This is a genomic window from Bacillus sp. ISL-75, assembly GCF_018613095.1.
The window spans coordinates 1-57,671 of sequence record NZ_JAGGQX010000052.1 but is presented as its reverse complement, the minus strand read 5'-3'; the positions used below and the strand labels follow the sequence as shown (position 1 = coordinate 57,671).

Below are 57,671 nucleotides of genomic sequence, written 5' to 3'. Positions count from 1 at the left end.
GAATCATCAGAACTCGACCGGATTCTAGATGAAGGTGCAGAAAAGGCAAATCTAGTGGCATCTAAAACCCTTAAAAAAATGGAAAATGCAATGGGACTTGGTAGAAAAAAAAGATAACAAAAAAAGCCTGACCCACAAAAGATATGGAATACATATCTTTTGGGTCAGGCTTTTAATTTACTTTCGGACCGTGCTCCATTTCCCAAAGCTTTTCAAAAAACGGCTGTCCTTTTATTAAATTTTCACAAAATGTCTCATGTCGCTTAGACCACCCATACTTTGTTTCCTCAAACAATTGTTCCCATGCAGCTTCAAAATTTAATTCTTGAATGGTTGAATAATGCTCCGGGCACCATTCGGTATACCAATATCTAACTTCTGCTTCATTACTAGATGAGAGCAATTGATCTAAAGCCATAAATAACAGTTGTTTTAATTGACGCTCTTTTCTTGTTAAACCTCTCATTAGTTCTGGTTCAGGTGAGAGAATATGATAGTCCTTCATTTTTTCCTGCTCATAAAAATGATATTTAGTTGCCTCGTGTTGAGCAATCATTTCGTACACCAATTGCTCTTGTCTAGGAATTAACCGACTTTTTCGAATCGGGATATTATAGCCTATGGTATCAATTGCTAAGATCCCAATTCCATCAGTTACCACGAAGCAATAGTCAAGTTGAACTCTTTCATGGTTTTTTCTTAAATAGGCTTTCTGATAAATATCATCTAGAAGTTGTTGAGGTAATTCTGACAAATCGTTTTCAATGTACTTAAACAAAACAGCCTCAACTTTTATCAGTGGTACCTGATCTAACAGTTCCACCCCGTCATCCTTACGCCATTCATGAAAGTGACATACATTATAACCGTTTTCTTCCCCTTCAAACCAATTTACCCATACATCATGAAGATACAACATTTTACAACCCCTCACTTCAAGAAACTGTTTGTAAATCAGTATGGGCAGACCTTAGTTAAATTATTCCTTTATATATATTTTGCTCCAATTTGAATGATTGACCTACCTTTTTAGAACCTGTCCTATTATATATCTTAATTTATATGGGTAAATGATATTGGTTATTCCAGAATGAAGAGAATAACAAAAAAATCCACCACATTAATGGCAGATTTTATCTTTTTGATTTTGGATTGAAAGCATCCTTTAATCCTTCTCCGATAAAGTTTATCGATAAAATAGTAATCGTTATAATTAATGCCGGCGGTACCCATATCCAAAGCTTAAATTGGAGAACATCCGGCTCGTTTGCCGAATTCAACATATTTCCCCAACTTGGAATTTCCTGAGGCACACCAAAGCCAAGAAAACTTAATCCTGTTTCAGCGACAATCATTGTCGCAAATGTAATCGTCGCTTGCACGATAATGGTAGATAAAATGTTTGGTAATAGATGTTTCATAATTACTTTGGCTGGTGAACAACCAATTGAAATAGCAGCCGTAATATATTCATTTTCTTTTTCAGCGAGGATTTTACTACGGACAATCCGGGCGATTCCCCCCCAGCTTAACAAGCTAATGGTGCCGATTAATACCCATAAACCATTTACTTTTCCAAAAAGAATGGCATTAAGGACTATTACAAATACTAGAAATGGAAAGTTTAAGATAAAATCTGTAAATCTCATTAATATACTATCTACTGTTCCACCAAAATAACCTGAAATAGAGCCGATCAATGTTCCAAGTAAAATGACAAATAATGTACAACTCATTCCAACTAATAACGATATGCGGCCCCCATAGAGTAATCTCGTAAAAACATCCCGACCGGCTTTATCAGTTCCAAGCCAATGATCACCCGATGGTTCTAACGACATTTGGCCAATATTAATTCTCGTAATATCTGCAGTTGTAATAAAAGGAGCTAGTATCGAAACAATAGTAACAATTAATAAAAAGGTAAAGCTGACCATTGCTAATTTATTTTTTACAAATTTCTTCCGAGCAATGGCAAAAGGAGATAAACTTTTTTTCGGGGGTGTTACGATAACATTTTTTTCGTATTGTGTTACGGCTTTCATTTTTTCTCCCCCTAATCTAGCCTAATTCTCGGATCTACAACACCATATAATACATCTGCTACTAAATTGCCGATAAGTGTTAAGAAAGAGAAAAACATGGTCAATGTCATTAATACTGGATAATCTCTTGTCCCGACAGACTGCAGGAATAATTGTCCAAGACCTGGATATGTAAAAATCGTCTCGGTGATAATAGCACCACTAATAATGGCAACAATATCAAAGCCTAAAAAGGTTATAAGTGGGATAATTGAGTTTCTTAAAATATGAACATTGTAGATTTTACTTTCCGGAGTCCCTTTTGCACGAGCAGTACGAACATAATCTTTACGGCTATTTTCAATAATATCGTTACGTAAAAATTGCGTATAACTTGCTGTACTTAATAATCCAAGTACGATAGCTGGTAAAAAAACATGGTGAAAACGGCTTAGCCACCATTCTAAGGTTCCATCTGTAACACCAATGTCTACTGAGCCATTGGATGGAAACCAGCCTAACTTAAATGAAAAGAAAAAGATGGCGAATACCCCTGCAATAAAGGATGGAATGGCCAAGCCTATGTAGTTTAATCCTCCTATTAGGTTATCCATTAAGGTATACGGCTTTCGACCTGCATATGAACCCATAAAAAATGCAAGGACGTAGGTTATTAAGATAGCTGAAAGGCCTAATAGTATGGTGTTAGGGAGACGTTCTCCAATAACCTCAGATACAGCAATTTTGAATCGTGTTGATTTCCCAAAATCCCCCTCCACGAAACCACTAATCCAACGGAAATACTGCTGAGGCATCGGATCATTGTATCCCAATTTCTCACGCATTTCTGCGATGTATTCTGGATTTGTATTTCTTGGATCAATCTCTCCACTAAGAGAATCCCCCGGCATTAATTTTGCCAAGGAAAACACTACTATGGAAGTAAGGAGTAACATTGGAATCATTCCCAATATTCTACGAAATGCATATTTCAACATGTGCATTCTCCTTGTCTATAAGCTTTGGTAACCACAAGCTGTATATCTCGCCTAATTTGTTCAAATGGGAGAAGCAAAGCCTTCTCCCATTTGAAGTTCAAAATTGAGTTGTCAGTATTAGTAAGCCCTTAAACAAATTGTATTAACTTTTTAGAAAACTGTACTATTGTTTTATCCACCATTCATTTGGACGGTTCATACCAGATACGTCAAATTTAACTTCCTGAACTCGCTTGCTAACAGCCATTGTTTCTTCTAGTTCAGCAATTGGTAATGCGGGAAGATCTTGCATGAATAGTTTTTGCCATTGTACATAAAGATCCTTACGTTTTTCGTTATCTGTTCCAACAACACTGATATCAAGTGCTTGATCCAACAATTTATCACTGTCCTCATTTACCCAGCGTGGATAGTTCCAAAGTGCTTTTGAGCCCCAAAGTGGAGTTGGATCTGGATCTGCACCAGTTGACCAGCCTCCGAAGAATACTTCCATTGATTTGTCCGCTTTTTCAAGCATTTCATAGTAAAGATTTACGTCAGTCATCGTTAATTTAGTTTTCAATCCAACAGCTTCCCAATATTGAGTCATTGCTTTGGCACGAGATTCAAAAGTTGGGTTATCTGTTGCATAGTGGCTGAAGTTTACAACGAATTTCTTACCGTTTGGATCTTCACGGAATCCATCGCCATCAACGTCTTTGTAGCCTGCTTCATCTAATAGTGATTTAGCTTTTTCCGGATCATATTTGTATTGCTCTAAATCTTTATTAGGTGCTGCAATCCAATGGTTTGTCGGGATTGGACGGTTTACAGGCTTACCTACACCAAAGAAGAACGCCTTAACCCATTCCTCACGATTGATTGCATAATACATTGCTTCACGAAGCTTTTTCTCTTGATATTTTGGTTCGTTCATGACATTTTTCTTGCCATCCCAAGTACCTAATCTGAAACCAACGTAGTAATAGCTTACGCCAGGATAAGTTACTGCGTTTACATTATCAAGCGCTTTAACTTGATCAATAATACTAGGATGGAAAGAAGTCATATCAAGCGTTCCGTTTTTAAGTTCTCCTACAGAAAGAGATGGGTCGATCACTTTAACAACGACTTTTTCGATATGCGGTTTGCCTCCGAAGTAATCATCAAAGCGCTCCATTTCAACTGATTCACCGGGGATAATTTTAGAAACTTTAAATGGTCCTAAACCAACTGGCTTTGTACGAACCTGTTCAGACCCCATCATATCTTTTACAGCAATTCCTTTAAATGCAGTACGGTTCATAGGGTATGTCCAAAGATTATCCAAGTTGTTTACACGGGCCTTATCGAATGTAATTTGAATGTGGTAATCGTCGACTACTTTAATACCAGCGATTTCCTTTGCTTTACCATCATGATAATCTTGTGCACCCACAATGTTTCTTACGTTATCAAAGCGCGGACCTTCATAATCCTTGTCAGCAACAACTTTCAAAGCGAATTCCCAGTCCTTAACTGATAATTCGTCCCCGTTGTGCCATTTAACACCTTGTTTGATTTCGAAGTCAAAAACTTTATTGTCTGCTGTTTTCCATGAGGCAATATGTGGTTGTGCCTTTAAGTTCTCATCATAATCAATTAAGTTTTCATCAAAGAAATCAATTACATATGCATCAGTTTGTGTACCATAAAAAGAATAGTTGAATTTACCTTCAGGTGCTGAATCCAATGCATAGACTAGTGTGCCGCCATCCTGTGGTTTTCCGGCTGTTTCGCCGCTTTTACCTTCATTTTCATTTTTCTTAGTACCCGCTTTTTCACCGCCGCTGCAAGCTGCTAAAAATGCGGACAGAACCAGCATTAATGCTGCTAACATAAGCATACTTCTCTTCTTCATTTGTTTCCCCCCTAATTGTTTTATATTTATCCTTTTGCAACAGACTAGCTCCAGCCCCTAGGCACTTTCACTTTTCTAGTAAAGGTGGCAAGCTACTCGATGAGAGGGCTTCACCTCCTTTAATACTGGCTTACTTTTAGAGCATTCCTCCATAGCCAGTGGGCATCGCGGATGGAATGTGCATCCAGATGGAGGATTGATAGGGCTTGGCACATCACCTTTTAATATGACCCGCTCCTTTTTCACCCTGGGATCTGGAGTTGGAATAGCTGAAATTAATGCCTGTGTATATGGATGGAGAGGTTCAGCGTATAGGTTGTCTTTATCCGAAACCTCAACCATATTCCCTAGGTACATAACACCTATTCGGTCACTCATGTGTTTAACAACACTTAAGTCATGCGCAATGAAAAGAAAAGTAAGATCAAATTCTTCCTGTAAGTCCTTTAACAGGTTTAATACCTGTGATTGGACAGATACGTCTAGTGCTGAAACCGGTTCATCGGCAATAATTAATTTGGGTTTTAATGCTAGAGCTCTTGCTATTCCAATTCTTTGGCGCTGTCCCCCAGAAAATTCATGGGCATACTTGTAATAGGCATCGGGCGGCAAGCCTACTTTATCTAACAAATCCATGACTTCCCGTTTTAACTCAGCTTTATCTTTTTTTGAAAAATTATAAATGGGCTCTGCAATTATATCTCCAACCATTTGCATGGGATTCAAGGAAGCATAGGGATCCTGAAAGACCATCTGCATATCTTTGCGAATCTCTCGAAGTGATTTACCAGTTACTTTGGTAATGTCTTTTCCATTAAAGAGAATTTGTCCCCCCGTTGGTTTAAGTAAACGAAGAATGGTTCTCCCTGCCGTAGATTTGCCACATCCGGATTCACCTACTAGTCCAAGAGTTTCTCCTTTTTTTATCTCAAAAGAGATATTATCTACCGCTTTTACATTTCCAATAGTGCGCTTGAAGAACCCACCTTTGACTGGGTAATAGGTTTTAAGATTTTTAATCTCTAATAGATTTTCAGATTGAGAGGAAGAATGGGCTTCCTTTTTATGTATATAAATGGTACTCATTTTTTCACCCCTTCTCTTGGCTTGCTAGTTTCAAAGAGCAAACAGGCAACCTCATGGCCTTGTTCAACATCTTCAAGCAAAGGGGTAATTTTAGTGCATTCAGTCATGGCGTTTGGACATCGATGGGCAAAACGGCAGCCAGTTTTCGGCATATTTATAAGCGATGGGACGATACCTTTAATCGAACTTAACCGTTCTTCTTGTCCATCCATTTTCGGGATTGCCCCTAAGAGCAAACTTGTATATGGATGTTTAGGATTATGGAAAAGTGTATCCACATCGGTACGTTCTACAATCCTTCCAGCATACATCACCATTACTTCGTCACACATTTCAGCAATTACACCCAAATCATGTGTGATCAAAATAACAGACATATCATTTACGGCTTGTATATCTTTTAAAAGTTCGAGAATTTGGGCTTGAACGGTAACATCGAGGGCAGTGGTTGGTTCATCAGCAATTAATAATCTGGGCTGACAAGCAATGGCAATGGCGATCATGACGCGTTGTCTCATCCCGCCTGATAATTGGTGCGGATATTCATCAACGAGTTTTTCTGGTCGAGAGATTCCAACACTTTTCAATAAAGCGATAGATTTTAACCGAGCCTCTTTTTTAGTTATCTTTGTATGGTTGAAAAGGACTTCTTGGAGTTGATATCCTATTGTAAAGACTGGATTTAATGAGGTCATTGGTTCTTGGAAAATCATGGAGACGTCTTTCCCACGGATTTTATTGATTTGTGATTCGGACATTTTCTCAAGATTTACTCCATCAAAAATGACTTCACCTGATTTTATTTTTCCACTTCCTTTCGGGAGTAACTTCATAATCGAAAGGCTCAAAACAGACTTACCACAACCAGATTCTCCAACAATACCGATAATTTTCCCTGGCATTACATTGAACGAAACATTTTCTACTGCATTATAATCAGTTCCGTCAATATCAAAAGCGGTCTGTAAATTTTTCACTTCAAGCAATGGTGCCTCTTTGTGCAGCGATTTTTTTGCGCTCATAGTACACCTTCCAACTTTTTTTAAATTATTCAGTTTATTCTATATATTCAATAAAATTCTATTACAGAATTGTTACAATTGCAAGATTTTTTTGCACAATTTCTAATATATGTTATTTCATCATTAAAAAAAGCCTTATTTCACTGGCTTTTTTCGAAGGTTTTATTATAGTATTCTAGATATTTTATTGCAGGATTTATAAAAGATAGTTTTGTAGAATAATTATTGTTTTTGTAAAAATGTTCAATCAAATGATATCCTGCAGCATAACCTAAAAGATTTGGCAGTCTTCCTCCCCCATAAAGTAATTCATCGTGTTTCTTTTCATGTTTTTTTGTGTTTAGCTGTTCTTTCAAATATTTCTCCCAAAAATTTAATAACTCCTTTTCTTTATACATACGGCACCATGGAGCTAAATATTCCCGTCCACAATTTTTTAAAACTGCATATTCTGCCAGTCCTTCTATGATAATGGAATCAAGCAAAGTATAGTCTTCCAGCCTTTTATCTAACAACCTAAGCCGGCAGACGTGGTGGTATTCATGAATCAAAAGTGCCTCTACTTCTTTTGGGTCATCATAAGTAGAGAGAAAAAGAAACATTTTATCAGGGAACGAAACACCAGCCTTGCTTTTAACTTCTCTGATAAAAAAACCTCCTGACTGTGCTACTGGAAAGAGAAAAATTGGTATGTCAGGGCCATTCCATTTATGTTTATATTTATTAAATAGACGCTCTACTTTATCCCATGCTTTTTGTTCCTTCATCTGAACAAGATTGTTCCTTGCGGCCCTAGACGGCCGATACATCCCAAAATCCATCAATTGATTATAAATTTCCTTTGCGGTTTGTTTTTTAAAATATGGCTCTAATCTTTCACAAATCTTAACGGGTCTGTCAATCTCCTCCTCTAACCATTGCTCTGTTCGAATGATTCCCATTACTTCACCCCATTTAACTTCACTCACCCTCTGATCAGTTTATTAAACGTAACAAAAGTGGTTCATGTATTTCTGAGGTATTATTATTATTTCTCAAAAAAAATTCGACCAGAAATCATCTCCGGCCGAATTTTTTACTTATTCATATTTTTTGAAAACAATCGTTGCGTTGTGGCCGCCAAAGCCTAGCGAATTACTCATGGCTGCTTTAATTTCTTTCGAACGTGCTTTATTGACTACATAATCTAAGTCACATTCAGGGTCAGGTGTTTCATAATTCATAGTTGGAGGAAGGATGCTGTCTCTTATTGCTAAAACAGTGAAAATCGCTTCTACACCACCTGCTGCACCTAGAAGGTGTCCTGTCATAGATTTAGTTGAACTGATTGCTAATTTATATGCATGTTCGCCAAATACTTCCTTCACCGCAAGGGTTTCAAACTTGTCATTATAGTCAGTACTAGTCCCGTGGGCATTTACATAATCAATTTCCTCAGGATTTAATCCGCCATCATTAATAGCCATTTTCATTGCACGGGCACCACCTTCACCACCAGGTGCTGGTGCAGTTATATGATAGGCATCACCAGTTGCCCCATAACCAATAATTTCGGCATAGATTTTAGCACCACGTGCTAATGCATGATCAAGTTCCTCCAGAACAATGATCCCGGCACCTTCACCTATAACAAAGCCATCGCGGTTTTTATCGAATGGTCTGCTAGCTGTCTTCGGGTCTGGATTTGTTGAAAGAGCCGTATTCGCGCAGAAGCCTGCGACAGACATTTTTGTAATTGGTGCTTCCGCTCCGCCGGTCACCATTGCATCTGCATCGCCGCGTTGAATTACTTTAAAGGCATCACCTATGGAATTAGTTCCTGTTGCACAGGCAGTTACTGTACAAGAATTGAAGCCTCTTGCCCCAAGTATAATTGAAACCTGTCCTGTTGCCATATCAGGAATCAACATTGGTACAAAGAATGGGCTTACACGCTTGTAGCCTCTCTTCTGAAATATTTCGTATTGCTGTTCAAATGTTTCCATTCCGCCGATGCCAGAACCAATCCATACTCCAACACGATGGGAGTTATCTTCATTAATAGTTAAATTAGCATCTTTTACTGCCATTAATGCCGATGCAACTGCAAATTGTGTAAAACGGTCCATTTTGCGTGCATCTTTTCTATCCATAAAGGCTTCTGGGTTAAAATCAGTAGATTCTGCGGCAACTTTTGCAGGATATTCATCTGCATTAACTCTTGTCAATGGCCCAATCCCTGATTTACCTTCTAATATGTGCTTCCATGTTGTTTCAGCATCATTTCCAAGTGGCGTTACTGCACCTACGCCTGTTACAACGACCCTGCGCTTTTCCATATTATCTATCTCCTTCATTTCGTATCTTGTTTCGTATGGTTATTTATCAAAAAAAATCTCTTTATTTTCCCCATCTAATTGCAATTGCTCCCCAAGTTAAGCCTCCTCCGAAGCCAACCATGACAATGAGGTCATCATCTTTAATTCTTCCCTCTTCTACATCTTCCACAATCGAAATTGGAATCGATGCAGCAGAAGTATTACCATATTTATTAATCGTTTTGGACATTTTTTCGACTGGCAGCTCTAATCTTTGTCTAGATGCTTCCATAATACGAATATTGGCCTGATGAGGAATAAGGAAATCAACATCATCCTTTGTTAAACCTGCTTTTTCGAGAACATTGATACAGCTTTCCCCCATTTGCCTTACAGCAAATTTGAACACTTCTCTACCATTCATAATAATATATTCATCCTGGTAAAGGTGTTTTGATCCAGTACCATCTGCTCCAAGCTCAAAGGAAAGGATTCCGCGATTTTCTGAAACAGGTCCAATAATGGTGGCACCAGCGCCGTCCCCAAACAATACTGCAGTATTGCGGTCACTCCAGTCGGTAACTTTCGAAAGCTTTTCCACGCCAACGACTAGGACATATTTATAAACTTCGGTTTCAATGAATTGTTTCGCTGTCACAATTCCGTACATAAAGCCAGCACATGCTGCACTGACATCCATCGCTGCCGCCTTTTTTGCCCCCAGCCTTTCTTGAATTCTGCAGGCAACCGATGGAAAAGGAGTATCAGGTGTAACGGTAGCTACCAAAATTAAATCAATCTCTTCAGCGGTAATTCCGGCATCTTGAATGGCCTGTTTTGCTGCTTCAAATGCCATATCAGATGTATTAACATCATCGGCAGCAATTCTTCTTTCTTCGATACCTGTCATTGTACGAATCCATTCATCAGAGGTATCCATTATTTTTTCTAAATCCTTATTGGTGACAATTTTCTCTGGTAAATACCTGCCAATCCCTACAATACCTGCTTTCACAAGATCCAACTCCTTTTTTTTCGCAAGATTCTCTATATCCTAAAGTTAATATCAATTATTATGACTTGGTACTAATTTTATCAAATAAAACCTATTTTAAGCAACTGTTTCTTCTTATTTCTCTCTTCGCTTAAGTATATTCCAATAAAAAAATGACTCAATTAAACTTGGCAGATGATTTCCGCTCGAGGCGCATCGCTCCAATCAACTTGGCTATAAAATCAACAATAATCCTTAACATAGCCAAACAAATAAATAAGCTCCCTATTACGAGAGCTTACTTTCTCTTTATATTTCTTTTCGACCTTCAGCTAGACCGAGTTCATATGCTTCTTGCATGACCTTTGTAAAAAGATTCATGAATGGCTCGATTAATTCCATTGATAATTCCACACCAGCCGTGTCCAATTGTTCCTTTGCTTCTGGTAAGTATTTCATCGCGATCTGCATAAATTGAAATGTTTTATCTTGACTGTTCATATGTACTCCTTCAATTTTTCATTTTGGCAAGTTTCCTGTTTTTTTATAATCTTCAATTTGATTGTTTATCTCCTGAATGAATTCTTTGTTTACATGAGGACTAAATTTACCAAGTGAAATAACATTGTCTTGAAAATCATAGGAAAGGTTACCTGTTTTTAGTTCCCCTTTATTGTATAGATCTGCAACCTTTTCATATAAAATATCTACCTGCTGTATGGTACTTGTTAATACCGTAGATTCACCTAAATCAGATTGGTCCGAAACGTAACCGATTGCATACATGCCGTGTTCCTTTACTGTTTCTATTACTGGCACATTAAACCCGTCACCTGCAGGATAAATCACATCAATTCCCTTTTCCATCATGTCATTTGCTAATTGAACTGCTTTTATTTCATCATCCCAATTTCCAACATATTCTATACTAACTTTCGTGTTTTTATTTTCAGCCATAGTCCCCTGATAGAAGCCCTCAATCTCTGGCTGCCATTCATAAGCGGCTATAACACCGACATTTTGTGCTTTTGACATATGTGCAGCAACCATTCCTCCAAAAAAACCCATCGCGTGTGCTTTAAAATTCAGACTAGTTGTGTTTTTGTTTTTAGCATCACCATTAAAACTAATAAAATGGATATCAGGATAATCTTTAGAAAGATTATTAAAGTATTCAGCATATTCAGACCCATGGCCGAATATTAGATTTACCCCTTTTTGGTCAAACTCTTCTACTGCACGTTCGACAACTGCTTCTGAATTAATTCCTTCTTTATAAAACACATCCACATCAAATTTTGACTGTATTTTTAACAAACCTTTAAAGCCCTTCGTCCCCCATACTTGGTCATTGACCGTTTCAGGTACTAACAATCCAACCTTTTTTATTTTACCTGTAGATTTTGTCTCTCCGCAGGCCCCAAGCAAAAAAAGGCATAAAAGTATGATTCCGAAACGGTTTATCATTTCATGCATCTCCTTCGTACTGTTGCCATTTCTATAACACGTTTCCTTTACATTATTAATTTATAGAACAAAGGAAAATAATTCTATGACTGCTTTTTCCAATTTTATTCTAACCTTTCAACAAATAAATGAAAAGACAATTTTAAAACCACAACACATCTGGATCTTTATTTTATATGGTCATATATTTCATGATTCTTTCAAACAGTATGCCAATTGCCTTATAAACGATTTTCATACAATCGCTGCACATGTTCCATTTGTGCCAGGATAGAAGCTGAAATTGGGGTTACCTTTCTTACTGTTACTTTTAATACTGGAAGATCACCTTGTATTGATGATAAGTTACTTAACCGAGCCTGATTTTCATCGATTTTTAGGTAAGAAGCACACCTGAACCATTGGTCATCACTTCCACTTTCAATCAAATAACTCCCAGGTTTTCCTTTCTCTATGATTTCTAAGATTGATTCAATGGCATCATCAACAAATATGACATCGCTTATCCATTCCCGTTCTTCATGAGTTATATCTGTCTTTTTAAATTTGGAAACAATAGCTTGTTGAAACAAAAAAGTTAACGGCTGCCATGGACCATAAATAGCAGGTAAATACAATATCTGTGTATTCTTTACTAATCCGTTTATCCTACTTAGGAATCCCTCAATTTCTTTTCCCCTAAATGTTCTGGTAAGCATTTGAATTGGAAGAATAAAAACGATATTCGCATTTTTGTTATTGTCCTCTATATACTGAATAATCGGCTTTATTACCTCTTCATTTTGTAAAATTTGTTCCTTTTTAAGCATAAATAAGTCATATATAGAAAATATAAGCCTTGTATTACTTATGTCTTCTCTAGGACTATTCTCCAACTCGAATAACGATTTTTCCAGAAAGTTTGCATTTCGACCGACTTCAAGTCTTTTTTCATCAAGAAAATCTATATTATCAAACTCATCTATATGAACGCCATTGACCTCTATTCCTTTATTGAGCAGGTTTTTGCCAACGTGAAAACCAACAAAGTCAAACATCCCAAATATAATTGCCTTGTCCATAAAATATTCCTCCCCATACTTACCTTAATGAATCCTATGCGTATCGCTAAGGAAATATTTCTTTTTGGGGAGGACCAGCCTAGAGGATCGATTCATGGTTGTTGAAAAACTTTAACATCATATGGCCAAGCTGTTGTTTTTTTTCAGGAAGAATGAAAGTAGGGTTTATTTCTGAGTCACTGATTATTTGGTGATACACTTTAGATTGGTTATACGATTTCCCCCCTGAAAGGACATGAATAATTTTAACTGGACATCCAAATTGAAGATTTATTTTATCATCCATACTGAAAATATGGTTTTCGAGTACATGTTGGTCCATTTGATGTGCTGCTACTAATTCCCTCATTAACTTTTTATAAAAGAATTTATGTTCCTTTTCTTGTTCAAGATGGTTTTTCAAGGAAATAATTGGGGTGAGCAGAATAATTGACCGTATCCGCCCTTTCATTTTCTCCATTAAACTTATGGCAACCAGTGCCCCCATACCTTCGGCTAAGATATGGATTTTGTTATTTAATATTTCACTTCTTATGACATGCTGGTATAACCTCTCGGCAAGCTCAACTGCATTATTGCTCCCCCAGTTTCGCCCATATAGATTTGAGGAAAAAATGGTGTACCCTTTTTCTTTAAGCTGGTTAACAATAGCTAACCTTCCTTCATTTTGTGTCCAAAAGCATTTACTTTCATCGACAAAATGTCTTTCATCTCCAATTATTAAGATCCCAAATCCGGTAGGCTTTTCAGGGTAGTGAATAATATTCCATTGGGTATCCATCTGAAAATTACGATTCTCCATAGATAAATCTCCTTTTACATATTTCCTCACAGTATTGTATGCCGCCTCATTAAAGATGAAAGGGGGGTTAGCCTATTTTTATTAAACTCATCTGGAAAATTAGTAATCACCCTTTTAAAAACGGAAAATGCTCGGAATAGCCTGAATGGTATTACTTACCACTGGCGGAAGTTTCACTTTATCATTTCAGAATCATATGATAATATAAATGAAGATGTAAAATAGGTTAGAGGTGAAAAATAGTGCGATTTTTTTGGACCTTTTTCTGGTCATTTCTTTTAGTGCAAATGCTTACATATGTAGTGAGTTCAATGACTGCAGGTGCTAAATATGAATTTATGCCTGCTGCTATTGCTTCAGTTGGGGTAACGGTCTTGATTTACATTGCTGCTGCAATAATTCCTAACGAGCCTGCGACAAAACATTAAGAAAAAGGTCATCCTATCTAATGGATGACCTTTTTCTATAGGTATTTAATAAACCGATAAAGTAATCTCACCATCGTTAGTATTTATTTCCACTCTTGACTGATCATGTAACTTGCCAGCGATTATTTCACGGGCTAGCTTGGTTTCAATGTTTCTTTGAATAAATCGTTTTAAAGGCCTTGCCCCATAAATTGGATCAAATCCATTTACGGCAATGAATTCTTTTGCTTTCTCATTAATGATTATATCAATTTGTTGATGTTTTAAACGATTTTGAAGTTCTCTCATCATTTTGGCAACGATATTCTTTATTTCATCCAATGATAGCGGCTTAAAGAGGATCGTCTCATCGATTCGATTTAAAAACTCAGGACGGAAATGTCCCCGTAATTGACTCATCACTTTCTCCCTTACCTCTTCAGAGATTTCAACCTCGGTTTCACTACGTTCTAGTAAAAAATGTGAGCCAATATTAGAAGTCATTATAATAACTGTATTTTTAAAGTCAACGACACGCCCTTTTGAATCTGTAATTCTTCCGTCATCAAGCGCTTGTAAGAGAATGTTAAATACCTCAGGATGAGCTTTTTCAATTTCATCCATTAAAACAACAGAATATGGTCTTCTCCTTACTGCTTCCGTCAACTGTCCGCCTTCTTCATAGCCAATATAGCCTGGAGGGGCTCCAATTAGGCGGGAAACAGCATGCTTCTCCATATATTCAGACATATCGATACGTATAATATGTTCCTCACTGTCGAATAAAGACTCGGCCAATGCTTTCGCAAGCTCCGTTTTCCCAACACCTGTCGGGCCTAAAAATAAAAACGATCCAATTGGTCGATTAGGATCCTTAATTCCAGCACGAGCCCTGAGTACTGCATCCGCCACCAAATTTACTGCCTCATTCTGACCGATGACTCTTTCGTGTAGGATCGATTCCAATTTTAACAGCTTTTCTCTCTCCCCTTCTACTAGTTTAGAAAGAGGTATTCCTGTCCATCTTGATACGATATTGGAGATTTCTTCTCCAGTAACTTCTTCACGAAGTATACGTTCGTCCTTTGCAGTTGCCGTTTCGAGTTCCTTTAGCTCTTTTTCTGCTAACGGAATTTGACCGTGGCGAAGCTCTGCCGCTCGGTTTAAATCGTATTTATCTTCAGCTTGTTGAAGCTCCCTGCGAAGCTTTTCCAGTTGTTCTCTTTTCTCCTGCAATTTCTGTATACTTTGTTTCTCTTGAAGCCATTTTGCTTTCATTTCATTGGCTGTTTCTTTTAAATCAGCTAGTTCTTTTAGGAGTGCCTCCAGCCTCAACTTGCTCCCATCATCAACCTCTTTACTTAAGGCAGCTTCTTCAATTTCCAATTGCATAACCCTGCGTGTTACTTCATCTAATTCGGTAGGCATTGAATCTATTTCAGTACGTATTAAAGCACAAGCCTCATCGACTAGATCAATTGCTTTATCAGGCAAAAAACGATCGGTGATATAACGATCAGATAATGTGGCTGCAGCAACCAAGGCATGGTCATGAATTTTAACACCGTGATGCACTTCATATCGTTCTTTTAACCCTCTTAAGATTGAAATGGTATCTTCAACGTTTGGTTCTTGAACCAATACCTGCTGAAATCTACGTTCAAGCGCTGGATCCTTTTCGATATATTTTCGGTGCTCATCTAGAGTAGTTGCTCCAATACAATGAAGTTCACCACGGGCAAGCATTGGTTTTAACATATTGCCTGCATCCATCGCGCCTTCCGTCTTACCGGCTCCTACGATCGTGTGAATTTCATCAATAAATAACAAAATTCGTCCTTCACTTTTTTTGATTTCATTTAGGACTGCTTTCAATCTTTCTTCAAACTCACCTCTAAATTTGGCTCCAGCAATTAACGCACTCATATCCAATGAGAAAATTGTTTTATCCTTGAGTCCTTCCGGTACATCTTTCCTAACTATCCTTTGTGCCAACCCTTCCACAATAGCAGTTTTCCCTACACCAGGTTCACCGATTAAAACAGGATTATTCTTTGTTTTCCTTGATAATATCCGAATTACATTGCGGATTTCAGAATCACGGCCAATAACTGGATCCATTTTTCCTTCTTTAACCTCAGCAACAAGATCCCGTCCATATTTTTTTAGTGCTTCGTATCCTGCTTCTGGATTTTGTGATGTCACTCTTTGGTTCCCCCTAATTTCTTTAATTGCTTGCAAAACTTTGTCTGGTTGAATTCCAACGTTTTGTAAAAGCCTTCGCATTTCTGAATCCTTCGCGTAGACTGCAGCTAACAGAAGATGTTCAACCGATAAATACTCATCAGAAAACTTTTTGGCAAACTCCTCGGCACTGACAAAAAGTTTTTGCAGCTTGGCTGTGATATAAAGTTTTCCCTGTTCAACCCCACTTCCCGTAACCTCTGGTTTTTTAGCAAGAGCAGCAGTAAGGTTCTTTCTAATTTTTTCGGGAGGGATACCTGACTTTTCTAATATAGAAGAAATGAGACTATCTTCTTGATCCATTAAACATAAAAACAAATGGGGTTCATCAATCTCTTGATGATTTTCTTTGACAGCTAGTGACTGAGCATCCATTAGCCCCTTTTGTAACCTTTCTGTCATTCGATTCATGTCCATTTTTTATCACACCCTTTTTGACCAATTTTGACCTTTCCTTTTATTATAAAACTTCATATATAAAAAGTAAATTTTTGCAAAGAAGAAAAACAGCAAAAATTGCCCACAAACGCCAAGGCGCAGGCAAAAGAAAAAGCCACCCCATGGATGACTTTTCCTTATTTATTTATTTATGGTTTCCGCTGATATGTCCAAACACGTTCATCATTTGATGTTTCAGGAAATGTATCCCCTGCTTTTAGCTTTATTTTTTTTGGATTATTAACAGGGCTTTCCGTGTCACCGATTTCAACATACACACCATTATTAGGTGCTTTTTTTCCTGATTTAAACTGATGATTTTGACCCATTTTTTTCCCTCCTTCTATTCTACATCTTTATTATTACCTTTTTGTTAGCGGTCCATTATTGGAATTTTTTGCAAATTATATTATTAGTCGACATTATTTCCTAAGAAATACGCAAAGATTCTTCAAACTTTTGACGATTGTATGAACTTATCGCTCATTTGTTGCTAATTATTCTTTGTTAACAATATAATTATAGTATTATCTAGCAAATTAAACCTTGACTGTCATTTTTTAAAATCAAATGAGCATTGAATTCGTACCTTTAAAGGTGGTTATGAGTATGCAGTCAGTAAAAGAAATGCCGGTAACACTGTCCCATCTTTTTGATACCGTTCACCATATAAAAAAAATTGAAAAAGGTACCTTTTTATTTCAAGAAGGATCTGTAGCCGATGAATTGTATATTATTCAAAGTGGCATTCTTCAAATCAGCAAGATCATCCCTGACGGAAGAGAACTTACGTTAAGAATGTGCTCGCAGGGTGATTTTGTTGGTGAATTAAACTTATTTTCCCCTTCTTCAAGATATTTATTAAGTGCACGTGTTGTCGAGAGTGGTGAAGTAGCCGTTATTATGAAAGACACGCTTGAGGAAAAACTCTCACAAAATCTGGCACTTTCATTTGAATTCATAAAGTGGATGAGTCAGCAATATCGAAAAACACAAACCAAGTTTCGTGATTTGGTTCTTCATGGAAAAAAAGGGGCTCTTTATTCCACACTTATTCGAATTACCAATAATTATGGAATTAAAACCAATAAAGGAATATTAATTGAATTACCACTAACCAATCAAGAGTTAGCCAATTTTTGTGGTACATCAAGAGAAGTAGTAAATCGCTTGTTAAGCGATTTACGTAAGGCCGATATCCTGTCAATTGATAAAGGAACAATTACTATTCATGATTTAGAGTATTTAAAACGGGAAATTGATTGTGAAGATTGTCCAACTGAAATCTGTAAAGTTGATTAGAATTGCTGCTGGCAAACAACTTAAAATAAAGCAAAAAAATCGGTCATATCGACCGATTTTTTTATTTTAATAAGATTATTTGAATGGCCATGATCGTAAAGAATATAGCTGAATTTATTATTTCGTAAATGCCAATTTGTTTAGGCGATAATGGTTTCCCATAAAATATAATAGCTCTCAGAAGACTTGGGATAAATGCCATAGCAACGATCCAAAAGCCAACTCCGAACCACACTGTCACTAACATAAAATGGTAAATCCATGAAATCCATTTAAATTGGGTATTCTTCTTCTCCCTAATCATTGTTTTGACATAAAAAGTACAGCCCACAAAAAACAGGACCGAAGTTACAAAGGTGAAAACAAGCATCTCTATGTTTATAACACCGTGTCCTAAATAACTGCTTGCTAATCCAGCAACTGAAAAGGCAAAAATAGCAGAGAGATCATTCATAAAAGCACGGTCTTGATTTTTGGAAGTAAAGTAAGCATTTAGTATAAAAAACGGAATCATTAGAAGACCAAAATAAAAAATAGTTGGTCTTTCCAAAAGTGGAATAAGTAAAAGTAATAGGGATGGAATCATATATACAAGTGTCCATATAGTATAAAACTGAAGTTTTTTCTTTTTAAATAAAAGAAGCATCGGATAGGTCGCCAAGTATAATAGGAGCCATCCAAAGAAAAATGGAACATGCTTCCACATAAACCCTCCTTCAATGACACCAAGCCAAAAAGGGATGATTAGCATTGCCCATGCACCATGTTGTTTCGGTAAAAATAACTTCATCATTTTCACTCCTCTTCCTTGACTAACCTAAATATAAGCCAGCTGAGCGGAAAAATAAGTGAAACACATCACATAATTACAGTAAAAAAGAAGGACTCCGCCTTCTTTTTGTGACAAATTTGTTTAGGTTAAAAGGGAAGTACAGCAAATCTATATCATCTACTAGGTAACTTCAATCATCTCTAGTTCGGTTATCTGATGAGTGATTGCTGTATTTCCATTAAAGACCCATAATTCTATTTTAACAAACATTATATCCCCTAAATTGTATTGTAGAGTATATCCATATTTAAAGCTGTGATAAAAGTAACAGATTTGACAATTTTATTAACTTTTTTGATCAATATTATGAACAAGCTCCTGAAGTACTTGCGCAGTCCAGATTAATGCACCTTCATCGTTGATATGAAAGCTGGGCACATTGATTCTTGATGTGATTTGCTCCTGCATTTCTTCCTTCCAATACACAATAGCAGAAACATTACTTACGGTATCTAACAAAGAAAGGTCACTTTCATCTCTTAATAGCAGTAACTTCGGGAAGGACTTAAACTTATAGCCTTCGATTAATATTACATCTGGATGAAAGAATTTCATTAACTCGATCTGATCTTCTAGTGATGGATAGAAATTGTCAGCCTGTAACATTAAACTTCCATCCCCTTCCACAATCGAGGCAAGAGCACCTGCATTTAGATGTTTTTCTGTATCTTTCTGCGGCAGAGCTGCCAGCCTTCCTCCATGACCATGATGCTTAATCGTAACTGTTTTAAGTCCTTTTTTTACTAAGTCTTCGATCATTTTGGCTGTTATGGTGGTTTTACCACTATTTTGATAACCAACCACTTGAAAGACGACAGGCTTTACCACGGCCACATACTGCCAACCTGGTCTTCAAGCAGGAGGACATCCACTTCACTTCCGGCTGTAAAGCCTCTAGTTCCGCCTGGAAGAATCATCAACGAATTCGCTCCAGAAAGGCTCATAATAATGTTAGACTTGTCAAGTCCACTCGGTGTTGCCTTTAGTCTTCCTGCATCAATAAATGTGGAACTTCGGACAAACCTTGTAAATGGATTGGCTTTAGGAAAATCGACTTCTAAAAGTGCTTGCTCTTTACGAAGGTGAGGTTTTTCTGAAAAAAGCATCCTACGGATAATTGGGCGGGCAAACAATTCAAAGCCTACATAACAAGCCGAAGGATTACCCGAAAGTCCAAAGAGAAGCTTCCCATTGTGCTGTGCAACCGTCGTCACACTTCCAGGTCGCATGGCAACCTTATTAAAGAAAACCTCTGCCCCAAGCTTTTCATAGATAGCAGGCAGATAATCAAAATCCCCAACTGAAACCCCGCCGGTGGTAATTAATAAGTCTACTTCATTTATTGCTTTTTGGACTGCTTCAAAGCAAGTGTCAAATTCATCAGGAAGCTTTCCAAAATAGTGAACAATGCCTCCCGTTCTTTCAATTTGGGCTGCAATCATATGTGAATTACTATTACGAATTTTTCCTGGAACTAAGGCTTCATTTACTTCTAAAAGCTCTGTCCCTGTTGCAAACAATCCAACACGTGGCTTTTTCGCAACGGACACTCGTTCATATCCAAACGTTGCAAGCATGGCTTGAATTCCAGGATTTATCAATGTACCTTTTTTCACCAAAACCTCACCCTGCTTGGCATCTTCACCACTGAACGAAACGTTATCACCCTTTTTAAAGCTGCGTTTAATGGACATATATGGGATTCCATTCTTTTCGTAGGCCTTAGCCACCTCAAACATAACGACAGCATCTGTTCCCACTGGCATCATTGCGCCAGTCATAATTCTAACAGCTTGGTGCTCTCCTATTACTTTAGTAGAAACCATTCCTGCGCCGATGTGATCGACCACTTTAAATTCAACTACATTGGATAGTGAAGCCTCACGTGTATCGATTGACCTAACAGCAAAGCCATCATACGGTGCACGGTCAAAATGAGGCACATCGCTAGTTGCGATCAAATCCTCCGATAAAAAGCGGCCAAAGCTTTCATTTATCGAAACTTGTTCGGTCACACCAAGTAATTGATATTCCATTATGCTTTTGACCGCTTCTCCAATTGGTATCGGTCTTCTTCTTTCGAACAAAATAATCAGCTCCTGCCTTAAACAAATATCTATCCATTGTGATATGTACTAATAGTCATCGACTAATCAACATTATAAGCTTATTAAAAACTAACTAACATATCAAATGTCACAAAATAAAAGAATCTTGCCAAAAAATATAAAATCATAGGGAATGTGTGATTCTGGTCACCTAGTTTTTTTCTATTTTCCATTATGATTAGGTTAGATTTAATCTTGGACTTTGGGAGGAAATTAAAGATGAGTTTCACAATTACAGCCAATTCATTAGTTAAAGATATTGTTAACGAATTACCTAAAACAAGTGATGTTTTCAAAAAGAACCGAATCGATTTTTGCTGCGGTGGTAATATCCCATTAACAGAAGCAGTTGCTCAAAATAAGCTTAACCTTGATACTTTGTTAGATGAATTAAAAGAAGTTTTTGAAAAATACGAAAACACCGAGAAAGATGTTGAGGTTTGGACTAATTCTGATTCAACTACAATTATTGATCATGTTATTTCAAACTACCATCGTGTATCTGAAGAGGAACTAACTATGCTAAGTCCCTATGTAACGAAGGTTTCACGTGTCCATGGAGATAACCATCCAGAGTTACTTAAGGTTTACGAACTCTTCTATGAATTCAAAAAAGAATTGATGGAGCATATGGCGAAAGAGGAAGCTGTTGTATTCCCATTAATTAAGCAGCTTGCGGATGGAACCGTGGAGAATCGTGAGGAAGCAATTGCAATGATTGTTGAATTAGAAAAAGAACATGACCATGCCGGTGAAATTTTAAGAGAGATCCGCGCAGTAACTTCTGACTACACTCTACCTCTGGATGCATGCGGTACGTACCGTTTAGTATATGCACGCTTGGAAGCATTAGAAGGATTAACCTTTATGCATGTGCATCTTGAAAACAACATCCTATTTCCTAGGTATCTTTAATAAAATCAACAGTCCGCTTTTCTTAAAGCGGGCTGTTTCTTTGTACAAAAAAACTCTCTTCCTGGAAGAGAGTTTAACCACCAATATAGGACATTTCTATTTTTTTACGGTTTTTGTGCGTTTCAGCTGTTCGTTCGTCTGAATATCTGTCATCTCGTCCATTCCAAATGGCGCTCACCCGCTCACGGATTTCTTCGTCAGAGGCACCGTTTCTCATAAAATTACGGATATCATGCCCATTCCCATTAAATAAACAAGTAAAAATCTGACCATTCGCTGAAAGTCGAGAACGAGTGCAACTTGAACAAAACGATTCCGAAACAGATGTGATAAATCCTACATTCACATCTTTATCTTTATAGCGGTACACCTTTGCCACTTCTCCGTAATAGGCTGGGTCAACGGGTTCAAGATCAAATTGTTCTTTTAACAAATAATATATCTGTTTTTTTGTAATAACATCATCCATTTTCCAGCCGTTCGTGGAGCCAACATCCATGAATTCTATATAGCGAAGCTCCAGACTGTTCTCCTTGCAGTACTCTGCCATTGGAATAATTTCAGTATCATTCAAACCTTTTTTGACAACCATATTAATTTTGACCCCAAGACCTGCTTGTTTCGCTGCTTCAATGCCTTCCAAAACTGGCCCAGTTCCAACTCCACGCCCGTTAATTTGGCCAAACAATTCATCGTTTAAGGTATCAAGGCTTACATTTACTCTTTTGAGTCCTGCTTCCTTTAAATCTTTGGCAAATTTCGGCAAGAGCACACCATTCGTCGTTAATCCGATATCAAGTAAGCCCTCAATAGCTGACAGCTTCTTAACAAGAATGGGCATATCTCTTCGAAGAAGAGGTTCTCCTCCAGTTAGGCGAATTTTTTCCACACCCAAACTAACAAATATTTTCGCTAGTCGTTCGATCTCTTCATAGGATAGCAAAGCATTTTTAGGAAGAAACTCAAAATCAGGACCAAATTGATCTGCTGGCATACAGTATTGGCAACGGAAATTACATCGATCAATCACAGAAATTCTTAAGTCATGCAATGGTCTATTTAATTTATCTTTAATAATGGTTTTTTCCATTCCATATCAACTCCATTATTTTAAGGAACCTAATGATATTCAGTGTACCAGTCTTTAGATAAGAAAACTGTTACTTTATTCACTATAACAATACTTTTTAATACAATTCTTATCTTAGCAGAAGTTTTACAATCTATAAATAACTGTTTTGGAAAAAAATTTCCTCTACAGATTTTATTCATTTAAACGATAATTTTAATGGAAAATAAATAAACATGATTAATTTCATATGAGTTTTCACTATATTGTCATTGTTTACTTCTTCTTATTGATTCCTCATAAGATAAAATGGTACTAACAAACTAAACATTGATCACGATGGAAAATAGATGGTTGTTAATATGACACATTGAGGTGAAGCTGATGACAGCAATAATGAAACCAACTCATTCAATTGAAATAAAAGAATTGCTTAAATTTGCAGACCGGAAATTTAAAAGTGAAAAAGGAAGCTTTTTATTTCAAGAAGGAATGCTTGCGGAAGAACTTTACATTATCATTTCCGGCAAAATTCAAATCAGTAAAATTACTTCAGATGGCCGTGAACTTTCATTAAGAATTTGTGGAGAAAATGATATATGCGGGGAATTAACCCTATTTACTGATAACCCAAGATATTTATTAAGTGCAATGGTTCTTGAAGAAGGAGAAATCGTAGCAATAAAAAAGGATATAATCGAAAGTGAGATTTTCCAAAACAGTAAGCTTGCTTTTGAATTTATGAAATGGATGAGTGATCATTTCCGGAAAACACAAACAAAATTTCGCGACCTCGTTTTAAATGGAAAACGAGGTGCCCTTTTCTCAACTCTTATCCGTATGTCGAATAGTTATGGTATTCAAAAAGATAATGGGATCTTAATAGATCTGCCGTTAACCAACCAAGAACTTGCCAACTTCTGCGGTACTTCACGTGAGAGTACAAACCGTATACTTAGTGAACTAAAAAAAAATAAAATCATTTCAGTTAAAAAAGGAAAGATCTCAATATTGGATTTACAATACTTAAAAAATGAAATCGACTGTGAAAATTGTTCTGCCGTTTATTGCAGTATCGAATAGGCTGGCCTTTACTTATTTGCAGTTATCAAAATACGCAAGGCTGTCTCACTATAATGAGGCAGCCTTTTTTATCGGTTTTAATTACTGTTCTTGCTTTTCTCTTAATGCTTTAGGAATATAAACGCAGAATGGCTCGCTTTCTAGATAATCTCCAGTCATTGCATAAGCTCTAGACCTTGATCCCCCGCAAACATGACGGAATTCACAGACACCACATTTCCCTTTAAAAAGATCTGGGTTTCTTAGAGATTGGAAAATTGGTGATTCACGATAAATTTCTGCTAATGGCGTTTCCCGAATATTACCAGCTTTAACGGGTAATAGTCCGCTTGGATATACATCGCCAATATGGGAGATGAAAACAAAACCATTACCATCATTAACACCTTTTGGTGCTCGTCCTAAACCATCGATAGAGCCTGTTAATCCTTTTTCTGTTAATGCGCTTAAATACTCAATCTCATCTGTTGTTTCCTTCGCTTCGCGCATTTTTTGTTGTATCACAACACGTCTGTAGTGCATGGCTTCTGTTGTTTTGATATCAAAAGACACGCGCTTACTTAAATCATATAGCCATCTGAATACTTTTTCATGTTGAACTGGAGAAATCATATCTGATTGTTGACCTCTTCCTGTTGGCACTAGGAAAAAGACACTCCATAACACGCATTCTAAATCTTCAACCATTTTTGCCATTTCATCAAGGTAGTCAATATTGTAACGGGAAATCACCGTATTAATCTGAATGGGTAATCCAACTTCATGCAAATATTTTATTTTTCCCATGGTAAGGTCAAATGATCCAGCTGTTCCTCTAAAATGGTCATGAATCTCAGCCCTAGGACCATCAATACTAAATGCCCAGCGAGCAAGACCTACTTCTTTTGCTTTTTCAATTGCTTCTTTTGTTACATTTGGTGTCGCGCTTGGGGTCATTGATACCCGTACGCCTTTTTCAACTGCATATTTCGCAATATCAAAAACATCTTCTCTCATCAGCGGGTCTCCGCCAGTAAAAACAAGCATCGGATTGTTCATTTCATATATTTGATCAATTAGATTTTTTCCTTCTTCAAAAGCTAGTTCACGCGGATCCCTTTTATACTGTGCATCGGCACGGCAGTGCAGACACTTTAATTGACAAGCTCTAGTGAGTTCCCATATTACGATAAAAGGGTCTTTATTAAAATCTCGGCTAATAGCCATATGAAACGCCTCCTAATAACGGCTATTCAAATCCAACAGCCTTATTAATCTGTATTATAAAGGTGTTTATATTTGAAAAAAGTGAACTATCTCACATTCTGTAAGCTAGATATGTCTGAATCGTGAAGGAAAATACAAAAACAGCAGAAAATCTGCTGTTTCTAAAAAATACGCTTATTATACTGAGAGTTCAAAAGCCTCTAATTAAGCTTAGCGAATTCCTAATGCGATTTTCGCATAACGTGACATCATTTCTTTATTCCATGGAGGATTAAAAACAATATTTACTTCTACTTCTTTGATTTCCGGAATGTCGGCCAATGCCCGTTTAACCTGGTCAACAATTGTTCCAGCAAGTGGGCAGCCCATTGAAGTTAACGTCATGGTAATCGTTACGTTTCCTTCTTCATCCATTTCAGCATTATATACTAATCCTAAATTAACAATATCTACTCCTAGTTCGGGGTCGATTACTAGTTCTAAGGCACCCATGATATTTTCTTTTAGTTCTTCATTCATGTTTGATCCACTCCTTCATTATCTTTGTCCCACTCTATTATAGCAAATTATCAAGCATGCCAAGATTGAGACTTAGTTAAAAAAAGTATATAGTTTTTTTATATCATTTGGTGTGAATTTTTTTACAGTTTAGATATAAAATTGTTAACATAGTAAATATAGGAATTAATAATTCCACAAAGTATTAAATTCATAATTGCAGTGTAACATGTATATAAATTTTTTCCTAAAGCGACGCACTTTATTAGCGATGAAAATTATAATTAGAAGGAGTTATTATGACAGATAGACACCTAATTGCATTAGATTTAGATGGGACATTATTAAAAGATGATAAAACGATATCATTAAAAACACACGGAATTATTAAAAAAGCAAGAGAACAAGGTCATATCGTTATGATTGCAACAGGAAGGCCTTATCGTTCCAGTGAGATGTACTATCGGGAATTGGATTTGGACACTCCGATTGTCAATTTCAATGGAGCATTTATGCATCACCCTCGAAAACCTGACTGGGGATATTATCATGAACCTCTTGATATAAAGGTTGCCAAAGAAATTGTGGAAGCGTGCAGAAGTTTCCACTTCCATAATATAATTGCCGAAGTGATCGATGATGTTTACTTCCATTACCACGATGAAAAGCTGTTAGATATTTTCAACTTTGGCAATCCAAAAATCACTACGGGAGATCTGGCAAATTATTTAAATGATTCACCCACGAGTTTGTTAATTCATACGGAGGAGGATCAACTAAAGATAATTCGCGAACACTTATCGGCTGTCCATGCAGAAGTTATCGATCATCGCAGTTGGGCCGCTCCATGGCATGTGATTGAAATTATAAAGGTTGGCTTAAGTAAGGCTGTGGGGATAAAAAAGGCTTCTGATTATTATGGTATTCCCGCTGAGAGAATTATTGCGTTTGGCGATGAAGACAACGACCTTGAAATGCTTGAATATGCTGGGCATGGGATTGCCATGGGAAATGCAATCGACAAAGCGAAAAATATTGCTAATGACGTCACTTTAAGTAACGAAGAAGATGGTGTTGCTCAATATTTGGCGGATTTGTTAAATATAAAATATTAACACCCATTTCGCCATTGTTTACCTAAATGAACCTTCCCATTTTGGTACATACTATTTTTTGAGGCAGCGTTGCTGTTTCAATATGAGCTATGAGCATATTGGAGGGATTCGAATGGGTAAACGAAACAAATCAAAACGCTTTGTCCAGCAAGGAGTGGATACGGTCAGTAAGCATGCTGAACGTATTCCTTATCACATGACTTACGCTGAAGCGGAAGCTCAGAAGATGTCCAATGTGCAAGAATCCTCGCTTGGAGGAATATAACATGGGAAACCAATTGTTCCAAGAAGCACGAAGATTTGTTGAGATGGCGAAGTCTGCCGACCCAGCTGATCTTGATTCTGCTGTCGCGAAAGCTAAAAATGCATTAAGTTCTGCTTATGCAAATTCGACTGTAGCAGAGCAAGCACAGCTCCAACAAATGCAACAAGAGCTTGAACAGATGACTTAAAAAGAAAAGCGGAGGCACCTAACCAGGCGCTTCCGCTTTTCCATATAACTTCTATTCCTTTCGAAAAAAACCATAGATATTTGTAGTTTGAATGATATTTGTAAAGGCGTTTGGGTCCACTTCCTTAAGAATTCTTTCCAAATCAAAAAGCTCGTAGCGAGTAATAACCACCATCAACATTTCTCTCGCTTCGTTTGAAAATGCCCCTTTAGCAGGAAGCATCGTGATTCCTCGTACAAGTCTCTCCTGAATAGCTTTTTTCATTTCATCTGCCTTTTTGGTGATAATCATCGCGGTTAACTTGGCATGTCTTGTATGGATAGTGTCAATTACCCTCGTCGACGTGTATAGAGTAACTAGGGTGTAAAGGGCTTTCTCCCAGCCATACAAAAATCCAGCTGTTATAATAATCACCCCATTTATAACCAACATATAGGGTCCGATCGGCTTGTCTTTCATTCTCGATAAAACCATTGCAATGATATCGACTCCGCCTGTTGAAGCCCCCCATTTTAACGTAATCCCGACGCCAACAGCTTGGATGACACCACCAAAAACAGCATTTAGAAGGATATCATTCGAAACTTGTTTAATAGGAATTAGTATTAAAAACAACGAGGACAGAGCAACACTTATAAAGCTATAGACGGTAAAGGATTTCCCTACCTTTTTCCAGCCTAAAATGGCCACAGGAATATTCAGCAATAATAATAAGAACCCTAGTGAAACATGGATAGGAGTATAGTCACTTAACACCTTTGAAAGTAGTTGTGCTATTCCAGTAAATCCACTTGAATAAACATTTGCGGGTATTAAAAATAAATTCATCGCTAGTGCAACTAACAATGAACCCGCTGCCACCACTGCCAGTTTTTGCGCCTGGAGCCATATCATTTCAATTTCCCCCTTTTTATATGATTGTCAGTCCATTAATACTGTTGTGGTGATTGCTAATTGTATTTTTATGGTGAAACCGATAAACTGAAACTATAAATTAGCCTGAAAGCAGGTGAGCTTCATGCAGGTAAAAATACTAGCTGATAGCGCATGCGATTTACCAAAAAGTTTTTATGAAGAGAATCATGTTACTTTATTTCCTTTAAAAGTCGAGATTAATGGCAAAGAATATGAAGATGTAAAAACAATTGATCCAAACACCGTCTATGAGGCAATCCGTAATGGCGTTGTTCCAAAAACATCACAAGTCTCCCCACTTCTGTTTGAGGAAGTATTTACCGAAATGGCAGAAAAAGATGAAAATGGGATATACATAGCTTTTTCTTCAGAATTATCTGGTACATATTCAACCGCTGTTATGATTCTTGACCAAGTGAAGGAAAAATATCCAAATTTTAAATTAACAATTGTCGATACAAAATGTGCATCGCTTGGATCTGGACTTGTAGTTAAAGAAGCAGCATCACTCGCCATGAAAAGTGTCGGTAAAGAAACAATCTTAGAAGATATTGTTTTTAGAAGCCAACACATGGAACATCTTTTTACTGTTGAAGATTTAGATTATTTAGCAAAGGGTGGCCGAGTATCAAAAGCATCTGCCTTCCTCGGCGGATTATTGAACATTAAGCCCATCTTAAATGTAGAAGCCGGAAAACTTGTTCCAATTGAAAAAATACGTGGGAAGAAAAAAGTAATGCGACGCATCATCGAAATCATGAAGGAACGCGGGGCAAATATGGAAGACCAAGTGATAGGGATTAGCCACGCCGATTGTGTGGATACTGCATTAGAAATGAAAGCGATGATTGAAGAAGGATTCCATCCGAAAGAGGTATTCATTTCTTCCATTGGTTCTGCCGTTGGGTCACATACAGGTGCAGGAACAATCGCCATTTTCTTCTTAAATCAAATGCCTTCTTAATAATAAAGAAATGAGTGAGGCGCACCTCACTCATTTTTCATTACTCTATTTATGGTCTGTCTGCTTGGAGTATTGATTTTTTCCAGCTTGACGATTTTTTTCGCGCATCATATTCTTTTCATGGCGAAGGGCATTGTTGTCTTTTGCTTTTTTATCGTTGTCTGATGTGTGTGGCATAACCTTACCCCTTTCAAATAGATTCACTTTAGTTTCTGTCAATTTGAAAAGAGTATGTAAAAACACACTAATCTTTCTTTACATATGTCCAGTTGCCCTCTTGGTATACTCTGCCCTCTTTCATAAGCTTTCCAAGGGCCCGCTTGAAGGAACCTTTGCTCAAATCGAAGCGATCTTTAATATCTTCAGGCATGCTTTTATCGTTATAGGGCATGGCTCCATTTCTGCTCATTAGATATTCATATATCCGTTCCGCATCTAGATCCTGCGATTCCTCTTTCCTTGCTAGTAAAGAAACGTTAATGGTTCCGTCTTCCTTAACGTCAATAATTCGTCCCTCAACTTTTTCACCCAAACGGGGTTCTTCTGGTCTTTGTGATTCATGAATGAACCCTTTGAACCCTTCTATTGTAAAGATCCAGCTGCCTACTTTAGCTGTACGATAAATATGTCCCTGCACATTTTTATTAAAATTTTCTCTTGTTGCTTTTACGGAAATGGATTCAATTACTTGGTCACTGGCAAGCTTCGCGTAAAGAAGGTAATTGCTGCTAAGCTTCAAAGTAATATAGATTAAATCACCTGGCTTCGGCCATACGGACTTATGCACAGGTAAATCATCGATTCCTAACAAAATATCCTTTGGAAGTCCTATATTGATAAAGACGCCAATTCTTGGATTTATGTCCGTTACTTTAACCCAAGCATATCGTCCAATCGCAACCTCAGGAATTGTGGTTGACGCAGAGATTCGACCTTCTGAATCAACATAAAGAAACACTTCAACCTGATCCTCTTCTTCTAATTCTTGATTGGCTTGATTTATATGCAGCAAAACATCTTCATTACCGTCCGTTAAAAAATAGCCAAAGGATGCTTTACGGGCGACTGTTAATGTGGTTGTTTGACCAATAAGTTCATTTAAAGACATATATAACTCCTTCTTTCTTTTTCGGAGAATTTTCCTAAGCGGTTGTTACAACTGCTATATTTTACTATAATGTACCCATAAAGGGAAACTTTAGCAGGCCGGGTTTCACATATTTATAAAATGGAGGTTTTGTTATGTCAAAAGATAGCTCATTTGATATTGTATCTCAAGTAGACTTATCTGAAGTTTCAAATGCGATTGCCCAAACCATGAAGGAAATTGGCACTCGCTATGATTTTAAAGGCAGTAAAAGTGAAGTATCACTTGATAAAGAAAAAGAAGAGCTTGTTCTTATTTCAGATGATGAATATAAAATGGACCAGCTTAAAGATGTTTTATTTAGCAAATTGATGAAACGAAGCGTTCCCGTTAGAAATCTTGACTATGGGAAAGTCGAAAAAGCATCAGGCGGAACTGTTCGCCAAAGAGCCAAGCTTGTTCAAGGTATTGATAAAGAAAATGCCAAAAAAATCAATACAATTATTAAAAATAGTGGCGTTAAGGTAAAAAGTCAGGTACAGGACGACCAAGTTCGTGTTAGCGGTAAAAACCGCGATGATTTACAAAAAATAATCTCCCTCGTCCGCGAGGCTGACCTAACTGTAGATGTCCAGTTTATAAATTATCGTTAAGAACAAAAGGCGGAAGGATTTAAAATCCTTTCGCTTTTTATTATCTTTATTTTTCATAATTTAACCCATTTAACTAAAACTAATTGTGAGTAAACACTTGGAGGTTTTAGTTAATGAGCAACAATCAAAATAAACAAAAGAATATCTTTCCACCACAGCATCAGAACCATCAACCTGGCATAGAAAGTGAAATGAATCCTCGGCCTATTTCAGTTGATCCTAATTATAAGCCTGGAGGAAAATTAGCAGGGAAGACAGCGATTATTACCGGTGGCGACAGTGGTATAGGAAAATCAGTTGCTATTTATTTTGCCAAAGAAGGGGCAGATATTGCTATTGTCTATTTAGAAGAGCATCAAGATGCAGAAGAAACTAAACAAATGATTGAAGCCGAGGGTCGAAGCTGTCTTCTTTATTCGGGTGACATTGGCAATGAAGATTTTTGTAAGGAGACTGTCAATAAGATTCATTCTGAGTTTGGCCGATTAGATATACTCATCAACAATGCAGCGGAACAGCATCCGCAAAAAAGCTTATTGTCTATTACTTCGGATCAATTGGAAAAAACGTTCCGAACGAATATTTTCTCCTTTTTTTATATGACTAAAATGGTTCTGCCTTTTTTAAAACAAGGGGCATCCATCATTAATACTGCCTCAATTACGGCTTACAAGGGGAATGAACAATTATTGGACTATTCAGCTACAAAAGGTGCGGTTGTTTCCTTTACCCGCTCTTTAGCGATGTCTCTTGCACCTCAAGGGATTCGTGTTAATGGTGTGGCTCCAGGTCCCATTTGGACACCACTCATTCCATCGACTTTTCCTGCAGACCAGGTTGCAACTTTCGGATCAACTACCCCAATGGGAAGAGCAGGACAACCATTTGAATTGGCCGCAAGCTATGTATTCCTGGCTTCAGATGACTCCTCCTATGTAAGCGGGCAAATGATTCATGTAAATGGCGGAGAAATTATCAATAGTTAAAAAAATGTCGGGGATTTCCCCGACATTTTATCTTCTTCGTTTCCTTATTTTATAAAGAAATAAGAAACACAACAGGTATACAACGGCTAAGCTAGCAATTAATGAGAATTTGATGCCACTTTTCTCAGCTAAAACATATACCTCTGAATTATCCCGATCAAGGATGATCATGTATTTATTATCTTCACTTTTAACTTTATCTCCTGCCAACAGGCCCCGCAGCTCTTTTCCACCTTCAATTTGACTATTTGTTAACGTAACACTTTGGGATTTACTCGAATTATTGATTGCAATTATTGACGTTTCACCCTTATAAACTCGTTTATAAACTGCCATTCCCTTTTGATCATAGAGCATTTCCATTGTCCCTCTTGTTAGCGATGGAAGCTGATTTCTTAATTCACTCACCTTGGTAATATAATCAATCAGGTCCTTTTCCGCTCGAAAGCTCATTTGCCCGCGGTTATCCGGGATTTCTCCCCCATTTAAAGCAATTTCACTTCCATAATAAAAGAAGGGGATTCCAGGGGTCGTGTAAAGATAAACCAATGCTGTTTTCCAGCGTGAGCCAGGGAATTGTTTCTTTGCCACAATGTCACTCGTAAATCTTGACGTATATTCGTTATCCATAAAATTTGCCCTTAATAAGGAGTTCAGACCATTATCAGCATCCGAATAAAGTGTGCTGAAAGATTGATCCGTACCTGCAAACGTTTTTCTTAACTTTTCGCTATACGAGTAATCAACTACACTATCTATTCCGGCACTTTCATACTCTTTCAGATTAGTTGAAGTATTTTTTGACATGACTCCCAACAGAAAGAAATCCTTGTTTTCTTTCTTAACTTCAGTTGAAAAATCTGTCCAAAAGCTTACTGGAACATAATTTACTTCTGGTAGACTAAGCCCATCAATATCTGTTTTATTAATCCACCATTTTGCTGCATCAATTAAGTATTTTTTTACTTCAGGGTTGTCCTGATTAAGGTCAGGCAAGCCCTCCGACCAGCCCATTTCAAGCTCCTTCTGATTTTCATTTCCAGCTAGGGTATCCTTTTTTTCATGAAACCAGTCCTGCTTATTAGTATCACTTAACCATCGATGGTCCGCGGCTACATTATTCGTCACAAAATCCATGATAACCTTCATCTTTCGCTTATGCGCTTCTTTTACAAGCGTTTGGAAAGTCTTAATTGTGCCAAAATGCTCGTCTACTTTGTAAAAATCATTCACCCAAAAACCATGGTAGCCATTCTTCGCATTGTCAACTATCGGAGTTAGTCGAATCGAAGTAAATCCCATATCATGGATGTAATCCAATTTATCAATAATACCTTGGATATCACCGCCGTTATATGCTAATGGGTCTTTGGCATTAACATCGATGTCATTTTTTCTATCCCCGTCATTAAAACGATCTACCATGATAGAATAAACGGATTCATCCTGCCACAAACGTTCTTCCTTTTCAACAGCAGCATTTGCAGGAAATGATGAATTTAGTAATAATAGCATTAAAATAAAAGTAATTTTTTTCATAAAGTTATATCCTCCTCTAAAAAAAAGAAGAGGATATCCTCTTCCCTACACCATTTTAATCTAATCAAGTCCTTATTCCAAATTTTAATTCTTCGTTTTATCGGAAATTCATTTTTAATTTACTATGTTAATATTGTAATCCTTAAACCATGTGTGGAGCTGCACAAGATATGCCAATAACTGTGGTCCTGTCATCAACTGCCCAAACCAAGGCTCTTGAAATGAATTTCCACCAGACTTGACGATACTCTCAAGCTGTTCTTTATTAAAAAATTCATGCAATGCTGAGGATTTATCTTGTAATATATTTTCCACCAGTTTTTGAACGGCAATGGTATAGGCAGGATTATGTGTTTTTGGATAAGGGCTTTTTTTCCGGTACAATACTTCCTCTGGTAATATACCTTCAAAGGCTTTTCTAAGAATCCCTTTTTCCCTGCCTCGATACATTTTCATCTCCCATGGGATATTCCATACATATTCGACAAGACGGTGATCAGCAAAGGGAACTCTGACTTCTAGGCTTGCGCCCATGCTCATTCGGTCTTTTCGATCAAGTAATGTCGTCATAAAATTTATCATATTAATATAAAACAATTCTCTGCGCTTGGAATCTTCCCCGCTTTCACCCTCTAGCCTCGGGGTTTCGGCGACCGATTGATAATACTTTTCCATGACATAGTCATTTAATTTTAATTTTTCCTGCCAATGCGATTTCAACAAATTTTGTCTTTCTGATACAGATCTCATCCACGGAAATCCTGGACGTTCTAAGTCTTGTTTTCGATGGAACCAAGGATACCCCCCGAAAATTTCATCCGCACATTCCCCTGAAAGGCTGACAACAAAATCCTGTTTGATTTCCTTACAAAACCACAGTAACGATGAATCCACATCAGCCATCCCTGGAAGATCTCTGACATGTGTAGCTTCCACCAAATCATTGACCAATTGCTTTTGAGTAATAATTTTGTTATGGTGCTTTGTATTAAATTTATCCGTTATCATTTGAATAAATTTCCCATCAGCATCCGGCTGGAATTCATTTGAAGAAAAGAATTTGTCATTACCTTCATAATCGATTGAATAAGTGTGTAACTGTCCCTTATTTTGGTCCTTGAATCCTTTTGCGGCAATGGCAGTGATGATGCTAGAATCTAGTCCGCCAGATAAAAAGGTACTTAGTGGAACATCGGAAACAAGCTGCCTTGTTACCGCATCGGTGACTAAATAACGGACCTTTTCTGCTGTTTCTTCCACATTATCCTTGTGTTCACCACTTTTCACATTCCAATATCTCCAAATTTTTAAACCATTTTTTGAAAATGTTAATGCATGGGCTGGTCTTAGTTCTTTAATCCCTTTAAAAACACCAGAACCCGGTGACCTGGAAGGGCCGATTCCAAAGATCTCAGCAAGCCCCTCTTGATCAATCTCTGTTTTCACTTCTGGATGGGCTAAAATAGCCTTGGTTTCAGAAGCAAATATAAGCCCCTTCTTGTGTTCTCTGAAAAATAATGGTTTAACCCCTAAGCGGTCACGACCAATGAAGAGCTGTTCCTTCTTACGATCCCAGATGGCAAATGCATAAATCCCATTTAAGTAATTTACACACTCTTCCGCCCATTCTATATAGGCAGATAATAGAACTTCTGTATCAGAATGACCTTTAAATGAATATCCTTTAGTATGGAGAACTTTGCGGATATCTTCTGTATTATATAATTCCCCATTGTAGCAAATGGTGTAATCGAAGCCGTCTTTTTGTTTGGACATTGGCTGCCTTCCCCCTTCAGGGTCGACAACAATAAGTCTCTTATGGCCAAAAGCGACATGTGTCTCAGACCAGATGTTGGTCTCATCAGGTCCTCTTTTTGCCAGTGTATTTGTCATTTTGGTAAGTGTACCCGCTTCGTTCTTAAGTGATTTATCAAAATTAATCCAGCCTGTAATACCACACATTTCCTATCACACTCCTCATTAACAGAACTACTGTACATGAATTCATGTTTTTATAGTATTCAGCCCATGGGAAATGGTTAATTGTCCGAATAGAAAAGCGGAGGTCGATGGAGTAAGCCAACAATTCATATGATTTAAAAGATAATACTTTATCTTTCAGTTATAAAATTTCATGAAGATGTCTAAAAAGAATATGATAGCATCTGGGCACGGAGGTTAATAATGAATCGACAACAACGAATGAGACTTTACGATTTTCAGGAAAGAGCATATACAGAAGGAACTGTTGAACAAATTAATGAACAATGGATTTTTTTTGATGAGGAAACAGAAGAAGCTGAAATGTTAGATGATTACCTTCAGCAAGAAATAGAAGTCTTCCGAATGAATCGTTGGAAGAAAGGTAAATTGTATGAAACAGGAAAAGTCCGAATTGGAAACGAAGCAACGATGCTTCGTAACCATGATTTAGTAAGAATTCGGAAACATTTAATTTATTCACTGGAGCGGCTTTTAGATGGGATTAATGATGATGCTTTTTTTCAATTTGTGACCACTTTAAACTCCTTAAACTTTTCTATTTACGATTGCATCTATTGTTACAACCATTTATCCTTCTTATCGGACGAAAATCGAAAGGATGGAGTTAATTTTTTGGTTTTCGATAATCAGGAGCAAATTTGTAATGTCCAGCACCACTTTTGTTACTATGAAAAAGTTAATGATCGATTTGAATTTACATTAAATACCGGAAAACGATTAGTGATCGAAAAAATGATATCATAAGAAAAAGGCATGGGCAGCTCCCACGCCTTTTTTTGGGTACCAATTTAGTTTCCGATATATTTTGAATAAAGCAATTTTGCTTGGACCACATCATTTGTCCCATGTATCAATACACGTGCATCTTTAAATACGACAATAGAAATATCTTCATCAGGAGTAAAACGGATTAAGTAGTCATTTCCTGATACTTTGCCACTTTTCTTGAGATTCGCAGCCAACTTTATTACATCTAAGTCGCGTTTATTTCTTGGATTGATTTGGACTGTATTACGCCCACAAAGTGTCGTATAGGCCACCTGGAGTTCCGAGGATCGATCTAAAAAATCAAATTGATGATTCACACATGTCGGACAATTAGGATTTCTCCCCTCTGAAATATCCATTTGCATGGTGGTATAATCCCATATATCAATTTGTTCTAGATTAGGTGTAGTCTTTTCATCAATTAATATTTTCATTGTTTCCATGGCTTGAAAGGAACCGATAATATCCGTCAATGGTGACAATACGCCAACTGTATCGCAGGTTTCCCCCGTCCCAGTTGGGACATGTGGAAAGAGACAGCGGTAGCAGGGGGTAATTCCGGGTTTTATCGTGGCAAACATGCCTCTCGAACTAACAGCAGCACCATGAACCCAAGGAATTCCGTACTTTACGGCCACATCATTGATTAAAAAACGTGTCATAAAATTATCAGTTCCATCAACGATACAATTAAAATCTGTTAATAATTCTTCCGCATTATCTAGATTTAAATCAGCGATTACTGCATCGACTGTACCAGTAGAATTAATTTGATTTAATCTTTTTTTTGCAGCAATTACCTTTGGGAGCTGTAATTTTGCATCCTCTTCATCAAAAAGTGTCTGCCGCTGCAAATTTGATAGTTCAACCAAATCCCTATCAATTAACCTTATATAGCCAACCCCAGAACGAACCAGATGGTTCGCGATTACCGTGCCAAGTGCACCAACTCCGACAATTGCCACTTTGCTATTTTGCAATTTTATTTGTCCTGACTGCCCAATCTGTTGAAAAAGAATCTGTCTTGAATAGCGTTCTAAATCACTCATGATCCACCTCTTTCCTAAGTTAAAATGTAACCATGCTCCGCAAAAGGAAAAGTTATATTACTATTATCTTACCAAATAATGCTCGATTGTCTTTTATAAATAATTTAATATTAAAAATAATGAAAAAGAGATATAATAAATATTGGGTTTTAGTATAATTTGGGAGGAATCTCTTATAACAATATCTAATATTATAAGAGATTAGTATATATTTTTTTACTATGGGAAAGAGGGGGAAAAACTTTGAATCTAGGCGGTTTTAAAAACAAAGAAGTATTAGTCGACTTAACAAATGGTGTGGTTGATTACAGAGGAATCAACGAAGATGATGCAGTTAAGTACATAGGTGGTCGTGGCCTAGGGGTTAAGTATGTTTTAGATAACGGCCCTGAAGTCGAGCCATTATCTGCAGAAAACATCATTTGTATTATGACAGGCCCTGTCACAGGCTCACGTTCTTCGATGAGCGGTCGGCTTTGTGTTGTTACTAAATCTCCGCTGACTGGTACGGTAACGGATTCACACATCGGCGGGTGGACTGCAGCGCGGCTCAAATGGTCAGGTGTGGATAATATTATTTTTTCAGGAAAAAGTGACAAGCCTGTATACCTATTTATTGAAGATGGTAAAGCAGAGCTTCGTGACGCTTCAAACCTTTGGGGAACGAGCACACGAGCATTTATTCAAGCAATGAAAGACGAACACGGTGAAGAGGACCTAAGTGTAATGACGATTGGTCAAGCAGGTGAAAATACCGTCCGTTTTGCTGCATTTATTAATGAGCATGACCGTGCTGCAGGCCGTGGTGGTACAGCAGCTGTTGCGGGCTATAAAAAATTAAAAGCAATTGTTATCAAAGCTGCTCAAAAAGGCAATTTGCCACAACCAAAATTAGATACCGATTACAAAGATGCCAATAAAAAAGCTGTAAAGGCGATCCTTGATGGCGGCTTAACGGCACCTAATAAAGGCGGATTATCCGTATATGGAACAAATGTATTAACCAACTTGATCAATGAAGTGGGAGCGCTTCCAACAAAGAACTCCCAATTAACACACTGGGATGAAGCAGAGAAACACAGTGGTGAATATTACAACACTAATTTACGTGTTGCTAACAAGACCTGCCATGCCTGCCCAGTTGGATGTAAAATTGAAGTAGAAGTAAAAGATGGGAAGTATAAAACACGAGTAGAGAGCATTGAATTCGAATCCGCTTGGTCACTTGGCTCCAACTGTCTATTAAGTGATGCAGAAGCAATTTCATTTATGATCGACCGCTGTAATGAATATGGGCTTGATACAATTGAACTTGGACATTGTTTCTCCGTTACAATGGAAGCTTTTGAAAAAGGGATTATTACCGAGGAACTAATCTGGGGCGACGCTGATTCTATGATTGAATTAACAAAAAAAATCGCCTTCCGTGAAGGATTTGGCGGCGTACTTGCTGAAGGGCCTGCACGTGCAACTGCACTTTGGGGTGCACCTGAATTATCAATGTCTGTTAAAGGCCAATCCATCCCTGCCTATGATCCTCGCGGCATTCAAGGTATTGGACTTGGTTATGCTACAAGTAACCGCGGTGCATGTCACCTTCGTGGGTACACTGTAGCCAGTGAAATTGCTGGTATTCCTGAACCAACTGACCGCTTAAAGCCAGAAGGAAAAGGCGAATTACTAAAAGTATTCCAAGATATGCTAGCATTCTCAGATTCTATGAATATTTGTAAGTTCTCATCCTTCTCAGAAAACGCAGAGCATTATGCGGAGCAATACAGTGCAATGACTGGAGTTCAACTAACAGCTGAGGATGTTATGAAGGCTGGGGAAAGAATCTATAATCTTGAACGTTATTACAACAATCTTGCAGGCTTTAATAAACGTGAAGATGACTTCCTTCCAAAACGTTTTACAGAAGAACCGGCGTCTGGAAACAGTGCGGGCCATGTAAGCCGGATGGATATCATGCTAGAAGAATATTATCAAGTCCGCGGCTGGAAAGACGGCCTCGTAACAGATGAAAAGCTTCGTGAATTAGGAATTATCGATCCTGAAGTAAAACAACCTGTCTAAGACATTACTTAAGAAAGCTTCTGCACAAATGCAGAAGCTTTTTTTTAATACGTAAGTTTTGACAGCGCTAACGCTATACTTAATTAACCGCCAATTCTTGTTGTTTTATAGCGGTAATTTTTGATTAACACATCTAGAGCATGATCGTCATTTGCACAAAAACGCACTTGGACGGTATTCACCTTAAAACTTGAAGTAAATGAAATTTCCTCTTCGGAGAGTATTTGACCCTTCCAGTTATCCGCTTCATAGACGTAAGGGAACCTATCTGTCCTCTGTAAAGCACCAAGTTCTTCAAAATACATGCCAAGATGTTCAATACTAATACCACGAAACTCTAAATCTCTAATGACCATATCAGCCCCCTGCAACAGGCGGAAAAAGAGCAAATTGATCCTTTTCTTCTACCTTAGTCTGAAGGTCATCAAGGTGGATGATATTTCTCCCGTTTACATAGACATGAACAAACGGAAGCAGTTCCTTTTCAGTTGTAAAGATTTCACTTTTTAATGCCGGAAACATTTCTATCATTTTATCAAGAACATCTATCACCCGTTCACCATCAGGCTGAACGTCTACCGTTACCCCACCACATATTTGCCGGAGATTAGCAAACACTTTTACGAGCATATGGATCTCTCCTCTCTACTTATTTCAATATTAAAACCAAACTAAGCAGTTGTCACGTTGTTTATCATTTTCGCAGATTTAAAAAGGCAGCCGATATGCTCGGCAGCCTTTACTAGTTACATTAGGTTTTATGGGTGTAAAAATGACATCGGCAATCTTCCGCCAAGATATAAAACAAGCAACCATGCGATCACAAATTGAATCCAAAATACAGAAGTCCTTCTCTTATTCGCAACGCGGCTAAGGATCATTTCAAATAATCCGATTACCCATAGCCCGACAACCGCTTTTAATATATACCAAACGTCAATTCTGTAAACAGAAAATAGAAGACCTACACCTGTTGCAATGATAAGCAAATATAATACTCGTAAAATCATTTTAACGATTTTAGCACCTTTTTCTTTCCCACTTTTATGTAAAAAAAGCGCAACAACAAATAAGATTAGTGCTAAAAGCCATGCCGTGATATGACCGTGAATCAAGATAGTTCCTCCTTATGTATGATATTTCATTTATTTCGAACCTATCATACCATAATCAACCAACAAACACGAAAAAAAGTAAGGAAAATATAGTAACAAACTTGGAAGTTCTATCTATCATTTTAGTAGGATTAGAAATAAAACCTAATCCTGAATGGTATTTTGCAGTGTTCCAACCTTTTCAATGGTGACTTCCATCTGGTCGCCAGGGGATAAAAATTTAGGAGGCTTAAACCCTTTTCCTACTCCAGCAGGTGTACCAGTCGCTATAATATCTCCTGGTTCAAGTGTCATTCCGGCTGAAAGAACGGAGATAATCTCCTCAATCGGAAAAATAAAATTCTTTGTATTTGAGTTCTGTCTTACTTCCCCATTTACTCTTGTTTCTATATGTAAATGGTTTGGATTTTCAATCACACTTTTATGGACAATCCATGGTCCCATCGGACAGGTAGTATCTAAGCTTTTACCAATAAAAAATTGCTTGTGTCTTGATTGCAGGTCTCGTGCGGTCACATCATTCAGAATGGTATAACCAAAAATGTAGTCGAGAGCCTCCTCTTTTTTTATCGCCCTTCCCTTTTTACCGATGACGACAGCTAGCTCCCCTTCATAATCAAGTTGATCTGTTACATCTTGATGGTTTAGGACTGTTTCATTGGGTCCAATAACCGTTGTAGGGGCTTTCGTAAAGACCATTACATGTTCCGGGATATCTGCTTCACTTCCCATTTCAATCGCATGTTCTGCATAATTTTTTCCCACACAGAAAATATTCTTGTTTGGTCTTGGAATAGGAGCTAGCAAGGTAACTTCTTCCAAGGAGACATATAAAGATGCAGCATGTCCACCACTAATTACCCAATCGTGCAAAACTTGGACTTGTTCGATAAAACTTTCTCCTAAATCGATACATTCCTGCATTGAAGAAGGAAAACTTCTCTTCCCTGTACTTGCTTCTTCAGCAGAATTTAATAAAAGTACTTTTGATTCATCTTGGTCAACTAAACCAACAAACGTTTCATGATTATGTTCTACCGTTACAAATTTCATCGTTTCACCTCAATTTTTTCATTAATTACACTTAATATATTAAAAGAAACAAATCAAACGAACAAATTTAAATTAAAAAAGGGCCGACTCCTTTATAGAGGTCCGCACTAACTATTCTTGAAAGTTTCTAAGATTTGAAGAATTGCCGGTCCAAGTAAAACAATAAAGAGACTTGGGAAAATAAATAATATTAATGGAAATAGCATTTTTATTGGTGCTTTCATCGCTGTCTCTTCTGCTCGTTGTTTTCTCTGTTCTCTGACTTCATTCGATTGGACTCGGAGCACCCGAACCATGCCTATTCCTAATTTTTCTGCCTGTAAAACATTGCTGATAAAAGCTTTTACAATATCGACATCAAGCCGATTCCTAATACCTGATAGTGCTTGGTTTTTTTTACCTTTTCATCGTTCATTAATAAGTAATGCTGCACTCGATCCTGAACCTTATTTTCTGATAAAAACAACAACCTAAAGATTGACCAGAATAACATAATCGCCGTTAATAGGATGAAGATTAGGAGAAGCCCTATCATTGCCGCCACTCCTCATTTTCTATAAACACGGACGACGGAATATGAACCCTGATGCCTCCAGACGATCATAAAACTTAGGGCGGACACCGGTAGGCACAAGCCTTCCGATTATTTTCCCTTTTGAGTTAAGTCCTTCTTGTTTAAAAGAGAAGATATCTTGGAGAACGATAATTTCCCCTTCCATCCCTTGTACCTCAGTTATATTGACAATTTTTCTTGTTCCGTCCTTTAAACGTGTTTGCTGTATAATCACATCAATTGCCCCGGCAATTTGCTCCCGAATTGCTTTAATCGGCAGATCGACTCCTGCTAAAAGAACCATTGTTTCCAACCGGGCAATCATATCCCTTGGACTATTGGAGTGCCCGGTTGCTAGTGAACCATCATGACCAGTGTTCATTGCCTGAAGGATATCAAGCGCTTCTCCCCCACGTACTTCCCCAATAATCACGCGGTCTGGTCTCATCCGAAGTGAGTTCCTAACAAGATCTCTAATGGAGATGGCTCCTTTACCTTCTATATTAGGAGGACGTGACTCTAGGGAAATCACATGCTCTTGTCCCAACTGAATCTCGGCTGCATCCTCAATTGTTACGATTCTTTCATCATCTGGGATAAAATTTGACAGTACATTGAGTGTGGTTGTTTTACCAGATCCCGTTCCTCCGCTGACAAACATATTTAACCGTGCTTTCACGCAGGCATCAAGAAAAATAGCCATTTCCTCTGTAACTGTTCCAAGGTTAATTAAATCTTCAATCTGATAGGGATCCTTTGAAAATTTCCTGATTGTTATTGTTGGTCCATTTAATGCCAATGGAGGAATGATCGCATAAACACGCGAGCCATCAGGAAGTCTGGCATCTACCATTGGAGAAGTTTTATCTATTCTTCTTCCAAGCGGGGCAACGATTTTGTCTATTACATTCATGACATGTTCATTGTCTCGAAATTGGACTGGCGTTAACACCAACTTCCCTTTTCGTTCACAGTATACTTGGTTAGGTCCGTTCACCATTACCTCTGAAACATCTTCATCTAAAAGTAGAGGATTAATTGGTCCAAAGCCAGTTAAGTCGTTTATTAGTTCATCAACTACTTTTTTTCGATCTATTTGCCCACGGAACTCTTCTTCTTCCTTTATTATTTCGACTGCCATTCCGTCTAACTTTGGAATGATTTCCTCAATTTCCTGCTCTTTTAACTCTTGTAAAATTTTCTTATGAAGAACATTCTTTAATTCCTGATGTTTGTTAGCTTTTTTCGCCATTTCATTTTCCTCGTCCATTAAAGGTATCTTCAACAATTTTCACCTCCGTGAAATAGAAATAGCCCCACCTTTACCAAAGGGGGGATAGAATTCATAGAACAACCATATATACATAGAAAACCTATGCAGACATAGAATATCTATTATGAAACACCCTGATCTTTCGGTAACTGGCTAGCTTAGTGCAAATGCACCTTAGCCCCTGTAGCTTTGCGTCACTGATTTTCATCAGCTTTGCCTTTATCGAGACTCAGTGTTTATTTTTCCGACTGATCTCTTAATCACATAATAGAACGTTCTACCCTTATCGGATATCCTACTATTTTATCATTTCTCATCGTAAATCATAGGTTAATTGAACTATTTTTTATCCATACCCCTAAGAACAAATAAATAAAAGTGTAAATAAACTTAAATGACCTCGGTTTCCAATATATTTGGGCGAATCAATCACATTCCCTGTGCCCATACATAGGATGTAGAAGATACTATGAAAAAAAGGGTGTTGAAAATGCCAGCGATTGTGGGAGTTGCACAGGTCATTACACTTGGCAGCAGTTCTGTTTTCCATATTGGAGATGTTTATAAAATAATGCCATTTTCTACAGCAAAAACCTTTTCCGGTGCTGGTTCCTTTAACACAGGGGAAAGCTTACGGCTCCAAAATAATGTTAGTTCCACGAATACCAATGATTCTGATGTTTACGATCAAGGAATTGCACTTAATGCTTAATGAATGGGTGATTTCAAATGAATTTCTATATCCAGCAGTCCATTCAGATTAATTTTATTAAAATTGGCGGGATTACCAATTCCTCCGTCCTACAAATAGGCAGTGCGGGGATTATCAAACCTACATCTCATTTATATAATACCGGTGGATTTACACAACCCGCACCAAAAACTTCAGGCTCTTTATTAGGGACACCAGCCGTACCATTACAAGCTGCTGTAAGAGAACAAGATAGGTAAGCTCCCTATCATATAGAAATCGATAAACTTATTGGCGAAATAATTGTGAGGTGATTACATGTATCAGGATTATTCCCAATATCTTCAATGGCTACAGATGTGTATTCAAGCACAGGAGCAGCGAATTCTAACTTTAGAGAACGCTCTCCAAAAAATGAAAGAAGATATCAAACAATTAAATGAAAAAAAAGCCATCCATGTTGATAAAATTGAATATAAATTTGATCAATTGAAAGTTGAGACTCTTGAAGGAACATTAAACATAGGTCTAAACCCATCCGAATTATCAGGAATCGAGGACTTCGCAGTACAAAATCAATCCTTAACCACACCAATATCACCCAAGGATCAAATGCAAAGATCAATGAAAATCGAGGAAGCTATTTACAGATATTTAGAAACAGATTTACCTCAATTAGTTGAAAATGCCCAAAGGGAATTAACCGTTCAACCGAATGATGAATATTTATCGTTCATAAAACAAGACATCATTAAACAGCTTCCTATCAGGATTGAACAACATATAAACGCCCATTCCTCTGGCAGCCGCTCTTTTGAAAATGCGCCTTCGGACGATTTAGTTATTGAAGCATTAAAAAAGGAAATTCAAAATGGGGTATTTGTTTTTTTCAGCAATTTACCTGAAAATATGAAAGGGATGAAAACAGAATGAACTTCGAGGTTTATAACCGAGAACTCTTTGTCCAAAACATAAAAATCACTGGGGTGGCAAGCTCATCGTTAGTAATGGTGGGAGATACGGAAACGATCCAATTGGCCTCAACCTTTGATACCCCTGCAGAATCGCTAATCATAGGTCCGTTTGTTCCCCTATCACCGGAGTGACCATCATGTTGCAGAGAACCTCTTGTGTAGACACTATAAATATTAAGATTGCCTCATTTTCCTCTACGGTACAGCTAGGGGATTCCTGTATCATTAATGGACTTTCAAGAGCACTTGCTGTCCAAAGGGAAGCTGAAGTATTTTATGGAAATGAGGGGAATTTATCCTCTTATCGAGTCTTTTCCGAACCTATTCCTTTTCTACCTATCAATGAACCTTTTTCATACTCCCGTCAAAATCCAAACCCACTAATTAAGGTAAGTAAAATTGATATTATCGGGATATCATCATCTTCCCTTTTACACGTTGGGAACAGCCGCCATGTTTCCATGGAGGCTAGAATTAAGCATATTCGACAGTTACTTCCTATTCAAAGAAAAGAAGAAGAAGTAGTGGAAGAACAGGGACAAAGATAAAAGCATAAGTTACTTTAAGGGAAAATGCCGGGAATATACTAAAAAGGATGTTTGTCATGCCAGCGATTATTGGTCCTGTCCAAATCGTTCACGTAAGTGGAGGTATAGTGCAATTTGGAGATACCGTGTATATCTCTCCAAAGAGCACCTCAAAGACAAATGCTGGTTCAGGTGCATTTAATACTGGTGGATTTATCGTATCGAATTCCGGATTAAGTGGAACCAATGTTCTTGATACCAAGTTAATTGACCAGCCAATTGTCGGGAATAATTAAAAAATGACATAAACCATCCTAAATGGTCTATGTCATTTTTTGTTCGTTTAATCCTTTTCAACCTTCAAAATATGTGCTCCATCAAAGAAAAACAAGTACCTTTCTGTGACCTTTCTTTTCCATATTTGTTCAATTGCTCTTGTATATAAGTTAATTTGCATCTTGTAACGGTCTTCAAGTATGGACTTTGCTTGGTCAAACCCACCTTTATACCTGTCGGAAATTTGATCCGTTTTATAATCGACCAAAATAAGACCGTTTTCTTCCTCAAAGACACAGTCAATGATCCCTTGTACAAAAACAGATTCTTCTTCATCCTTCCAAGTGGGGTACACATCACGAGCAGGCATGGAAAGGGTAAAGGGAACCTCTCTGTTGATTGCTTTTGCGTTAAAATATCTAATCCCTAAATCTGAATGAAAGAATTGAACAATTAAATTTTTATCAATGACCTCTGCTTGGTCAGAGGTTAACAATTCGTTGTTTACCATCCATGTTAACTGTTCCTGGAGAGATTCTTGACTAACTGAATTGGTTAAATCTACGTGCTGGAGAGATTCTTGACTAACTGAATTGGTTAAATCTACGTGCTGCATAACCATATGCATGGCAGATCCCCGTTCAGCTGGACTTAATTGCTTTTCCTGCATAAATTTCGGGCGTTTAACTATCGACTTTTTATAGCGATTCACATGGTTCACAAGGTCCGTCCCACTTTGTTCATCTGCCATTTCTCTTTGGCGTTTCATTTCAGAAACGGATTGCTTGGAGCGATGGGCTGCGGCACTTGGGAAGGAATATTCCCAGTCTAAGCGCGACTTAATTTCTTCAACAAATGGCGACGTGGCTGGGACATGTTCCCCTTTTTGGACCATTTCAAGAAATTGGTCTTCATTCATTCCGATTTCTAATTCCGTCTTCTTGATTTCTTCTGCACTTATTAGTGAAATTTTCCATGAAGAAGGATGACTTGTAATTTCCTCAGGAACAAGGGCATTTCCCGTACCACTAAGCCTTAGTTCATTGGCGTCCTGATGGCGAACAAGCGCTGGTCCAATCCAGTCAATATAGCTTGAAACCGCTGCCCGCTCATAATCCTTTAACAACCATTCTGTATGGGAGGAAACTTCATTCCATTGGTCGATTTTTTTTTGCGCATCTTTAAGCGTAGCCGTTAAATAAAGTTTTTCTTTCGCCCTTGTCATCGCCACATATAACACGCGCATTTCTTCCGCGAGCATCTCCATTTTCTTTTTTCGCTTAAAAGCAATTTGTGGTAAGGATGGGTAAGAAATCCTTTTTTCCGCATTTACATACTTAGATGCAAATCCGTATTCTTTATCGAGCATATATGGTTTCCGAACATCAGCCATATTAAAAGTCCGTGCCATTCCCGCCATGAATACAACGGGAAATTCAAGTCCTTTACTACTATGGATGGTCATAATCCGAACAACGTCTTCTTGCTCACCAAGTGCCCTTGCTGCACCAAGATCGTCCCCTCTTTCAATCATTCTCTCGATAAATCGAAGAAACCTGAACAGTCCACGGAACGATGTTTGTTCGTATTGTCTAGCTCTGTCATATAATGCCCGTAAATTAGCTTGACGCTGTTTTCCCCCTGGTAAACCGCCGACAAAGTCATAAAACTGGGTATCACGGTAGAGCTGCCAAATTAACTCCGACAACGAACCCTGCCTTGCCACCCCGCGCCAATCTGTTAGAAAGTCATAAAAGCGGCGCAGCTTTTCGTAAAATTCGGCCGTATTTTTGGCTTCTTTACTCTTGCAAAAAGCGGTAACAGCCTCCCAAAAAGAACCTCGCTTCTGATGAATGCGGATGATTGATAGTTCTTCTTCGTTCAACCCAACGATGGGTGAGCGTAAAACAGCTGCAAGCGGTATGTCTTGGAAGGGATTATCAATAACTCGTAGTAATGAAATCATAATTGCCACTTCGGTTGCATTAAAATACCCTGTTGAAAGATTAGCATAAATAGGAATCCCTTGTTGCTTAAACTCTTCGATAATTTGCGGAGCCCAAGTCATTGAACGGAGCAGGATGACTGTATCCCGATACATAAACGGCCGATTGGATTTGGTTTTTGTAGTATATACCGGTGCTCCACTTGCTACTAGCTCTTTTATTTTAGAAGCAATTATCCTCGCTTCGAGTTGGGATTGTTCAAGACCGATAGCATCAAATTCTTCTAGTTCTGACACCTCTGTCTCGCCTTCCGTTACAGGCGACCCATTATCCTGTGCATTTTGATCAATAAGCAAAAGTTCTACCGGATAGGGCTCGTCGTCTGGATACGGTGCGCCAGCACGCAACTCTGCCGCCTCATCGTATTCGATTTCACCAACTTTAATCCCCATAATTTGTTTAAATAAATAATTGGTTGCATCGAGCACTTCTTTTCGGCTTCGGAAATTTCTTGCTAGATCAATACGTAGTCCCGTAGAATCTCCGTCGGCTTTAAAGCGATTATACTTGCCTAAGAAAAGGTTCGGCTCAGCCAAACGAAAGCGATAAATCGACTGCTTAACATCTCCGACCATAAACATATTACCATTCAACTCATCCTTTTTAGTTACAAGCTTTAGGATGGTTTCCTGGACCATATTAGTGTCTTGATATTCATCGCAATAGACCTCTTTAAAATGCCTTTGGTAAGCGAGTGCCGCCTCGGATGGAAGAAATTCTCCCTCTGCTGAGATTTCCTTTGTCAAAATTGCAAGGCAGTAATGCTCTAAATCTGCATAGTCTACAAGCCCTTTTTCTCTTTTTACCTTTTCAAACCGCAGAGAAAATTCTTTGATAATATGAACTAGCGTTTCTATTAACGGCCGCATCTCATCCATATCACGTAAAAAGCTTTCAGGCTTTCGCGTAAATAGCTCTTCTTTGATATCTTGGATTTTTTTCTTCGCTTTTTCTCGAAGTTTTTGGGCCTTCTCTGTCAGCTCTTTATCATAGTGGTCACCTTTCACTTGCTTTGCCCGTGAAAAAGACCAGGTCTGCATTGCTTGATATAGAGTTTCCCATGAGTCCTGCTTGGCAAGAAGAAGAGTATCAATTATCTTTAAATCATCTAAAAAGTTTTCAGCTCTCGGTGCCGGTCCGCCAGGGAGCTTTGTTACTTCTAATCCCCGCTTAATCATTTCTCTGGAAGCTTCTAGTTGCAACTCAATATCAAAAAGAAGTGCCTGAATAAAGGAGAGTTCGGCTAGATTATTAATTGCTGAAACATCATACATACGAATGATTGACTTTAAATATTGGTCCGGTAAGGGATTGGAGCGAGCAAAATCGTATATCGACCGTACAATATCCATTAATGCAGCATCACTTCGATCACTTGTGAATGAATCGACCAAGTTGAAGAATGCCACATTATCTTTTTTCCCGTATTCTTCTTCAAACAACTCGTCCATCACTTCATCTCGGATTAATTGTGCTTCTGTTTCATCGGCAATTCGAAATCCAGGATCGACATCGATTAAGTAATAATACTTTCGAATCACTTCCATACAAAAGGAATGAAGTGTTGAAATCGATGCTTTATTTAATAAGCTCAGTTGCTTTCTTAAATGGCGCGACCACGGGTCTTCATCAATGGCTTTTTCTAATGCTTCCCCAATCCGATGGCGCATTTCTGCAGCAGATGCATTCGTAAAGGTCACCACCAATAATTCATCGACATTCATCGGGTCTTCTTTTGACAGGATTTTTTGGATCATTCTTTCCACTAGGACAGCCGTTTTTCCCGAACCTGCTGCTGCTGCAACTAAGATGTCTCGATCCTTTGACATAATTGCTTTCCATTGGTCGTCTGTCCATGTCACGTCTTCTGGTTTAGGGGGTATGACGAAATTTCTCAAGATTGACGTACCTCCTTCCTAATTAGTTCTAAAACATCTTCCTTCGAGTGTGGTGTGAGAACCCGGAATTGATTCGTTTCAATTGATTCATCAAATTGACATACTGATTTATAAGAACAAAATGTACAAGGTGTTTTGTCCTTTAATTTATATGGAGCAATGTCTATTTGACCATCAATAATGGCGTTACCTGTTTTCTGATATAAATTCCGGACATACGTTTTCAAATCGTCAAATTCCGATAAACTGGCAACCTTGGATTTTTTGGATAAATTTCCATCCTTTTTTATTCCTGCAGCAATAATATGCGAATCACCAGATTCAAGTGTTTGATCCATAAGCCGGATCACATTTTGATCGCTTAACATTAATCCATTCATCTTAAACTTTTTCATCATTTCCTTTTCAATTTCATCAATCGTTAGCATTTTAGTTGTATTAATGAATGGATTATGGACGTGAAAATAGAGGACACCCGCAGGACTAGCTTTCATCTCAACCAATTCATTCGAATGGGTCATGACAATATCAAGGTAGGTTAACATTTGCAGGGCAAGTCCATAATATACTTCGCTAAAATTGACATCCTTTTCACTTGATTTATAATCAATCACTCGTAAAAAGACGCTGTCGTCTTCCGCTTTTGCCTGGTCGACTCTGTCAATTCTTCCGGCCAATTCCATTCTCTTTCCATTTTTCAGTGAAAATGTTAGTGGCGGCAGTTTTCCATTGGGTCCAAAGCCTAATTCCAAACCAATCGGTGAGAATCCACTTACCTTTGCATGCTCACTTAATACGACAGAAGCGCGTGTAATAATTTGCTCCAATTTCCGTTTAATATAATGATGGCGCTCTGAGCTTAACAATATTTCGTTTTGCAGTTTAGGGGCTAGTGACTTGACCGCTTCCTTAGAAAGGTTTTCACATTGTTTCCTCGATAGCTCGGCCCAAGAAAGGTTTTGTTCATTAACAATATCTGCAATCTGCTTTAATGCCGCATGAAACAGCTCCCCAATATCCGGTGCCTCCAAACGAAAAACTTGCCGGTCACGAAGCTTTAGTCCATGCTGAGCGAAATGAGAAAATGCGCAGGAGTTATATAATTCCATTCTAGAAACACTGGCTTGAATGGCCTCACCATATAATTCATCCGCTGAGTCTTTAGAGAGCTGTACGGCTAAATTTGTATAAAAAAGGCTTGAAAACACTTTTTGAGCTTTGGCCTTTCCAGAACTTCCAAGGTAATAGTTATATACATCCCACCATAAATTTGAAATGGGGTACCCTCGCTTTTTCCATTGAAGCTGTGCATTAAGATAGGATAATGTCGTCGTAAAATTTGAAATAAAGCCTAGTTGACTTGATTCCGAAACCTGTGATGGGTCTGTCACATAAAATAGCTCAATAGCATCAGGAAACATATCTTTTATTCTCTTAATATACGAAGATGGAATTAACGCTTTTCCTTCATCATTCGCAAGTGGATAACTAACATAAAGGGCTTCTGATGGTGCCGTAAAAGCTTTATAAGCAAGAAAATTTTCATCCAGCAAACGTGTCCGGCTGCTTGGTGCGATTTTAACACCTGTTGATAGGAGCATTTCCCTGTCTTCATCAGAGAGGATTCCTTCATCAGATATTTTTGCAGGCAAAATTCCTTCATTGACGCCAACTACGAATTCTACTTTGATTTCATTTAGCCTTGATTTTTCTAAATCTCCAATCAGTACCTGATCAAGTGCCGGCGGAATAAGTGAAAAATGTAAGGATTCAAATCCTGACTCTAAAACAGCAGCAAACGCCTTTAATGTGACTTGCTCTTCCCCTAGAATTTCAACATATTGGTCCAGGAGATCAATCACAGCATTCCATACTTGTTCATGCTCCCGCATTTTTACAAGATTACCTTTTTCTTCGGCAGCTGCTTTCCATTTTTCAAGCTTTGTTGGGACATCCAATTCCTCTAGCAGCAAATAGATGGCTTCACAAAACTTTCGGCCTGAATCCGCTTTTTTCAAACGTCTTGATAACCGTAAAATGGGTGCAGTTACCATAAGCTTTAATTCATTTAACTCTTGTTCCATTTCTTTTTCAAGGTCTGTTTGCGAGTTTACCTCTAATTCCAGTCCTCGAATGCGTCGATAGCTCCAACGCTCTTTTTTCGTCCATTTACTTCCGTTAATTCCGTAAGCTAAACAATAATTCTCTAGTCTATCCATTTTCTCACGCATTTTTGCTGGCTTTTCTTGAAGGGGATATAGCAATTCTGTCTTTATCACTCTGAACACCGGCTCATAGCGCCAGTAGGAATTAATGACTTCAAGGCTTGAGCGAATGAATTCGATCAATGGATGGTTCAGCATCGTTCTTTTTTGGTCAATAAAATAGGGAATCTGATAATCGTCGAAAACTGGTTCAACAATCTCATGATAGTCCCCGCCATTTCGAATTAATAAAGCGATATCCCGGTACCGGTATCCCTTTGTCCTTACTAATTGGCGAATCTCTCTTGCAATCCCTTCAATCTCAGCTCTACGGTTTACGGCTTGGCAAATATTAATTTTTGTCTCACCAACATATGATACTGCGGGCCGGGCATCAAATTTTTCTTCAAAGTGACTTAAAGACGGCTCAGTCCATTTTCTTTGTTCTTTTAGAACAACAGACTGCTCGATTTCAATACCATTAGCTTTAGCTAAATTATAGAGAGAATAACTAGTCTCACCTGATAAGCGAAACAGATCAAGCTCATCCGGTGGAGAATCAATCGAGAGGTGATCAGTCGTCAATGCAATTGAAACGTCTTTACAATGTTTCATCAATTCGATCATTACTTGATATTCCTGCGGTGAAAAACTATAAAAACCATCAATATAAATTTCTGCATCTTTTAAATATGAAGAGAAGGATACTTTCTCGGATAGGAGTTGAAAGTAATCCTCCGAATCGATATATTTACCAAATACTTCGTCCTCAAACTTTTTATAGATCATTTCTAAATCTTGAAGTTTATCATTTAAGGCATTGGTATCTTCACCCGATAAGGATGAGCCTTGAATTAGCTCCTCTGGCCTAATACAGTAACGTTTAAATTCTGTTATCATTTGCTCAAGCTTCTGGATAAAACCATTCTTATCTGCAGCTCGCTGAAAAAGCTTTAGTTGTTCCTTTTGCTCATCGATGATTTTGCGTATTAACATACTCATCCCGACACTACTTAAATGTGTTCGGCTAATCCCGCCTGTTTCTTGCAAGATACGCCAAGCCAAGCGGGAAAAACTATAGACTTGGGCACGAATCATTCCGCTAATTGCCGGGTCAGTTGCCAAGCGATATTCAGATAAAAACGTCATCTGTTCTGGAACGATATAAATGATCGGTGTCCCATCTGGATTTTCCACAAGCCGCCCCTTTATTTCATCAAGGAACATAGCTGTTTTTCCGCTTCCTGACCGACCGATTACCATTCTTAATGACATATAAAAACCTCGCTTTCCACAACCACTCATAAACTTTATATCTCTCATTCTATCATAAAACAAGCACAAACGTTTGTATTGCCATAAAACAGATTAGAGGCAGAAATGGTAATTTTATGACAGAAAAAAACACGATTTAATCATCGTGCTCCTCCCTTAAACTATTCATCTAAAAATGGACGTCCATTTCATTTAATGGCCAATAACGTAAATCAACTTTGCCGACAACTTGACTAGCTGAGATAAAACCGAATTGGCGGCTGTCCCAACTACCTAATCGATTATCACCAAGGACAAACAATTTCCCATCAGGAACTATATTTTCACCGGTTATTTCCTTTAAACTGAAATCTCCAGTAATCCTGATTCCAGGTGATTTTTGTTTATAAACATTTAAAAATGGCTCCTCATACTTGTGCCCATTTATATACAATAGATCATCTCGATATTCAATTTTATCCCCTGGCAGCCCAATAATACGTTTGACAAAGTCCTCTTTTTCATTGGCATGAAAAACGATGACATCAAATCTGTTCAATTCCCCGACTTGATAACCAAGCTTGTTGACTACCAGTTTGTTACCATCCTGTAGCGTCGGCATCATCGATTCGCCTTCTACCACATAATTTGAAAAGAAAAATGTACGAATAAAAGCAAAAATAATGATACCAATCGCAAAAGCCTTTGCCCATTCCATGCCTTCCTTTTTCCATTCAATCTTCATTAAAGCTCCTCCGTTTCTCCTGCTTATAATTTCTATCTATTTCACCATTATGGTCAGTTTCCGTGCCCTTATTCATTCTGCCTTCAATTCTTTTACCAACATACCAAAGAATGAAAATAACAAGCAAAACTACAACAGTCCGAAGAGGCTTCGTCAGTAATGACTGAATATCATAGCCAACAAAACTAATCGTGAAAATCATCACCATTTTCCCAATACACACGGACAGCATGTATTGGGAAAATCGAATTTTGGAAAGACCAGCGACAATGTTAACAACTGCCGAGGGTGTAAATGGAAAACAAAGCAGTAGAAAGAGTGGGCCAAACCCATGACGATCTACCCAGTCCATTAGCTTACGGACTTGAGGGTGCTTAGGTAAAAAGGATAATAACCTTTTTTGCCCATACCTTCTAATAAGCGAAAATACGAGCATTGCTCCGATACAGGCTCCAAGCCATGAATACAAAAATCCTAACCAAAGTCCAAAGGCACTGGCATTAGCCATTACAAATAAAAACAATGGGAGAAATGGCAAGAATGCTTCAATGACAATAAGCAATATACCTGGTATGGGTCCAAGGGCTCGGTATTCTTGAATAAGACTCATAATATGTTCAAGCGTAAACCATGCTTTTAGTGATTCAATATCCATCCGGTTTCTCCTCATTTTTACTAATTAGCTGTGCCTATGATTACTTTGTAATAAATTGATGGAGTGCCTCTTTATTTTTTTCGGCATCGATCTCTAATACGGCTCCCTCCCCTGAAATTCGAGCATCGGAATAGCTATTTTCAACAGGAATCCGTAACGTATCGATATTTCCTCGATCATTCGAAAAGAAATCTTTAGCCATAAATGTTATGTCGGAAGTGCTCATATTTGTATTCACATAAGGCGTGACAACTCCAATTAGCTTCGGGAGTTTTGGAATCGTTTGGAGGCCCATCAATTGGTCCCCAATGGCCTTAACCGCTTTTTGTTGACGTTCTACCCTTCCAAAATCACCAATCGCATCATGACGGTAGCGGACATACCCGAGCATTTCTGCTCCATTTAATTTTTGTAGACCTGGTTCTAAAGTGACATCAATATTTTTTGACATTTTCTTTTCCACATCTATCTCTACACCATTGGGGAATGCTTCATCAATTAGTTGCACAAATCCTTGAAAGTCCACAATGACATAGTATTGGAGGTCAATATCAAAATTTTGCTTAATCGTTTGTCTCATTAATTCTGGACCACCGCGTGCGAATGCGGAGTTAACTTTATGCTGTCCATGCCCCGGAATCTCAAGGTAACTGTCCCTCATAATAGAAGTTAGTTTAAATGTTCCTTTGTCTTCATTATAATGAACAATCATGATTGTATCTGCCCGAGATTTTTCCTTTCCTCTAGCATCACTACCAAGCACAAGGATATTTGTCCCTCCATACTGATCCTTTTTTCCTTCGAAAGCATAGACAACATTTGATGCTTTGTTATTCATTTTTTTTAATGATTGGTTAACGCCCTGCTTGTATTGATAATAAGCATAACCTGCCCCTGCACCTATTAGCAGTAAGAAGACAAGTAAGACGGATGGCCATCTTCTCTTTTTCTTGGTTTGATATTTATCAGATCTCATTGTTTATCACCTATTCATCCAGGTTTTTTATTCTCCTAAATTTATGACTGTTTTTTCTTTTTTCAGGGTTTCTTCATTTAATTCATTTTCCCCTATCAGTTATCCTTCTATTAATAAAAACTTTCTCATATATCAACTAAACATTTCAATAAATAAAACTCGTCCAATGACGAGTTTTTGTAAATGGAAAGTCCTATTGCTTTTGACGGTTCTTTTTTGTAAAATAAAGAAGAACGTTTGTTCGATTAATATAGAAAGGTGTGACTGAAAAAATGACCAGAATCCCCGAAGATGATCGAGACATAATGGAAAAGGCTATGTATTTACCAATGGTTCTAATTATCTTAAACAGGGATTTAACTGTAGTTGCAAATAGCCCGTTTAAATTAAAACAACCATATTTGGATTTGATTGAGGAAACGATGAAGGAGATCCAAAGGGAACTTGCTGAGGTAAAACTATATATGAAAAAGAATAAACTTCAGGTGATTGAAACAAAACGGGACGATGCTTTTACGTTATACAGGTTTATTTATAAAGGCTATGAAGAAAATCATAATTACTTTAATCCAAGAATCCGCAACAAAGTTCAAGAATTAATGGAGGCCTATTTATTAAAAAAACATCTGTCCCGTTAATAGTTAAGAAAATTCAACCCTTTATTTCGGGTCTTTTAAATGGGAATCAGCATCATATTCACGGGATCTTTCCAAGGCATTTAACGACTGGGGCCCGTTAGGCTGATAAAATAACTTTCTCCCATTACTTTCTATTCTTTGCAAAAGTTTTGTTTTTAGTAATGAGGTTCTTAACATTTGCCCCTCAATTGTACCAATTGAAACTGGAAAAACATGAGATTGCTTATTGCGGAAAATAATCATCGTTTTCTTAGAGGATACGCGACGATAACACTCCACATGCTCAAGTGAAATCCATATACACTCAGGAGTTTGCGGCGATACGGTAGGAAAAAAATAGATGTGGTTAATTGGTTCAATAACAATTGGGATTTTTCGAGAATAGCCAATTAGTTGTCTTGTTCCCTTTTTCCTGCTTTCGTAATCAACACCAAAATAAACGCAGCCTTTTTTGATGATATCCAATGGCTTAAAGGGTGACAAGAATTCATCTTCTAATTCTACAGCACGTGAATAAATTTTCCCTCCATATGTCACCGGTTCTACAAACATCGTCCACGTATTTATCTCATATTCTTCGATTTGAGGATGCTTCAACCCATTCAACTCCTTTTCATATTATCCACCATATCTTACCACTACTGGTTTTTAATTCCCTCACTTTTCTGAATTGTTCCTAATTTATTCACAAAATTCATGTAAAGAAATATTTATCAGAAAATTATAAAAACTAATGATATTCTTCCAAAAAAACCATATAATTTTAAAAAGCAACAGGGGTGATTTTCATGAATGAAAAATCATACACGGAATTAATGAAACTAGGAGCCATGAAACGAAATCGTCTAAAGGAGAACTTCGTCCAAGATTTATACATCGAAATGCTGCTGTCCGAAATTCAACTAAAAGTAGAAAAAGAAAAATTATTACAGAAAATTGATGTGGCCATTGATTGTCAAGACAAAAAGTCATTCCTCCTTCTATCCGGACAGCTCAATGAAATCAACAAACGATTTGGAACGTAGAATTTTGTTAAAGCCGTCATAGATGACGGCTCAGGCTGTCGAGAAACTTTCGACAGCCTCTTATTTTCTACAATAACTTTAATAATTCACCGCGTTAATTCGTTATAATATTATTAATATATAGGCTTTTCAACATGTCTGTTGATTTGCGCTCCAGGCACTTCGCTTTCCGCGGGCGTGCCGGGGAGCCTCCTCGGCGCTGAAGCGCCTGCGGGGTCTCCCCTGCCCCGTACTCCCGCAGGAGTCTGCGTGCCTTCCGCGGAAATCAACAGGGAGGTAATCAACCTAAAGAATTGCAACACACTTTTTCTAGCCTTGCTAATTGTGTTGCAATCTTTTTCATATTTTGGCAGGCTGCCGTAAGGAGAGCCTGTTCGCTTGCTTTCTTCAATCCCCGTAACCGGCAATAGCGAAGCCCGTGCAGCTCTTTTGAGTCTGCGAAGCTTCGCTCAATTTTTTCCTTTCTAA

62 protein-coding genes and 1 riboswitch (1 of these 63 running past the window's edge) are annotated in these 57,671 nt (G+C 37.8%); of the genes, 21 read left to right on the top strand and 41 right to left on the bottom strand.

Annotated elements, in window-relative coordinates:
- Window positions 1-117, top strand: partial view of a tryptophan--tRNA ligase gene (trpS, locus tag J7E63_RS20435; protein ID WP_215015948.1) — the 3' portion only. Its footprint begins 876 nt before the window's first position; only the last 117 of its 993 coding nucleotides appear in the window; its start codon lies beyond the left edge, outside the window; the stop codon is at window positions 115-117.
- A gap of 55 nt (window positions 118-172) precedes the next feature.
- Here trpS and J7E63_RS20430 read toward each other — a convergent pair whose 3' ends face one another.
- The 13 genes from J7E63_RS20430 to J7E63_RS20370 form a co-directional block, all read right to left on the bottom strand.
- Complete coding sequence (locus J7E63_RS20430) at window positions 173-919, bottom strand: YjbA family protein (RefSeq protein ID WP_215015634.1); 747 nt, start codon at window positions 917-919, stop codon at window positions 173-175.
- Window positions 920-1,133: 214 nt separating this feature from the next.
- Entirely contained in the window at window positions 1,134-2,045 is a 912-nt protein-coding gene (gene opp4C / locus J7E63_RS20425) for an oligopeptide ABC transporter permease (protein WP_215015632.1), read from the bottom strand.
- An 11-nt stretch (window positions 2,046-2,056) separates the two neighbouring features.
- Window positions 2,057-3,022: an oligopeptide ABC transporter permease gene (gene opp4B / locus J7E63_RS20420; RefSeq protein WP_088086069.1), complete on the bottom strand. Its 966-nt coding sequence runs from the start codon at window positions 3,020-3,022 to the stop codon at window positions 2,057-2,059.
- Window positions 3,023-3,185: 163 nt separating this feature from the next.
- The gene (gene opp4A / locus J7E63_RS20415) at window positions 3,186-4,901 is read right to left on the bottom strand and encodes an oligopeptide ABC transporter substrate-binding protein (protein WP_215015630.1); all 1,716 of its coding nucleotides are present in this window, start codon (window positions 4,899-4,901) and stop codon (window positions 3,186-3,188) included.
- Between the two features lie 75 nt (window positions 4,902-4,976).
- Window positions 4,977-5,987 (bottom strand): ABC transporter ATP-binding protein, encoded by a 1,011-nt coding sequence (locus J7E63_RS20410; protein WP_215015627.1) that lies wholly within the window; start codon window positions 5,985-5,987, stop codon window positions 4,977-4,979.
- Entirely contained in the window at window positions 5,984-7,009 is a 1,026-nt protein-coding gene (locus J7E63_RS20405; RefSeq protein ID WP_215015620.1) for an ABC transporter ATP-binding protein, read from the bottom strand. The genes J7E63_RS20410 and J7E63_RS20405 overlap by 4 nt, the downstream gene beginning before the upstream one ends.
- A gap of 140 nt (window positions 7,010-7,149) precedes the next feature.
- On the bottom strand, window positions 7,150-7,776 hold the full coding sequence (locus tag J7E63_RS20400; protein WP_251033642.1) for a DUF2268 domain-containing putative Zn-dependent protease: 627 nt from the start codon (window positions 7,774-7,776) through the stop codon (window positions 7,150-7,152).
- 312 nt (window positions 7,777-8,088) lie between these two features.
- The gene (gene fabF, locus J7E63_RS20395; protein ID WP_215015618.1) at window positions 8,089-9,327 is read right to left on the bottom strand and encodes a beta-ketoacyl-ACP synthase II; all 1,239 of its coding nucleotides are present in this window, start codon (window positions 9,325-9,327) and stop codon (window positions 8,089-8,091) included.
- 61 nt (window positions 9,328-9,388) lie between these two features.
- Window positions 9,389-10,321, bottom strand: a complete 933-nt coding sequence (locus J7E63_RS20390; RefSeq protein WP_214713188.1) for a beta-ketoacyl-ACP synthase III — start codon at window positions 10,319-10,321, stop codon at window positions 9,389-9,391.
- 288 nt (window positions 10,322-10,609) lie between these two features.
- Window positions 10,610-10,801: a ComZ family protein gene (locus J7E63_RS20385; RefSeq protein ID WP_214713189.1), complete on the bottom strand. Its 192-nt coding sequence runs from the start codon at window positions 10,799-10,801 to the stop codon at window positions 10,610-10,612.
- Window positions 10,802-10,819: 18 nt separating this feature from the next.
- Entirely contained in the window at window positions 10,820-11,767 is a 948-nt protein-coding gene (locus J7E63_RS20380; protein WP_215015617.1) for a BMP family ABC transporter substrate-binding protein, read from the bottom strand.
- A gap of 221 nt (window positions 11,768-11,988) precedes the next feature.
- Entirely contained in the window at window positions 11,989-12,828 is an 840-nt protein-coding gene (locus J7E63_RS20375; protein WP_215015616.1) for a Rossmann-fold NAD(P)-binding domain-containing protein, read from the bottom strand.
- 79 nt (window positions 12,829-12,907) lie between these two features.
- Window positions 12,908-13,630: a hydrolase gene (locus J7E63_RS20370; protein ID WP_215015615.1), complete on the bottom strand. Its 723-nt coding sequence runs from the start codon at window positions 13,628-13,630 to the stop codon at window positions 12,908-12,910.
- 242 nt (window positions 13,631-13,872) lie between these two features.
- On the opposite strand from J7E63_RS20370, the gene J7E63_RS20365 reads away from it, so the two are divergent.
- A complete protein-coding gene (locus tag J7E63_RS20365; RefSeq protein ID WP_215015614.1) occupies window positions 13,873-14,058 on the top strand; it encodes a YjzD family protein in 186 nt (61 codons plus the stop codon).
- Between the two features lie 45 nt (window positions 14,059-14,103).
- Here the strand turns inward: J7E63_RS20365 and clpB are convergent, their stop codons facing one another.
- Window positions 14,104-16,698, bottom strand: a complete 2,595-nt coding sequence (gene clpB, locus J7E63_RS20360) for an ATP-dependent chaperone ClpB (RefSeq protein ID WP_215015612.1) — start codon at window positions 16,696-16,698, stop codon at window positions 14,104-14,106.
- Between the two features lie 170 nt (window positions 16,699-16,868).
- Window positions 16,869-17,048 (bottom strand): YjzC family protein, encoded by a 180-nt coding sequence (locus J7E63_RS20355; RefSeq protein ID WP_214713194.1) that lies wholly within the window; start codon window positions 17,046-17,048, stop codon window positions 16,869-16,871.
- Between the two features lie 280 nt (window positions 17,049-17,328).
- Between J7E63_RS20355 and J7E63_RS20350 the strand changes: the two genes are divergently transcribed.
- Window positions 17,329-18,021, top strand: a complete 693-nt coding sequence (locus J7E63_RS20350) for a Crp/Fnr family transcriptional regulator (protein WP_374193766.1) — start codon at window positions 17,329-17,331, stop codon at window positions 18,019-18,021.
- Between the two features lie 61 nt (window positions 18,022-18,082).
- On the opposite strand, the gene J7E63_RS20345 is transcribed toward J7E63_RS20350, so the two are convergent.
- The 3 genes from J7E63_RS20345 to J7E63_RS20335 form a co-directional block, all read right to left on the bottom strand.
- Window positions 18,083-18,814, bottom strand: a complete 732-nt coding sequence (locus J7E63_RS20345; RefSeq protein ID WP_308161983.1) for a YwiC-like family protein — start codon at window positions 18,812-18,814, stop codon at window positions 18,083-18,085.
- A gap of 324 nt (window positions 18,815-19,138) precedes the next feature.
- Complete coding sequence (gene mobB / locus J7E63_RS20340) at window positions 19,139-19,687, bottom strand: molybdopterin-guanine dinucleotide biosynthesis protein B (RefSeq protein ID WP_215015595.1); 549 nt, start codon at window positions 19,685-19,687, stop codon at window positions 19,139-19,141.
- Entirely contained in the window at window positions 19,675-20,940 is a 1,266-nt protein-coding gene (locus tag J7E63_RS20335; RefSeq protein WP_215015593.1) for a molybdopterin molybdotransferase MoeA, read from the bottom strand. Before J7E63_RS20335 ends, mobB begins: the two co-directional genes overlap by 13 nt.
- Before the next feature lie 240 nt (window positions 20,941-21,180).
- On the opposite strand from J7E63_RS20335, the gene ric reads away from it, so the two are divergent.
- Window positions 21,181-21,876: an iron-sulfur cluster repair di-iron protein gene (gene ric, locus J7E63_RS20330; RefSeq protein ID WP_215015591.1), complete on the top strand. Its 696-nt coding sequence runs from the start codon at window positions 21,181-21,183 to the stop codon at window positions 21,874-21,876.
- A 73-nt stretch (window positions 21,877-21,949) separates the two neighbouring features.
- On the opposite strand, the gene moaA is transcribed toward ric, so the two are convergent.
- Entirely contained in the window at window positions 21,950-22,966 is a 1,017-nt protein-coding gene (moaA, locus tag J7E63_RS20325) for a GTP 3',8-cyclase MoaA (RefSeq protein ID WP_215015589.1), read from the bottom strand.
- Between the two features lie 363 nt (window positions 22,967-23,329).
- On the opposite strand from moaA, the gene J7E63_RS20320 reads away from it, so the two are divergent.
- The gene (locus J7E63_RS20320; RefSeq protein WP_215015587.1) at window positions 23,330-24,028 is read left to right on the top strand and encodes a Crp/Fnr family transcriptional regulator; all 699 of its coding nucleotides are present in this window, start codon (window positions 23,330-23,332) and stop codon (window positions 24,026-24,028) included.
- A gap of 81 nt (window positions 24,029-24,109) precedes the next feature.
- Here the strand turns inward: J7E63_RS20320 and J7E63_RS20315 are convergent, their stop codons facing one another.
- Together J7E63_RS20315 and J7E63_RS20310 are read right to left on the bottom strand one after the other, a co-directional pair.
- A complete protein-coding gene (locus tag J7E63_RS20315) occupies window positions 24,110-25,234 on the bottom strand; it encodes a TIGR04053 family radical SAM/SPASM domain-containing protein (RefSeq protein ID WP_215015585.1) in 1,125 nt (374 codons plus the stop codon).
- A gap of 210 nt (window positions 25,235-25,444) precedes the next feature.
- Window positions 25,445-25,753 carry a metal-sulfur cluster assembly factor gene (locus tag J7E63_RS20310; protein ID WP_088086048.1) on the bottom strand — a complete coding sequence of 103 codons (309 nt, stop codon included), beginning with the start codon at window positions 25,751-25,753 and terminating at the stop codon, window positions 25,445-25,447.
- 278 nt (window positions 25,754-26,031) lie between these two features.
- Between J7E63_RS20310 and J7E63_RS20305 the strand changes: the two genes are divergently transcribed.
- The 3 genes from J7E63_RS20305 (at window position 26,032) to J7E63_RS20295 (ending at window position 27,299) form a co-directional block, all read left to right on the top strand.
- Entirely contained in the window at window positions 26,032-26,847 is an 816-nt protein-coding gene (locus J7E63_RS20305) for a Cof-type HAD-IIB family hydrolase (protein ID WP_251033640.1), read from the top strand.
- A gap of 112 nt (window positions 26,848-26,959) precedes the next feature.
- Window positions 26,960-27,112 (top strand): hypothetical protein, encoded by a 153-nt coding sequence (locus J7E63_RS20300; RefSeq protein ID WP_168242474.1) that lies wholly within the window; start codon window positions 26,960-26,962, stop codon window positions 27,110-27,112.
- A 1-nt stretch (window position 27,113) separates the two neighbouring features.
- Window positions 27,114-27,299 carry a DUF3813 domain-containing protein gene (locus J7E63_RS20295; protein ID WP_088086046.1) on the top strand — a complete coding sequence of 62 codons (186 nt, stop codon included), beginning with the start codon at window positions 27,114-27,116 and terminating at the stop codon, window positions 27,297-27,299.
- A gap of 51 nt (window positions 27,300-27,350) precedes the next feature.
- On the opposite strand, the gene J7E63_RS20290 is transcribed toward J7E63_RS20295, so the two are convergent.
- On the bottom strand, window positions 27,351-28,193 hold the full coding sequence (locus tag J7E63_RS20290; protein WP_215015583.1) for a YitT family protein: 843 nt from the start codon (window positions 28,191-28,193) through the stop codon (window positions 27,351-27,353).
- 124 nt (window positions 28,194-28,317) lie between these two features.
- On the opposite strand from J7E63_RS20290, the gene J7E63_RS20285 reads away from it, so the two are divergent.
- The gene (locus tag J7E63_RS20285; RefSeq protein WP_215015581.1) at window positions 28,318-29,178 is read left to right on the top strand and encodes a DegV family protein; all 861 of its coding nucleotides are present in this window, start codon (window positions 28,318-28,320) and stop codon (window positions 29,176-29,178) included.
- Window positions 29,179-29,223: 45 nt separating this feature from the next.
- Here J7E63_RS20285 and J7E63_RS20280 read toward each other — a convergent pair whose 3' ends face one another.
- On the bottom strand, window positions 29,224-29,355 hold the full coding sequence (locus J7E63_RS20280) for a DUF3941 domain-containing protein (protein ID WP_024028473.1): 132 nt from the start codon (window positions 29,353-29,355) through the stop codon (window positions 29,224-29,226).
- Between the two features lie 67 nt (window positions 29,356-29,422).
- On the bottom strand, window positions 29,423-30,286 hold the full coding sequence (locus tag J7E63_RS20275; protein WP_215015579.1) for a CvfB family protein: 864 nt from the start codon (window positions 30,284-30,286) through the stop codon (window positions 29,423-29,425).
- Window positions 30,287-30,420: 134 nt separating this feature from the next.
- Here J7E63_RS20275 and J7E63_RS20270 point away from each other — a divergent pair, with 134 nt between their 5' ends.
- Together J7E63_RS20270 and J7E63_RS20265 are read left to right on the top strand one after the other, a co-directional pair.
- On the top strand, window positions 30,421-30,918 hold the full coding sequence (locus J7E63_RS20270) for a YajQ family cyclic di-GMP-binding protein (RefSeq protein ID WP_088086042.1): 498 nt from the start codon (window positions 30,421-30,423) through the stop codon (window positions 30,916-30,918).
- Between the two features lie 113 nt (window positions 30,919-31,031).
- Window positions 31,032-31,904 carry an SDR family oxidoreductase gene (locus J7E63_RS20265; RefSeq protein ID WP_215015577.1) on the top strand — a complete coding sequence of 291 codons (873 nt, stop codon included), beginning with the start codon at window positions 31,032-31,034 and terminating at the stop codon, window positions 31,902-31,904.
- Window positions 31,905-31,931: 27 nt separating this feature from the next.
- Here J7E63_RS20265 and J7E63_RS20260 read toward each other — a convergent pair whose 3' ends face one another.
- Both J7E63_RS20260 and asnB read right to left on the bottom strand, forming a co-directional pair.
- Window positions 31,932-33,443 carry an alpha-amylase family glycosyl hydrolase gene (locus J7E63_RS20260; RefSeq protein WP_215015575.1) on the bottom strand — a complete coding sequence of 504 codons (1,512 nt, stop codon included), beginning with the start codon at window positions 33,441-33,443 and terminating at the stop codon, window positions 31,932-31,934.
- 114 nt (window positions 33,444-33,557) lie between these two features.
- Window positions 33,558-35,405, bottom strand: a complete 1,848-nt coding sequence (asnB, locus tag J7E63_RS20255) for an asparagine synthase (glutamine-hydrolyzing) (RefSeq protein WP_215015573.1) — start codon at window positions 35,403-35,405, stop codon at window positions 33,558-33,560.
- Between the two features lie 222 nt (window positions 35,406-35,627).
- On the opposite strand from asnB, the gene J7E63_RS20250 reads away from it, so the two are divergent.
- Complete coding sequence (locus tag J7E63_RS20250; RefSeq protein WP_214713207.1) at window positions 35,628-36,191, top strand: DUF2777 domain-containing protein; 564 nt, start codon at window positions 35,628-35,630, stop codon at window positions 36,189-36,191.
- A gap of 44 nt (window positions 36,192-36,235) precedes the next feature.
- On the opposite strand, the gene J7E63_RS20245 is transcribed toward J7E63_RS20250, so the two are convergent.
- Window positions 36,236-37,264: a ThiF family adenylyltransferase gene (locus tag J7E63_RS20245; RefSeq protein ID WP_215015572.1), complete on the bottom strand. Its 1,029-nt coding sequence runs from the start codon at window positions 37,262-37,264 to the stop codon at window positions 36,236-36,238.
- Window positions 37,265-37,507: 243 nt separating this feature from the next.
- On the opposite strand from J7E63_RS20245, the gene J7E63_RS20240 reads away from it, so the two are divergent.
- Entirely contained in the window at window positions 37,508-39,340 is a 1,833-nt protein-coding gene (locus J7E63_RS20240) for an aldehyde ferredoxin oxidoreductase family protein (protein WP_215015570.1), read from the top strand.
- Between the two features lie 83 nt (window positions 39,341-39,423).
- On the opposite strand, the gene J7E63_RS20235 is transcribed toward J7E63_RS20240, so the two are convergent.
- The 7 genes from J7E63_RS20235 to J7E63_RS20205 form a co-directional block, all read right to left on the bottom strand.
- A complete protein-coding gene (locus J7E63_RS20235; protein WP_214713210.1) occupies window positions 39,424-39,696 on the bottom strand; it encodes a MoaD-like domain-containing protein in 273 nt (90 codons plus the stop codon).
- Between the two features lies 1 nt (window position 39,697).
- Window positions 39,698-39,970, bottom strand: coding sequence for a ubiquitin-like small modifier protein 1 (locus J7E63_RS20230; RefSeq protein ID WP_215015569.1), 273 nt, complete (start codon window positions 39,968-39,970; stop codon window positions 39,698-39,700).
- A gap of 128 nt (window positions 39,971-40,098) precedes the next feature.
- Window positions 40,099-40,455 carry a YisL family protein gene (locus J7E63_RS20225; protein WP_168242461.1) on the bottom strand — a complete coding sequence of 119 codons (357 nt, stop codon included), beginning with the start codon at window positions 40,453-40,455 and terminating at the stop codon, window positions 40,099-40,101.
- A 144-nt stretch (window positions 40,456-40,599) separates the two neighbouring features.
- Entirely contained in the window at window positions 40,600-41,508 is a 909-nt protein-coding gene (locus J7E63_RS20220; protein ID WP_215015567.1) for a fumarylacetoacetate hydrolase family protein, read from the bottom strand.
- 107 nt (window positions 41,509-41,615) lie between these two features.
- Window positions 41,616-41,843 carry a type II secretion system F family protein gene (locus tag J7E63_RS20215; RefSeq protein ID WP_308161985.1) on the bottom strand — a complete coding sequence of 76 codons (228 nt, stop codon included), beginning with the start codon at window positions 41,841-41,843 and terminating at the stop codon, window positions 41,616-41,618.
- Between the two features lie 8 nt (window positions 41,844-41,851).
- A complete protein-coding gene (locus tag J7E63_RS20210; protein WP_215015565.1) occupies window positions 41,852-42,043 on the bottom strand; it encodes a hypothetical protein in 192 nt (63 codons plus the stop codon).
- Window positions 42,044-42,062: 19 nt separating this feature from the next.
- Complete coding sequence (locus tag J7E63_RS20205; RefSeq protein ID WP_251033639.1) at window positions 42,063-43,346, bottom strand: TadA family conjugal transfer-associated ATPase; 1,284 nt, start codon at window positions 43,344-43,346, stop codon at window positions 42,063-42,065.
- A gap of 129 nt (window positions 43,347-43,475) precedes the next feature.
- Window positions 43,476-43,562: riboswitch (cyclic di-GMP riboswitch) on the bottom strand.
- Between the two features lie 262 nt (window positions 43,563-43,824).
- On the opposite strand from J7E63_RS20205, the gene J7E63_RS20200 reads away from it, so the two are divergent.
- Genes J7E63_RS20200 through J7E63_RS20175 form a run of 6 tightly spaced genes read left to right on the top strand, consistent with a single transcriptional unit; the run spans window position 43,825 to window position 45,822 of the window.
- A complete protein-coding gene (locus J7E63_RS20200; protein WP_215015564.1) occupies window positions 43,825-44,046 on the top strand; it encodes a spore germination protein in 222 nt (73 codons plus the stop codon).
- A 17-nt stretch (window positions 44,047-44,063) separates the two neighbouring features.
- Window positions 44,064-44,285 (top strand): spore germination protein GerPB, encoded by a 222-nt coding sequence (locus J7E63_RS20195; RefSeq protein ID WP_214999696.1) that lies wholly within the window; start codon window positions 44,064-44,066, stop codon window positions 44,283-44,285.
- A gap of 58 nt (window positions 44,286-44,343) precedes the next feature.
- Window positions 44,344-44,958 (top strand): spore germination protein GerPC, encoded by a 615-nt coding sequence (gerPC, locus tag J7E63_RS20190; RefSeq protein WP_214732001.1) that lies wholly within the window; start codon window positions 44,344-44,346, stop codon window positions 44,956-44,958.
- Window positions 44,955-45,131, top strand: coding sequence for a spore gernimation protein GerPD (locus J7E63_RS20185; protein ID WP_168242447.1), 177 nt, complete (start codon window positions 44,955-44,957; stop codon window positions 45,129-45,131). Before gerPC ends, J7E63_RS20185 begins: the two co-directional genes overlap by 4 nt.
- A gap of 5 nt (window positions 45,132-45,136) precedes the next feature.
- Entirely contained in the window at window positions 45,137-45,547 is a 411-nt protein-coding gene (locus tag J7E63_RS20180) for a spore germination protein GerPE (protein WP_215015562.1), read from the top strand.
- A 56-nt stretch (window positions 45,548-45,603) separates the two neighbouring features.
- Window positions 45,604-45,822, top strand: a complete 219-nt coding sequence (locus J7E63_RS20175) for a spore germination protein (RefSeq protein WP_214713218.1) — start codon at window positions 45,604-45,606, stop codon at window positions 45,820-45,822.
- A 47-nt stretch (window positions 45,823-45,869) separates the two neighbouring features.
- On the opposite strand, the gene addA is transcribed toward J7E63_RS20175, so the two are convergent.
- The 5 genes from addA to J7E63_RS20150 form a co-directional block, all read right to left on the bottom strand.
- Window positions 45,870-49,706, bottom strand: coding sequence for a helicase-exonuclease AddAB subunit AddA (gene addA, locus J7E63_RS20170; protein WP_215015560.1), 3,837 nt, complete (start codon window positions 49,704-49,706; stop codon window positions 45,870-45,872).
- Window positions 49,703-53,185: a helicase-exonuclease AddAB subunit AddB gene (addB, locus tag J7E63_RS20165; protein WP_215015558.1), complete on the bottom strand. Its 3,483-nt coding sequence runs from the start codon at window positions 53,183-53,185 to the stop codon at window positions 49,703-49,705. The genes addA and addB overlap by 4 nt, the downstream gene beginning before the upstream one ends.
- A 169-nt stretch (window positions 53,186-53,354) precedes the next feature.
- Window positions 53,355-53,909 carry a signal peptidase I gene (gene lepB / locus J7E63_RS20160; RefSeq protein WP_168242442.1) on the bottom strand — a complete coding sequence of 185 codons (555 nt, stop codon included), beginning with the start codon at window positions 53,907-53,909 and terminating at the stop codon, window positions 53,355-53,357.
- Complete coding sequence (locus J7E63_RS20155) at window positions 53,899-54,564, bottom strand: TVP38/TMEM64 family protein (protein ID WP_215015556.1); 666 nt, start codon at window positions 54,562-54,564, stop codon at window positions 53,899-53,901. The genes lepB and J7E63_RS20155 overlap by 11 nt, the downstream gene beginning before the upstream one ends.
- 40 nt (window positions 54,565-54,604) lie before the next feature.
- Window positions 54,605-55,540 (bottom strand): LCP family protein, encoded by a 936-nt coding sequence (locus tag J7E63_RS20150; protein WP_215015555.1) that lies wholly within the window; start codon window positions 55,538-55,540, stop codon window positions 54,605-54,607.
- Window positions 55,541-55,812: 272 nt separating this feature from the next.
- Here J7E63_RS20150 and J7E63_RS20145 point away from each other — a divergent pair, with 272 nt between their 5' ends.
- The gene (locus J7E63_RS20145) at window positions 55,813-56,178 is read left to right on the top strand and encodes a YhjD family protein (RefSeq protein ID WP_088086020.1); all 366 of its coding nucleotides are present in this window, start codon (window positions 55,813-55,815) and stop codon (window positions 56,176-56,178) included.
- Window positions 56,179-56,199: 21 nt separating this feature from the next.
- Here J7E63_RS20145 and J7E63_RS20140 read toward each other — a convergent pair whose 3' ends face one another.
- Entirely contained in the window at window positions 56,200-56,775 is a 576-nt protein-coding gene (locus J7E63_RS20140; protein ID WP_251033638.1) for a competence protein ComK, read from the bottom strand.
- A 191-nt stretch (window positions 56,776-56,966) separates the two neighbouring features.
- Here J7E63_RS20140 and J7E63_RS20135 point away from each other — a divergent pair, with 191 nt between their 5' ends.
- A complete protein-coding gene (locus J7E63_RS20135) occupies window positions 56,967-57,203 on the top strand; it encodes an IDEAL domain-containing protein (protein WP_088086018.1) in 237 nt (78 codons plus the stop codon).
- Between the two features lie 280 nt (window positions 57,204-57,483).
- Here the strand turns inward: J7E63_RS20135 and J7E63_RS20130 are convergent.
- A partial coding sequence (locus J7E63_RS20130) for a transposase (protein WP_215009856.1) occupies window positions 57,484-57,671 on the bottom strand: 188 nt, incomplete at its 5' end.

Bases quoted from the DNA above. Each gene is read 5' to 3' on its own strand.
- J7E63_RS20145 (WP_088086020.1), top strand. From the start codon at position 55,813: ATGACCAGAATCCCCGAAGATGATCGAGACATAATGGAAAAGGCTATG.
- opp4B (WP_088086069.1), bottom strand. From the start codon at position 3,022: ATGTTGAAATATGCATTTCGTAGAATATTGGGAATGATTCCAATGTTA.
- J7E63_RS20175 (WP_214713218.1), top strand. From the start codon at position 45,604: ATGCCAGCGATTATTGGTCCTGTCCAAATCGTTCACGTAAGTGGAGGT.
- lepB (WP_168242442.1), bottom strand. From the start codon at position 53,909: ATGAAGATTGAATGGAAAAAGGAAGGCATGGAATGGGCAAAGGCTTTT.
- J7E63_RS20280 (WP_024028473.1), bottom strand. From the start codon at position 29,355: ATGCCACACACATCAGACAACGATAAAAAAGCAAAAGACAACAATGCC.
- clpB (WP_215015612.1), bottom strand. From the start codon at position 16,698: ATGGACATGAATCGAATGACAGAAAGGTTACAAAAGGGGCTAATGGAT.
- J7E63_RS20290 (WP_215015583.1), bottom strand. From the start codon at position 28,193: ATGATATGGCTCCAGGCGCAAAAACTGGCAGTGGTGGCAGCGGGTTCA.
- J7E63_RS20250 (WP_214713207.1), top strand. From the start codon at position 35,628: ATGAATCGACAACAACGAATGAGACTTTACGATTTTCAGGAAAGAGCA.
- J7E63_RS20220 (WP_215015567.1), bottom strand. From the start codon at position 41,508: ATGAAATTTGTAACGGTAGAACATAATCATGAAACGTTTGTTGGTTTA.
- addB (WP_215015558.1), bottom strand. From the start codon at position 53,185: ATGTCATTAAGAATGGTAATCGGTCGGTCAGGAAGCGGAAAAACAGCT.
- opp4C (WP_215015632.1), bottom strand. From the start codon at position 2,045: ATGAAAGCCGTAACACAATACGAAAAAAATGTTATCGTAACACCCCCG.
- J7E63_RS20185 (WP_168242447.1), top strand. From the start codon at position 44,955: ATGAACTTCGAGGTTTATAACCGAGAACTCTTTGTCCAAAACATAAAA.
- J7E63_RS20275 (WP_215015579.1), bottom strand. From the start codon at position 30,286: ATGTCTTTAAATGAACTTATTGGTCAAACAACCACATTAACAGTCGCC.
- J7E63_RS20300 (WP_168242474.1), top strand. From the start codon at position 26,960: ATGGGTAAACGAAACAAATCAAAACGCTTTGTCCAGCAAGGAGTGGAT.
- gerPC (WP_214732001.1), top strand. From the start codon at position 44,344: ATGTATCAGGATTATTCCCAATATCTTCAATGGCTACAGATGTGTATT.
- J7E63_RS20410 (WP_215015627.1), bottom strand. From the start codon at position 5,987: ATGAGTACCATTTATATACATAAAAAGGAAGCCCATTCTTCCTCTCAA.
- J7E63_RS20150 (WP_215015555.1), bottom strand. From the start codon at position 55,540: ATGAGATCTGATAAATATCAAACCAAGAAAAAGAGAAGATGGCCATCC.
- asnB (WP_215015573.1), bottom strand. From the start codon at position 35,405: ATGTGTGGTATTACAGGCTGGATTAATTTTGATAAATCACTTAAGAAC.
- J7E63_RS20210 (WP_215015565.1), bottom strand. From the start codon at position 42,043: ATGATAGGGCTTCTCCTAATCTTCATCCTATTAACGGCGATTATGTTA.
- J7E63_RS20245 (WP_215015572.1), bottom strand. From the start codon at position 37,264: ATGAGTGATTTAGAACGCTATTCAAGACAGATTCTTTTTCAACAGATT.
- J7E63_RS20370 (WP_215015615.1), bottom strand. From the start codon at position 13,630: ATGGAGAATCGTAATTTTCAGATGGATACCCAATGGAATATTATTCAC.
- J7E63_RS20355 (WP_214713194.1), bottom strand. From the start codon at position 17,048: ATGGGTCAAAATCATCAGTTTAAATCAGGAAAAAAAGCACCTAATAAT.
- J7E63_RS20315 (WP_215015585.1), bottom strand. From the start codon at position 25,234: ATGGCTATTAGCCGAGATTTTAATAAAGACCCTTTTATCGTAATATGG.
- J7E63_RS20260 (WP_215015575.1), bottom strand. From the start codon at position 33,443: ATGAAAAAAATTACTTTTATTTTAATGCTATTATTACTAAATTCATCA.
- J7E63_RS20295 (WP_088086046.1), top strand. From the start codon at position 27,114: ATGGGAAACCAATTGTTCCAAGAAGCACGAAGATTTGTTGAGATGGCG.
- J7E63_RS20180 (WP_215015562.1), top strand. From the start codon at position 45,137: ATGTTGCAGAGAACCTCTTGTGTAGACACTATAAATATTAAGATTGCC.
- ric (WP_215015591.1), top strand. From the start codon at position 21,181: ATGAGTTTCACAATTACAGCCAATTCATTAGTTAAAGATATTGTTAAC.
- moaA (WP_215015589.1), bottom strand. From the start codon at position 22,966: ATGGAAAAAACCATTATTAAAGATAAATTAAATAGACCATTGCATGAC.
- J7E63_RS20350 (WP_374193766.1), top strand. From the start codon at position 17,329: ATGCAGTCAGTAAAAGAAATGCCGGTAACACTGTCCCATCTTTTTGAT.
- J7E63_RS20270 (WP_088086042.1), top strand. From the start codon at position 30,421: ATGTCAAAAGATAGCTCATTTGATATTGTATCTCAAGTAGACTTATCT.
- J7E63_RS20345 (WP_308161983.1), bottom strand. From the start codon at position 18,814: ATGATGAAGTTATTTTTACCGAAACAACATGGTGCATGGGCAATGCTA.
- fabF (WP_215015618.1), bottom strand. From the start codon at position 9,327: ATGGAAAAGCGCAGGGTCGTTGTAACAGGCGTAGGTGCAGTAACGCCA.
- J7E63_RS20265 (WP_215015577.1), top strand. From the start codon at position 31,032: ATGAGCAACAATCAAAATAAACAAAAGAATATCTTTCCACCACAGCAT.
- J7E63_RS20285 (WP_215015581.1), top strand. From the start codon at position 28,318: ATGCAGGTAAAAATACTAGCTGATAGCGCATGCGATTTACCAAAAAGT.
- J7E63_RS20155 (WP_215015556.1), bottom strand. From the start codon at position 54,564: ATGGATATTGAATCACTAAAAGCATGGTTTACGCTTGAACATATTATG.
- J7E63_RS20320 (WP_215015587.1), top strand. From the start codon at position 23,330: ATGACAGCAATAATGAAACCAACTCATTCAATTGAAATAAAAGAATTG.
- J7E63_RS20200 (WP_215015564.1), top strand. From the start codon at position 43,825: ATGCCAGCGATTGTGGGAGTTGCACAGGTCATTACACTTGGCAGCAGT.
- opp4A (WP_215015630.1), bottom strand. From the start codon at position 4,901: ATGAAGAAGAGAAGTATGCTTATGTTAGCAGCATTAATGCTGGTTCTG.
- J7E63_RS20380 (WP_215015617.1), bottom strand. From the start codon at position 11,767: ATGATAAACCGTTTCGGAATCATACTTTTATGCCTTTTTTTGCTTGGG.
- J7E63_RS20230 (WP_215015569.1), bottom strand. From the start codon at position 39,970: ATGCTCGTAAAAGTGTTTGCTAATCTCCGGCAAATATGTGGTGGGGTA.
- J7E63_RS20375 (WP_215015616.1), bottom strand. From the start codon at position 12,828: ATGGACAAGGCAATTATATTTGGGATGTTTGACTTTGTTGGTTTTCAC.
- J7E63_RS20235 (WP_214713210.1), bottom strand. From the start codon at position 39,696: ATGGTCATTAGAGATTTAGAGTTTCGTGGTATTAGTATTGAACATCTT.
- J7E63_RS20305 (WP_251033640.1), top strand. From the start codon at position 26,032: ATGACAGATAGACACCTAATTGCATTAGATTTAGATGGGACATTATTA.
- J7E63_RS20400 (WP_251033642.1), bottom strand. From the start codon at position 7,776: ATGAAGGAACAAAAAGCATGGGATAAAGTAGAGCGTCTATTTAATAAA.
- J7E63_RS20310 (WP_088086048.1), bottom strand. From the start codon at position 25,753: ATGAATGAAGAACTAAAAGAAAATATCATGGGTGCCTTAGAACTAGTA.
- J7E63_RS20405 (WP_215015620.1), bottom strand. From the start codon at position 7,009: ATGAGCGCAAAAAAATCGCTGCACAAAGAGGCACCATTGCTTGAAGTG.
- J7E63_RS20385 (WP_214713189.1), bottom strand. From the start codon at position 10,801: ATGAACAGTCAAGATAAAACATTTCAATTTATGCAGATCGCGATGAAA.
- J7E63_RS20135 (WP_088086018.1), top strand. From the start codon at position 56,967: ATGAATGAAAAATCATACACGGAATTAATGAAACTAGGAGCCATGAAA.
- J7E63_RS20430 (WP_215015634.1), bottom strand. From the start codon at position 919: ATGTTGTATCTTCATGATGTATGGGTAAATTGGTTTGAAGGGGAAGAA.
- J7E63_RS20195 (WP_214999696.1), top strand. From the start codon at position 44,064: ATGAATTTCTATATCCAGCAGTCCATTCAGATTAATTTTATTAAAATT.